40 protein-coding genes (1 of these 40 cut by a window edge) are annotated in these 52,176 nt (G+C 60.9%); 20 read left to right on the top strand and 20 right to left on the bottom strand.

From position 1 onward, the window contains the following. The coding region (locus NZ585_13045) for a hypothetical protein (protein MCS7080960.1) at positions 1 to 828 on the top strand (828 nt) is incomplete at its 5' end. Positions 829 to 1,630: 802 nt separating this feature from the next. Here NZ585_13045 and NZ585_13040 read toward each other — a convergent pair. Next, the gene (locus NZ585_13040) at positions 1,631 to 2,659 is read right to left on the bottom strand and encodes a polysaccharide biosynthesis/export family protein (protein ID MCS7080959.1); all 1,029 of its coding nucleotides are present in this window, start codon (positions 2,657 to 2,659) and stop codon (positions 1,631 to 1,633) included. Positions 2,660 to 2,753: 94 nt separating this feature from the next. Between NZ585_13040 and mog the strand changes: the two genes are divergently transcribed. The 5 genes from mog (at position 2,754) to hpnH (ending at position 8,737) form a co-directional block, all read left to right on the top strand. Then, a complete protein-coding gene (mog, locus tag NZ585_13035; protein ID MCS7080958.1) occupies positions 2,754 to 3,290 on the top strand; it encodes a molybdopterin adenylyltransferase in 537 nt (178 codons plus the stop codon). Positions 3,291 to 3,364: 74 nt separating this feature from the next. After that, positions 3,365 to 5,227: a PEP/pyruvate-binding domain-containing protein gene (locus NZ585_13030; protein ID MCS7080957.1), complete on the top strand. Its 1,863-nt coding sequence runs from the start codon at positions 3,365 to 3,367 to the stop codon at positions 5,225 to 5,227. Positions 5,228 to 5,240: 13 nt separating this feature from the next. Continuing rightward, entirely contained in the window at positions 5,241 to 6,791 is a 1,551-nt protein-coding gene (locus tag NZ585_13025) for an AAA-like domain-containing protein (GenBank protein ID MCS7080956.1), read from the top strand. A 48-nt stretch (positions 6,792 to 6,839) separates the two neighbouring features. Beyond that, the gene (locus tag NZ585_13020; GenBank protein MCS7080955.1) at positions 6,840 to 7,460 is read left to right on the top strand and encodes a hypothetical protein; all 621 of its coding nucleotides are present in this window, start codon (positions 6,840 to 6,842) and stop codon (positions 7,458 to 7,460) included. Positions 7,461 to 7,726: 266 nt separating this feature from the next. Then, positions 7,727 to 8,737, top strand: a complete 1,011-nt coding sequence (gene hpnH / locus NZ585_13015; GenBank protein ID MCS7080954.1) for an adenosyl-hopene transferase HpnH — start codon at positions 7,727 to 7,729, stop codon at positions 8,735 to 8,737. 35 nt (positions 8,738 to 8,772) lie between these two features. Here the strand turns inward: hpnH and NZ585_13010 are convergent, their stop codons facing one another. After that, positions 8,773 to 9,453, bottom strand: a complete 681-nt coding sequence (locus NZ585_13010; GenBank protein MCS7080953.1) for a hypothetical protein — start codon at positions 9,451 to 9,453, stop codon at positions 8,773 to 8,775. A 73-nt stretch (positions 9,454 to 9,526) separates the two neighbouring features. Here NZ585_13010 and hpnJ point away from each other — a divergent pair, with 73 nt between their 5' ends. Beyond that, on the top strand, positions 9,527 to 10,993 hold the full coding sequence (gene hpnJ, locus NZ585_13005; GenBank protein MCS7080952.1) for a hopanoid biosynthesis associated radical SAM protein HpnJ: 1,467 nt from the start codon (positions 9,527 to 9,529) through the stop codon (positions 10,991 to 10,993). Between the two features lie 905 nt (positions 10,994 to 11,898). Continuing rightward, entirely contained in the window at positions 11,899 to 12,150 is a 252-nt protein-coding gene (locus NZ585_13000) for a hypothetical protein (protein ID MCS7080951.1), read from the top strand. 137 nt (positions 12,151 to 12,287) lie between these two features. Here NZ585_13000 and NZ585_12995 read toward each other — a convergent pair whose 3' ends face one another. From NZ585_12995 to NZ585_12975, 5 genes are all read right to left on the bottom strand, one after another. Further along, a complete protein-coding gene (locus NZ585_12995) occupies positions 12,288 to 16,109 on the bottom strand; it encodes a carboxypeptidase-like regulatory domain-containing protein (GenBank protein MCS7080950.1) in 3,822 nt (1,273 codons plus the stop codon). Positions 16,110 to 16,560: 451 nt separating this feature from the next. Further along, positions 16,561 to 17,508: a cobalamin-binding protein gene (locus NZ585_12990; GenBank protein ID MCS7080949.1), complete on the bottom strand. Its 948-nt coding sequence runs from the start codon at positions 17,506 to 17,508 to the stop codon at positions 16,561 to 16,563. Positions 17,509 to 17,628: 120 nt separating this feature from the next. Then, entirely contained in the window at positions 17,629 to 18,510 is an 882-nt protein-coding gene (hpnD, locus tag NZ585_12985; protein MCS7080948.1) for a presqualene diphosphate synthase HpnD, read from the bottom strand. Then, positions 18,507 to 19,430, bottom strand: coding sequence for a squalene synthase HpnC (gene hpnC, locus NZ585_12980; GenBank protein MCS7080947.1), 924 nt, complete (start codon positions 19,428 to 19,430; stop codon positions 18,507 to 18,509). The genes hpnD and hpnC overlap by 4 nt, the downstream gene beginning before the upstream one ends. A 116-nt stretch (positions 19,431 to 19,546) precedes the next feature. Then, entirely contained in the window at positions 19,547 to 22,309 is a 2,763-nt protein-coding gene (locus NZ585_12975; GenBank protein ID MCS7080946.1) for a response regulator, read from the bottom strand. 230 nt (positions 22,310 to 22,539) lie between these two features. On the opposite strand from NZ585_12975, the gene NZ585_12970 reads away from it, so the two are divergent. From NZ585_12970 to NZ585_12930, 9 genes are all read left to right on the top strand, one after another. Beyond that, complete coding sequence (locus tag NZ585_12970) at positions 22,540 to 23,490, top strand: alpha-E domain-containing protein (GenBank protein MCS7080945.1); 951 nt, start codon at positions 22,540 to 22,542, stop codon at positions 23,488 to 23,490. Positions 23,491 to 23,501: 11 nt separating this feature from the next. Then, positions 23,502 to 24,230, top strand: coding sequence for a peptidase (locus tag NZ585_12965; GenBank protein ID MCS7080944.1), 729 nt, complete (start codon positions 23,502 to 23,504; stop codon positions 24,228 to 24,230). After that, positions 24,227 to 24,571 carry an Hpt domain-containing protein gene (locus tag NZ585_12960; protein ID MCS7080943.1) on the top strand — a complete coding sequence of 115 codons (345 nt, stop codon included), beginning with the start codon at positions 24,227 to 24,229 and terminating at the stop codon, positions 24,569 to 24,571. The genes NZ585_12965 and NZ585_12960 overlap by 4 nt, the downstream gene beginning before the upstream one ends. Positions 24,572 to 24,617: 46 nt before the next feature. Continuing rightward, entirely contained in the window at positions 24,618 to 25,421 is an 804-nt protein-coding gene (locus NZ585_12955) for an SDR family oxidoreductase (protein ID MCS7080942.1), read from the top strand. Further along, complete coding sequence (gene bluB / locus NZ585_12950) at positions 25,421 to 26,149, top strand: 5,6-dimethylbenzimidazole synthase (GenBank protein ID MCS7080941.1); 729 nt, start codon at positions 25,421 to 25,423, stop codon at positions 26,147 to 26,149. The genes NZ585_12955 and bluB overlap by 1 nt, the downstream gene beginning before the upstream one ends. Further along, positions 26,130 to 29,387 (top strand): glycosyl hydrolase, encoded by a 3,258-nt coding sequence (locus NZ585_12945; protein MCS7080940.1) that lies wholly within the window; start codon positions 26,130 to 26,132, stop codon positions 29,385 to 29,387. Before bluB ends, NZ585_12945 begins: the two co-directional genes overlap by 20 nt. A 216-nt stretch (positions 29,388 to 29,603) precedes the next feature. Beyond that, positions 29,604 to 30,812, top strand: a complete 1,209-nt coding sequence (locus NZ585_12940) for an acetyl-CoA C-acetyltransferase (protein MCS7080939.1) — start codon at positions 29,604 to 29,606, stop codon at positions 30,810 to 30,812. 17 nt (positions 30,813 to 30,829) lie between these two features. Then, entirely contained in the window at positions 30,830 to 32,962 is a 2,133-nt protein-coding gene (locus NZ585_12935; protein ID MCS7080938.1) for a 3-hydroxyacyl-CoA dehydrogenase NAD-binding domain-containing protein, read from the top strand. Between the two features lie 422 nt (positions 32,963 to 33,384). Further along, positions 33,385 to 34,257 (top strand): hypothetical protein, encoded by an 873-nt coding sequence (locus tag NZ585_12930; protein MCS7080937.1) that lies wholly within the window; start codon positions 33,385 to 33,387, stop codon positions 34,255 to 34,257. 37 nt (positions 34,258 to 34,294) lie between these two features. Here the strand turns inward: NZ585_12930 and NZ585_12925 are convergent, their stop codons facing one another. From NZ585_12925 to NZ585_12905, 5 genes are all read right to left on the bottom strand, one after another. After that, positions 34,295 to 37,948, bottom strand: coding sequence for an SDR family NAD(P)-dependent oxidoreductase (locus NZ585_12925; GenBank protein ID MCS7080936.1), 3,654 nt, complete (start codon positions 37,946 to 37,948; stop codon positions 34,295 to 34,297). Positions 37,949 to 37,992: 44 nt separating this feature from the next. Further along, complete coding sequence (gene purE / locus NZ585_12920; GenBank protein ID MCS7080935.1) at positions 37,993 to 38,496, bottom strand: 5-(carboxyamino)imidazole ribonucleotide mutase; 504 nt, start codon at positions 38,494 to 38,496, stop codon at positions 37,993 to 37,995. After that, entirely contained in the window at positions 38,483 to 39,727 is a 1,245-nt protein-coding gene (locus tag NZ585_12915) for an acyl-CoA dehydrogenase (protein MCS7080934.1), read from the bottom strand. Before NZ585_12915 ends, purE begins: the two co-directional genes overlap by 14 nt. Positions 39,728 to 39,745: 18 nt before the next feature. Then, positions 39,746 to 40,201: a MaoC family dehydratase gene (locus NZ585_12910; GenBank protein ID MCS7080933.1), complete on the bottom strand. Its 456-nt coding sequence runs from the start codon at positions 40,199 to 40,201 to the stop codon at positions 39,746 to 39,748. Positions 40,202 to 40,438: 237 nt separating this feature from the next. Next, the gene (locus NZ585_12905) at positions 40,439 to 41,242 is read right to left on the bottom strand and encodes a hypothetical protein (protein ID MCS7080932.1); all 804 of its coding nucleotides are present in this window, start codon (positions 41,240 to 41,242) and stop codon (positions 40,439 to 40,441) included. A gap of 440 nt (positions 41,243 to 41,682) precedes the next feature. Here NZ585_12905 and NZ585_12900 point away from each other — a divergent pair, with 440 nt between their 5' ends. Together NZ585_12900 and NZ585_12895 are read left to right on the top strand one after the other, a co-directional pair. After that, entirely contained in the window at positions 41,683 to 42,012 is a 330-nt protein-coding gene (locus NZ585_12900; protein ID MCS7080931.1) for an RNA-binding protein, read from the top strand. Between the two features lie 245 nt (positions 42,013 to 42,257). After that, positions 42,258 to 42,752, top strand: a complete 495-nt coding sequence (locus NZ585_12895) for a hypothetical protein (GenBank protein MCS7080930.1) — start codon at positions 42,258 to 42,260, stop codon at positions 42,750 to 42,752. A gap of 424 nt (positions 42,753 to 43,176) precedes the next feature. Here the strand turns inward: NZ585_12895 and NZ585_12890 are convergent, their stop codons facing one another. The 4 genes from NZ585_12890 to NZ585_12875 are packed head-to-tail and all read right to left on the bottom strand — an operon-like array spanning position 43,177 to position 48,042. Next, a complete protein-coding gene (locus NZ585_12890; GenBank protein ID MCS7080929.1) occupies positions 43,177 to 44,388 on the bottom strand; it encodes an ATP-grasp domain-containing protein in 1,212 nt (403 codons plus the stop codon). 57 nt (positions 44,389 to 44,445) lie between these two features. Next, complete coding sequence (locus tag NZ585_12885; GenBank protein MCS7080928.1) at positions 44,446 to 46,737, bottom strand: PEP-utilizing enzyme; 2,292 nt, start codon at positions 46,735 to 46,737, stop codon at positions 44,446 to 44,448. Positions 46,738 to 46,747: 10 nt separating this feature from the next. Next, complete coding sequence (locus tag NZ585_12880; protein ID MCS7080927.1) at positions 46,748 to 47,506, bottom strand: alpha/beta hydrolase; 759 nt, start codon at positions 47,504 to 47,506, stop codon at positions 46,748 to 46,750. Further along, complete coding sequence (locus NZ585_12875) at positions 47,503 to 48,042, bottom strand: SelL-related redox protein (protein ID MCS7080926.1); 540 nt, start codon at positions 48,040 to 48,042, stop codon at positions 47,503 to 47,505. Before NZ585_12875 ends, NZ585_12880 begins: the two co-directional genes overlap by 4 nt. Before the next feature lie 353 nt (positions 48,043 to 48,395). On the opposite strand from NZ585_12875, the gene NZ585_12870 reads away from it, so the two are divergent. Then, positions 48,396 to 48,764 (top strand): hypothetical protein, encoded by a 369-nt coding sequence (locus tag NZ585_12870; GenBank protein MCS7080925.1) that lies wholly within the window; start codon positions 48,396 to 48,398, stop codon positions 48,762 to 48,764. Between the two features lie 82 nt (positions 48,765 to 48,846). On the opposite strand, the gene NZ585_12865 is transcribed toward NZ585_12870, so the two are convergent. The 4 genes from NZ585_12865 to NZ585_12850 form a co-directional block, all read right to left on the bottom strand. Next, positions 48,847 to 49,356, bottom strand: a complete 510-nt coding sequence (locus NZ585_12865; protein ID MCS7080924.1) for a Spy/CpxP family protein refolding chaperone — start codon at positions 49,354 to 49,356, stop codon at positions 48,847 to 48,849. A gap of 156 nt (positions 49,357 to 49,512) precedes the next feature. Continuing rightward, positions 49,513 to 50,814, bottom strand: a complete 1,302-nt coding sequence (locus tag NZ585_12860; protein ID MCS7080923.1) for an adenylosuccinate synthase — start codon at positions 50,812 to 50,814, stop codon at positions 49,513 to 49,515. Positions 50,815 to 50,884: 70 nt separating this feature from the next. After that, positions 50,885 to 52,141, bottom strand: a complete 1,257-nt coding sequence (locus NZ585_12855; GenBank protein ID MCS7080922.1) for a nucleotidyltransferase family protein — start codon at positions 52,139 to 52,141, stop codon at positions 50,885 to 50,887. Between the two features lie 30 nt (positions 52,142 to 52,171). After that, positions 52,172 to 52,176, bottom strand: the 3' portion of a protein-coding gene (locus tag NZ585_12850) for an alpha/beta fold hydrolase (GenBank protein MCS7080921.1). The gene runs 1,144 nt beyond the window's last position; the window shows 5 of its 1,149 coding nt (coding positions 1,145-1,149); the start codon falls outside the window, past its right edge; its stop codon occupies positions 52,172 to 52,174.

The raw sequence follows: 52,176 nt of genomic DNA, 5'->3' as shown, positions 1-52,176 counted from the left end.
TTTCGAGTTTCAGCGCGGCGGTACGGGTACGACGGGGCGGTGAACGGGCTTGGGCGCGGGTGGTGGAGCGCGACGCTTGGCGATGACGTGACGCGGACGCGGCGGGAGGTGACGAGCTACGACGCGGCGGGACGGGTGACGGAAGCGGCGCAGCGGTTTGGGGTGAGCGGCGGGGGCTGGGTGAGTTACGTGCTGCGGCGGAGTTGGACGGTCGGCGGGCTGGCGACGCGGGACGAGCTGCCGTCGGGGCGGGAGCAGGTGTACGCCTACGACGCGGCTGGGCGGCTGACGGCGACGTGGGGGACGCTGGGGGATGGGGCGTGGCGGATGTACGCGGAGGGGATAACGTACACGGCGCACGGGGCGTTGGCGCAGGAGGCGTTTGGGACGGGGACGCGGCTGTGGCACACGCGGCGGTACAACGTGCGCGGGCAGTTGTATGACGTGCGGGTGGGGACGGGGAGCGTGTACGGGACGCGGGAGAGTTGGGATCGAGGGTGCATCCAGTGGCTGTACACGGACGATATGTGGGGCGCTGGGACGAGCGATCCGTGGAACAACGGGAACATCAAGCGGCAGCAGGTGTGGCAGCCGTTGGGGGCGGACGGAGCGCGGCTGTGGATGACAGGGTATAAATGCAGATTTTCCAAATGGTTGGCATTGTATGAGCACGGCGGACCAGAAAAACTATTGGATATTTACCACTCACTAGGAGCAAAGAGTAAGATCATTGAAGAAGTGCTTATGGATATCAAAGCGATGTTGGCGAGTCCGAAAGGGAGTCAAGCTTATAAAAGAGATTTGTCAAGTAGTGAGGGAGTAACATAGATAACTATGACTCAAATCGTCATCGTTTGGTGAGATATAAACTCAGAACCGAGGTGAAGATTCTGTGTCCCAGCAGTCCAAAAAAGAAAGCCAAGTCAAAGCATTTAGCGCCAGCATTGAGGCAAGGCTCAGAAACATCGCGGGATGTACTAAAGCATTATAAAAGATGAGCTCTGCCTTGGCTTGATGCTGATATATCGAAAGAGAATCACGGGAAAGGGCATGCATCCATCGGCAATACTCTTTGCCGACAGAGACTATGCAACAGCTTTTTTCCAAGGGGAGCTTTGCTTAGCGGCTGACGGGAAATCGTCATCGAAAAAGCTACAATGCTCCCACAAAGCTACAATACTCCCACACCCTCTAGACGTATATCTATGAGTCAGTCGTACGTGACATTTATTGCATCTTCCTTAACAGGAAAGGATGAAGCGGCCGGCAGAAGGCTTATCGAAAAGCCACGGTGTCTAAATACAACCTGCGTCTGATAATGCAAGAATTATGCAAGTAAACCAAGTAAACGTAGTAACGTAGTAAACCACGAGATGACGCTGAGCCACTAGGTGACGCTATGAAAACCAAGCTTGGGCTGTGTTTGTACCCACGGCCCGATGATGTAGAACAACACTGTCAACGACCTTATGGCGAGGCGGCAGCGCCAGCTATTGCTGGTCGAGTTGTCAGTCTCAGCTTTCTTCCGCTGGTGCTTTCTGAAACAAAACTTGGGCCAAGCTCCTGAACCAAAGATGCTGTACCATGGGTTTGCTTATAGACCTTAGTTTTCGTCCGTGCAGCGCACCGACTACCGAATCAACCCAGTGGTTAGGAAGGGAATCAACATCCCCACCACCATCGGCGGCAGACTACGAGCAAGGTTGAGGCCGGCGGCACGCATTTCCGAGTGCGGCACATAAAGTACGTCATTGGCCTGAAGGAAGAGGTCTTTTTGCTTCCCAGATTGAATGTCCGCCAAGCTGATTTTGATTTCCTCGCGTTCGAGCTTACCGGGTACGGTGCGGTAAAGCCGCATGTCGTTACGCTTTGCGCCGTCGGAGAACCCATTCGCCATGGCAATGGCTTGGGTTACAGTGATAGGATTGCGGGCTGTTAGTGGGCCAGGCCGGCGAACATTGCCGGCCAGATAAATCACATCAGCGCGCGGGACGGATACGATGTCTCCGGCTTGAAGCAGGAGATTGTTCTGCGTGTTGCCAGCAATGATTTCATCAATGTTGACGGAGATAATGTCCACATCCGGCGATACATCATCGCCAGCGGCCTGGGTCGGCACGGTTGAATTACGGACATAGCGGATGATGTTGACGAAACGGCTGGAGTCTTCAGTCAGCCCCCCTGACCAAGCAATCACATCAAGCAGGCGCATGGCGCGGCGCAACGGTAGCCGTCCCGGCGACCGCACAGCACCGATGACCGTGATCATACGTGAGTTAAACTCGACCACGCTGACATTGACTTCCGGCTGCCGTAGATATTTCCGCAGCGCTTGGCGCAGCACGTCCGCTGCTTCCTCCTCAGTCAGACCAGCCAGTTGCTGCCGGCCGATAAACAACAGGTCAACCGCCCCGTTTTCACCGACTCGAAATCTTCCGGTCAGGTCGGGCTGTTTGTAGACCTTGATTTCCACCACATCACCGGGACCGATAATGTAATCGCCCAGCGGCGCAGTGTACGTTTGCGTTGCTCGGATGGTCGGGCTGGGCAAGGCGCTCGGCGGTGGCGAGGACGGCGCTTCGTCTTGCGCAGCAGCTGAACCAACCAGAAGCAACACGACCCAGAACGTGGCATACGTAGTACGAAACAGGCTTGGCATGGCAGAATCCCTAATCGAAAGCTGAAATAAGTTCGGACAGTCTAAGGCATCCTTTCGGCCGGTCAAAGCCGCCGCTGAATCCTGCTAGGTTTGTATGTCGTCATCAAACATCAAGATCGGCATCCTGACCGTTTCCGACCGCGCCAGCCGAGGCGTTTATGCTGATGAATCAGGACCGGCAATTGTCGCCGTCCTACGCGAGTTCATCGCCGACGATTGGACGCCCATTACCCGGCTTGTTCCTGACGAACAACCTCTGATTGAAGCGGAGCTGCGCCGTCTGGCCGACGATGAGGGCTGTTGCCTTGTTGTGACGACCGGCGGGACAGGACCAGCGCCGCGCGATGTAACGCCTGAAGCGACGGAAGCCGTCTGTGAAAAGTTACTGCCGGGCTTTGGAGAGCTGATGCGTGCCGTGTCGTTGAAGTATGTGCCGACAGCAATTCTGTCGCGGCAAACGGCGGGTATCCGCGGACGCTGTTTGATTGTCAACTTGCCCGGCAAGCCCAAGTCGATTCGGGAATGCTTGGAGGCAGTTTTTCCAGCGATACCGTACTGTATTGACCTCATCGGTGGCCCTTACCTCACCGGTAACCCTGAGCGCGTACAGGTTTTTCGCCCCAAAAGTTAGCGACTGAAACGCCTTGCGCCATGCGCCGCTTTGCCTTGTTTTTCATTTTATTTGCCTTGTGCTGCTCCGCGCCGATGTCGAAGATTGGCGCGCAGTCGCCGCCGGACGACCCCACCGCGCCGGATTTCGTCGCGCACATGACACGCGCCGACTTCGACCGGCTCGCCCGTACGACCGTTCAGGGCAAACAAGCCGCGACGCCAAGCGTCATGTTCATCATTGACCGTGCCGACGGGCGCGTGTACTACGCCAACTCGCGGCGGTTTCGCTTTCACAGCGATTTCGCACGGGCGACCTACCTGACGCTCGACGCCGGCGATGTGTTTTTGCGCAAAAACTACACCAATGAACAGCGCCGGTTTCTGCTTGGAACCGTCGCGTTTCAACCCCGTCTCGCGCGGTTCACCTACGAGTTCTGGGAGGGCGACCTTCTGACCCCAACGTTGGTGGCTTACGCTCATGAGCGACTAACGCAAACCTTCTTCGCGCCGTTGACCTTCAAAGCCAACGCCCGCCGACACGAGGAAATCGCAGCCCAGCTTCCCACCGTGCCGAGCGTGCGGGCGGATGAAACCCTCCCGGAGACGACCTTTCTGGCGCTCAACACCGGACGCGCAACGGGCGTGCTGCGCCTCGTTGAACGACTGCCGCCGCCGCAGCCTTTCGAGCGCGAAGACATCGTGATTTTCAAGGAAACGCCGCTTTCCACGACGCCGCTGCGCGGCATTCTTGTCACCCAACCGGGCGCACCGCTGTCGCACCTGAACCTCTTAGCGAAGGGCTGGGGCATACCAAACGCCTACGTCAAGGACGCCGACGCGCGCTTTCGCAGTCTGGTGGATCGCTGGGTGACGCTGGTCGTCACCGAAGATGGCGTAACGGTTGAGCCGGCTGAGCAAATCGTCGAATCCGAACGCGAACGCGCACTGAGCCGTGAGCTGCGTTTGCCGCGCGCCGATTTGCGGTGGCGTGCGCTCACCGATCTCCACCGCCAGCGGGCGCAGGATGTTGTTCGATTCGGCGCAAAGTCGGCGAATCTCGGTGAAGTCGCGCAGGCACGAATTCCCGACGTGATCGTGCCGCCCGGTTTTACAATCCCATTCGCCCACTACAAGGCGTTCGCCGACCGCCACGGCGTCGAAGCGCGCGTTCTGGCGCTGCTCAACGACGACCGATTTCACCACGACCCCCAGACGCGACAGGTTGAACTCGCCAAGCTGCGCGCGTTCATCGTCGCCGCGCCGTTCGACCCGGCGTTGCGCCGGGCGATTTTAGCCAAGGTGCGGCGTGAGTACCGAGGCAAGGGGCTCTTCGTCCGCAGTTCAACCAACGCCGAAGACCTGCCGGACTTCAGCGGCGCAGGGCTATACACCACCGTGCCGAATGTCGTCGGCGACGAGGCGCTTATCACAGCCATCAAAACCGTCTGGGCTTCAATCTGGAACTTTGAAGCGTTTGAAGCCCGCGAAGCGGCGCGCATTGACCATCTGGCGGTATATCCGGCGGTTCTCATTCAAGAGGGCGTCAACGCCGACAGCGCCGGCGTCCTGGTCACCACCAACCCCTTTGACCGACGGGACACGGAAGGCATCTACATCAACGCCAAACGTGGGTTGGGGCTGCGGGTCGTAGAGGGGCGGCGCGTGCCGGAGCAGATTATCTACCGCCCACAAAGCGACACGGCGCTCATTTTGACCCGCGCCGACGACGAAACCATATTGACCTTTGACGTAAAAGGTGGGGTGAAGGAAGTGGCAGGCGCGCCTAACCAGCCAGTGCTGTCGGCGGCGATGATTCGGCGCTTGGGGCAGGTCGCCTTGGCGATTGAGCGGTTGTTCGGCGGCAAACAGGACATTGAATGGTTGACCTACCAAGGACGGCTGTACATCGTGCAGGCGCGCCCATTCATTGAGCGCACCAGCCTCTCGATTCAGTAAAGAGGTGGTCGGTATGCGTTATTTCAACACCGCTGGGCCGTGTCGGCCGGACATTCACTACATGCTGTCGCCGGTGGAGCGTCTGCCGGGGGTGCGCCGGTTGATAGACCAGCAGGCGTACTTTGTCCTGCACGCGCCGCGTCAAGTGGGGAAAACGACGCTGATGCTGACCCTGGCGCAGCAGTTGACGGCGGAAGGGCGATACACGGCGGCGCTGCTGTCGCTGGAAACCGGCGCGCCGTTCACGGACGACCCGCGCACGGCGGAGCAAGAAATCATCCGTGCGTGGCGCATTGCGCTGGCGGCGCAACTGCCGCCGGAGCAGCGGCCGGCGTGGGCTGAAACGACGGGCGTGCCTGATCTTTCGCTGTCGGAAGCCTTGGCGCAGTGGGCGCGCAGCGCCGGGCGACCAGTGGTGGCATTTTTAGACGAGATTGACGCCCTGCAGGATAATGCTTTGGTGTCGGTGTTGCGGCAGTTGCGAGCTGGGTATCCGAGTCGTCCGCAGAGTTTTCCGTGGTCGTTGGCGTTGATTGGGCTGCGCGACGTGCGCGACTACAAAGTCGCCTCCGGCGGCAGTGACCGGCTGCACACCGCCAGTCCCTTCAACAAAATGGACGCCCTCACCTTGGGCGATTTCACCTTTGATGAAGTCGCCGCGCTGTACCGGCAGCACACGGCTGAAACCGGGCAGGTTTTCACGGATGAAGCCGTCGCCTACGCCTACGAACTCACCCACGGGCAGCCGTGGCTGGTCAACGCGCTGGCGCGGCAGGCGACCGAGTTCATTCAACCCGACCCTTCCCAGCCCATCACCCGCGACCACATTGAAGAAGCCAAGTGGGCGCTGATTGACCGGCGCGACACGCACCTCGACAGTCTGGCCGAGCGGCTCAATGAGCAGCGTGTCCGGGATATCATCGCGCCGATGCTGGCCGGCGAACTGTTGGCGGACGTGTCGGACGACGACCGGCGGTATGTGCTGGACTTGGGGCTGTGCCGGCTGTCGCCCGCCGGCGGGCTGGAAGTCGCCAACCCGATGTACCGGGAAGTCATCGCGCGGATGCTGGTGTTTCCGACGCGGGCGTTTTTGCCGCATATTCCGGCGACGTGGTTGAATGAGGCGGGGCAGTTGGTGCCGGAGCGGCTGTTGGAAAGGTTTTTGAGTTTTTGGTGGCGGCACGGGAAGCCGTTGTTGCGGAGCGCATCGTATCCGGAGATTGCGCCGCACATCGTGCTGATGGCGTACCTGCAGCGGGTGGAGAACGGGGGCGGGCGGGTGACGCGGGAGTATGCGGTGGGGACGCGGCGGATGGATGTGTGTTTGGCGTACGGGGAGGTGACGGTGGGGATGGCGTTGAAAGTGTGGCGTGACGGGGAGGCGGACCCTGAGAAGGAAGGGCTGGAGCAGTTGGAGGCTTATCTGGCGGGGCTAGGGGAGCAGGCGGTGGGGTGGCTGGTGATTTTTGACCAGCGGCGGGGACAGCCGCCGGTGGCGGAGCGGACGCGGGCGTATGCGGCGACGACGCCCGGCGGGCGCCGCGTGACGGTTGTCCGCGCATAGGAAGCAACAAAACGTCAACGAAACCAAAACGATTCGGAGAAGACCTCTATGGTTTTGAAACTGCGAATCCTGCTTTTCATCGGTTTGCTGGGTTCAGTTATGGGCGACGCCGTCGCGGCTCAGGAAATCGAGATTGGAAGACAACGTACATCTCAACAACGTATCGAGTACCGGCTTTTAGCGACGACAAAAACCTCGACGATGGAGAGGGAACTCAATCAGTACGCTCGGGAAGGCTTTCGCTTTGAAGGCGTCATGGGTGGTGAGACGGCTTTTGGCGGCAATGAGTGCGTCGTGGTGATGTCGCGTACCGGAGCGGACGACGCCCAGTACGAGTATCGGCTGTTGGCGACCAACAAAACCTCCACGATGGAACGAGAACTGCGCGAGGCCGGGCGGAGCGGCTTCGAGATTTGCGGCAAAACGATTTTTGAGACCACCTTCGGCGGCAAAGAACTGGTGGTGATTTTGGAGCGTCCAAAGTCGGGCGGCGTCATCCCGGTTGAATACAAGCTGCTGGCCACGTCGCGGACATCCACGATGCAAAAGGAGCTGAACGAAGCCGGGCGCGACGGCTTTCAGTTCGTCACCTTGGCGGTCGCCGAAACCGCCTTCGGCGGGCGCGAGGTCGTGGCGATTCTGCGGCGTTCGGGACGCCGGGGGCTGTGACATCTCCGGCGGCGCGGGTGAAAGACATCAGAGACACGGCGAACACAACGGGTTCAATGGCGGTTTGGTTGGGTGCTTCCCCACAACGGGATTGCCGTCCAGCCTTGGGTCAGATTATTCGGGAACGGCCGCGACCGTCGGCGTGACGGCAGCCATCGTTGTCGGCTGATTGTCACCTGTGATACCTACGGCGACCTTGAACAACTTTACAGAAAACACAGCTGATGCGGACTGCGCCCGCGCCGCTTTGGACTAAAACCTTCGTTATGCGGTTCCCCCTTCGATTCACCCTCGCCCAAGCCCGCCACCGCGCCAAGATGGAGCGCCTTGGTCGGAAGCGATACCCGACCGTGCTGATGTTGGAGCCACTCTACACGTGCAACTTGGCGTGTCTGGGCTGCTCGACCGAGCGGTACACCGGCAAACTCTCCGACCGCCTGCCGCCGGAAAAGTGCTTTGAAGCCGTGGACGCCTGCGGTGCCCCGATTGTCAACATCTGCGGCGGCGAACCCTGCCTCTACCCCGAACTTAAGGAACTGCTCGAAGGTCTTTTCGCCCGCGATAAGCACGTCATCTTCTGCACGAACGCACTCAAGCTGGAAGAAAAGCTTTTCGGCGTCGTACCGCCTACCCACCGCCTGCTGCTGATGATTCATCTGGACGGCATGCGCGAAACGCATGACTACGTCACCAACCGCGTGGGCGTCTTCGACAAGGTGATTGACGCCATCAAAAAAGCCAAGAAACTGGGCTATAACGTCTATCTCAACACGACCGTCTTCCGGGAAACCAAGGTTGAGGAAGTGGAACAGCTCTGTCGGCTGGTGGACGAGCTTGGCGTAAACGGCATCCTGATTTCGCCTGGCTATGAGTACCAAAGCGTCAAAAATGACATTTTCCTCAACCGTGAGCAAATCCACGAGAAGTTTCGCGCCATCCGCGCGTTCGCCAAAAAGTACAAAATCAACGCCACGCCCAAGTTCCTTGACTTCGCCGCCGGTTTGATTGAACTGCCCTGTGCGCCGTGGTCAACTGTCAACTACACGCCGAAAGGTTGGAAAGCGCCCTGCTACCTCATCGAAGGCGAGGGCTACTTTCAGGACTTCGAAACGTTTTGGAACGCGGTGGATTGGGGCTACTGGGAAAGTCGGCAAGACCCGCGCTGCGTCAACTGCAAGATGCATAGCGGCTCGGAGCACAGCGCCGTTGAGGAAGCTATGAAAACCCTTGGCGGTAAGCTCCAACTTGCCGCTTGGTCGCTGGGGATGGGCGTATGAACAAGGCACGGCGGCGCGTCCGCCTCGACAGCCCATCACGGACGGAACATGTCTTCGGTCAAGCCGACGTTCAGACGCAAGTCGCGCCACTCAGTCAGGCCGACCCGTACGCCGTCTTCGATTTCGACCAGTTCAATCGGCAAGCCCAGTTTGGCGTCCACGCTGTAGAGGCGTACGTTACGGCCACGCGCCAGCCGCAGCACGTAGGCGTCGCCTTGGACGACGACGCTCGCCTCCGCGCCGTCCGCCATCAGACGGGCGATTTCATCAATCAGACTGCCGAAGTCGCTGTGGGTGAAGTCATGCAGTTCGGCGCGCGCCAGAAACGCCGGTACGGGAAAGCCGTTTTTGCGCAGGCGCGGTTTGCCGTCCCGGCCCAGCACGACTACAGCGCCTTGCGACCGGCCGGCGCGTCCGACCAGTTTCATCAAACGTGGCTTCTTGAAGGCGTAATCGCTTTCGGAAAACTCATCCGGGCGTTTGAAGCTGCGCTCAACCAAACGGCAGGTGTAATCGTTGAGTCGCGCAAACGCCTCCCGCATCTGCGCCACCAGCGCCTCCGGCGGGGGCGCATCCGTAACGTAAGCGCCGTGTATGGTTGGCGGCAGGCTCAAACCGAGCAGCCACAGCGCGACGCCCACTCGGCAGAACCAAGCCCATTTGTTGACGAAACCGGCGCGCGCCGCCGGCGTGCGCTTTCTAACGACAAGTATCATTTTGCACTCAACTTCCGCGTGACGTGCGCCGACCGCGCTGATGACACGCGGCGATGGGGAGAGACAAAATCCTATGCCGATGAAGACGTTGCTTTTGAATCCACCGTCGTTTGAGGGTTTTGACGGCGGCGCGAGTTCCCGTTGGCCGGCGACACGCGAAATTGCCTCCTACTGGTATCCGGTGTGGCTCGCTTATCCGGCCGGCATGATTCCCGGCGCACGGCTGGTGGACGCCCCGCCCCACGGCATCGGAGTTCAGGAAACGCTCGCCATTGCCAAGGACTACGAGTTTATTGTGCTGTTCACAAGCGCGCCGGGACTGCACAACGACCTCAAGCTGGCGCGGATGTTCAAGGAACAGAACCCGCACGTCAAGATTGCCTTTGTGGGGCCGCATGTCACCGTTCGCGCTGAAGAAACGCTTCGGATGGCCGAGGGCGCGATTGATTTTGTGACGCGCAAGGAGTTTGACTACACCGTGACGGAGTTTGCCATGGGCAAGCCGCTTGCAGAGATTGACGGCGTTGCCTACTTGGACGCCGCCGGGCGGTTTGTCAGCACGCCGGAACGGCCGCCGATTCATGACCTCGACGCCCTGCCGTGGGTGACGGAAGTGTACGCCCGCGATCTTGATTATACGAAGTACAACGTGCCGTTTCTGCTGCACCCGTACGTGGCGTTTTACTCGACGCGCGGTTGTCCGGCGCTGTGTACGTTTTGCCTGTGGCCGCAGACGATTTCTGGTCATCCGTGGCGCAAACGGTCGGCAGGGGATGTCGCGGCGGAGTTCGCCCGCGCGTGGGAGCTGTTCCCTAAGCTGAAGGAAATCTTCTTCGACGACGACACGTTTTCCTATCAGCCGTCGCGGACGATTGAAGTGTGCGAGAAGCTCAAGCCGCTAAAGAAAACATGGTCATGTACGGCGCGCGTCACGACGACGTACGACGCCCTCAAAGCAATGAAGGAAGCTGGTTGTCGCCTGTTGATTGTCGGGTTTGAGTCGGGCGACGACCAGATTCTTCAGAACATCAAGAAGGGCGCGACGACTGAGATGGCGCGGCAGTTTATGAAGAACTGTAAGAAGCTTGGCTTGGTCGTCCACGGGGATTTTATTTTGGGGCTGCCGGGCGAGACGCCGCAGACGATTGAGAAAACGATTCGTTTTGCCAAAGAGCTTGACTGCGAGACGATTCAGGTTTCGATTGCGCACGCCTATCCGGGAACGGAGCTTTACGACTATCTGGTCGAGAACGGCTGGCTGACGGAAGACGCAATGACGGATGAAGAAGGCCACCAACTACCACACATTGAATATCCGGGTCTGACAAAGGCGCAGATTATGAAGGCTGTCGAAGACTTTTACGACAGCTATTACTTCCGGCCGAGGATTGTGGCGCGGATCGTCGGCAAGGCGATCTTTGACCCTGCCGAGCGGAGACGGCTCTTCAGAGAGGCGCGCGACTTCCTGCGACTGCGCTCGAAGCGGCAGGAGTACTACCGCAGCCAAGTGGAAACCGCCGGAACGCACAAGGGCGTTTGAAGCGGTTAGCGCGCAAAGCGGGCGGCGAGTATAGTCAAGTGTTCCCGCGCGATGGCGAGTACTGTTACACATCCAAGGTAGACTTTTGAAGCTGCTTTGGGAACGTGTATAGAACTTGCTGTCCCAGCGTGGCCGCCACTCGGCGCAGGCGCTTTTGAGGCGGATGACGTCGCTTGGGTGCTGACGGGCGCTCCCCTTTAGAGCAGTTTCCGCAAGGGTTGTGATTCCCGGTGTAAACCGCGCCAATGTTTGGAGTGCGGCGCATTCCGTCGCTTTCCCGCGTGGCGGCTCGACGCCACGCGCCACGCCAAAACGGCGGCGATACTCGCCCATTTAGAGCCTTGTCAGGTTTTTGGCGCTTGTTTGACCAAACTTGTACCGGCAAAAAGAGGCGGTCTAAAGTTGTATCTATTAGGAGTATTGCGGGCTAAGGCTCATCCAAAAAGCTTATTTACGGTTTAACAAGGGGATAGGCTTTTGATTTTAGGACGCACAGAGGGCTAGCCTGTATGTTGCTGCCTGTACATTGGCAAGCTGCGGCTTAAGGGGGCAGCAGGTGAACTGCTGGTTTCGGTTTTGCTCGCTGCGACTTGACCTGTGGATTAAGCCGATGCCTTAGCTGAGCTTTGCCCAGCTGTACAGCACAGCTTACCTGCCTCCCATTATGCCACTTACACTGTAAAAGCCGTCAGTTATGGACTGAGGAAGTCTTGCTATCACTATTTCCTCTTCATACTCAACTGCTGCAGAAGCATTCTTAGTTTCTTCACTGCCGCCTTTTAGAGGTAGTACGCCATGTCCGCTTCAAATCAGAGCAGAACCAACTTTTAGAATAAAAATGCTATTCATTCAGTACTATCGCTAATGTCTTGCATTATGGCTCGGTCAGAGAACTACGTTTGCCGGTGACGATTCATTACAGCGACGAAATTGCAGAGTTATCATTACTTGGTATCAAACCTAAAGAACTAGAGGGTGATGTATTTTTCTGGTTAATAGAAGAAAGATTACCAGAAAGCTATGCTGGCCAGTTGCTTGCTCTACCCACGCTGCGGTCAATGCGCCAGCAAATCAAAAGTTTTATCGAAAGCTGTCTGACAGGTAAGATCATAAACATTGTTTTGCTGATTTATAGAAGTCATGTGCATGTTTCCTGAAAACTCAAACTACACAGGGTTGGAAAAGAAAACCAGACAGACGAAGTTTCTATTGAGAAAGCGTATGAAAATGGGGTCTGCGAGAAAAAACGGGGGCGAAGGGTCGCCCCCGAAAAGTTGCGGCCGATGGTTGTTGGTTAGAAGACGTACCGCAGTACGAACTGCATGAAGCGCGGCGGGTTTTGCACCGCCGTGAGCCGCCCAAAGTTCGGCAACGGCTGGTTGCGGAAAGGATCGGTCGGCGTCGCCAAGGTCTGAATCCCAGCAGAAGTTGGATTTGGACCAAAGGGCTGGAAGTTGGTGACGTTGAAGACCTCCCACCGGAACTGGAGCGACTGATTTTCGCTCCACGGCATCGTAAAGCTCTTCCCTAGGCTGGCGTCAAGGTTGGCGAACGCTGGAAAACGGAAGATGTTGCGGTCACCGGTTTCGCCGGGCCGCGCGCTGCGGAAGCTCTGCGAGGCGAAGACCGGATCCCGGAAGAGATTCGGGTTGTTGCCGCGCGTCGGGGAGGTCGAGATTTGCCGGATGCGCACGGCGTTGCTCGGCACCTGCCAGTTGGTGGCATAGGCTGTGCCGTCGCCCGTCGCAGCGCCGGCGACAGGGCCAGAGTTGTAGCGCGCAATCCCGGCCAACTGCCAACCGCCGATGAAGGCGTCCAGCAGACGCGAAGCGTTGCCGAAAACCGCCCGCCCGCGCCCAAAGGGCAACTGAATGACAAAGTTGGCGTTGATGACATGCCGCAGGTCGAAGTTCGACACGGCGCGGTTGTCACGCTGGCGGAACGGATTGAGGACAAAACCGCCGCCACCGAAGAAGGTCGCCGTCTGCAACCCGGAGGCGTCGTCCAACGACTTCGAGAAGGTGTAGTTGAAATCCCATGTTAGGTAGTTTTTGTATCGCTGGCGCACCGTGACGGCGAGGCCATGGTAGTCGGACGTGCCAAAGCTGCCGATGGTGTTGAGCGCGCCGTACTGCGGATGGAAGAACAGGTCTTCACCTAGCGGCGAGATGCCGGTAATGCCATAGCCGCCCGGACGCGGGCTGTTGTTGAGGATGAGCTGGACGGTCGTCCAGTCGGCCGGTCCCAACAGTCCCCACGCGCTGGGGTTCAACAACATGGCATAGATCGCCTGGCTGTTGGTCATGCCGGCCTGAATGCCGCCAAACCCAGCGAAGAGGTTCGCCAGAATGCCGGGGAAGAGGATGTTGTTGAAGTAGGGGATGTTGGGGATTTGCGAAATCGGCGTGTTGTTGCGCCGGAGGTCCTCAAGTTGGCCGGCGGCGGTGTACCAATCCACGCCCGTGCGCGGATCAACGAGGTTGTTGAGCGCCATCACGTCGCGCTGCGCCAGCAGGTTGCGTCCCAGCCGGCCGATGTAGGCGGCTTCAAAGAACAGCCCGGCCGGCAACTCCCGCCCGATGGAAAAGTTCCAGCTGAAGTTGCGCGGCAGGCGCGTCGTCTGGTCAATAGATTGCTCGATGCGCTGCTGGCCGTCGTCCGGCTGACGCAGCGGGAAGGTGATGCGCGGCGGCGGGTTGATGCCGGGGAAGTTGCGGAAGCTCTGTCCCTGCGCCGTAAAGAGCGGCGCAAACGGCGGCCCCGTCAACCGGAACTGCGCAAACGACGTTTGCTGCTGCTGGACGAAGCCGAGCGTGTTGCGCTGGTCGAACTGGACGGCGATCTGTTGTCCAAAGTAGTCGTTAGTTAGCGCAAAACCGGCGCGGATGACCGTCTGTTGCCGATTGCCGAATATCTTGCTCAGGAAACCATTCTTGAAGTCCGGCGACCAAGCAATGGAGACGCGCGGCTGCCAGTTGTTGTAGGCGAACTGGTACAGTGGGTCGCCGCCGTTGGCTGGTCCAGCCAAGTTGATGGTGATGAGCTCGTTGAACGGCCGGCCCTGCGCCGCACCTTGTGCGCGCCCGCGCAGGAAGTCACCGAGCGGGATATTCGTCCCGGCCTGAAAGCCGTTTTGCTCGTAAACCGGCCGGCTTAGCCCATAGCGAATGCCATAGGTGAGCGTCAGGTTCGGCCGAATGCGCCAGACGTCTTGGAAGTAAAAGTCGTACTCCTCGGCTGCGAAGGACCGATTTGTGGGTGTTCCAGCCGGCAGCAAGTTGCCACGCTGGTCGTAGGTCAGAAACACTGTGTACTGATTGATGCGCCCGATGAGCGCGTTGACAGCGTCGCGTACCGGCACGCCACGGCCGGGCTGAATGGCAAGACCAAGGTTATTGATGGCGAAGGTGTTGATGGGGGCGGTCAGGCTTTGCGCATAGAAGATCGGGTTGATGACCCCAAAATCGAACGCTTGAGCAAAGCCGATGCGCCGGTTGCGGATGATGCGAATGTTCGTCCCGAACTGGAATGTGTGATCGCCGAACACATACGTCGTGTCATTGGTGAAGTTGTGCGTCGGCGTGATGCGGTCGAGCGTCCGCGCGTTGGCGGTCGGCTCAAACACAAACCGGAAGCTGATGAAGTTCTGCGACGTGTCACCCTGGGAACTGGTGGCGAAGCGCGTTAGCCCGTAGCGGAACACATTCGTCCAGCGGTTGCTGATGTTCCACGTATGACCAGCGGCGATGCCCACCGGATGTGACCAGAGCCGTTGCGGTGGCGTGTCGGGGAAGAATGACGTGAAGTTTTGCACGTCATACTGCACGTTAGCGCGAGCGAAGAGCGTGTGTTTGCCAGCGTTGTCCACCTTCCAGTCAAGGCGGGCGATATGGGCATTGAAGTCAAACGGTGTCGGCGCGTTGAAGCGGAAGCCGCCTGTGTTGACGCCGTCGCCTGCGCCTGTGTCATTGGCCGGGTAACGCGCGGCCGCCTGCGCCAAGTAGGCCACGGCCGCCGGATTGAGCGCCGAACCGCCGCCGGCCGCCGCCAACGCCGGAAATGCTTGGCTGATTTGTGCAGCGGTCAACGTCCGAATACCGACCGGCGCGCCTGTCGCGGCGTTGACGGCGTTGAAACGCAACTCGCCACGCCCAAGATGCGGCAGCGGCACGGTACGCAGCACCGACGTCTGCGACCGATCACGCCGTCCCTCGTAGTTGTAGAAGAAAAAGAGCCGGTTCTTGACAATCGGCCCGCCAATTGCGCCGCCGAAGACGTTTTGCAATACGCGCGGTGTCCGCTGACCAATGGCGTTGGTGAACCAGTTGCCCGCGTTGCCGATGGTCGGGCGGTGGAAGAAAAACGCCGAGCCGTGGAACTCGTTCGTCCCGCTCTTGGTGACGAGCGAAATCTGCGCGCCTGACGACCGTCCTTGGTTAGCGTTGGGATTGCTGATGGTGACGCGAAACTCCTCGACCGACTCCGGCGAGGTGCGCAGAACGGGTGAAAACGCTGAGTTATTCTGCTGTTCGTTGACATCCACGCCGTCAAGCGTGATGTTGCCCTGGTCGCTGCGCGAACCGCTCACGGAGCCGTCCGGGGCAACGCCCGGTTGTAGGTTCAATAGACCGGCGATGTTGCGCGCCGCGAGGGGCAGCTCAAGAATTTGCCGCTGGGCAATGGTGTTGCCGATGCTGGCGTCCTGACGGTTAAGGATGGCTTCCGTCCCCGTCCCGGTGACGGTGACGGTCTCACTGGCGCCGCCGACGGCAAGGACAACGGTGAGCGTCGTACTGCCGTCCACTCGCGCCCGGAGGTCGGTTTGTTCGTAGGTTTTGAAGTTAGGCGCTTCCACTTTGATGGTATAGGAAGCCGCTGGGACGCCGCTAAAGTTGAATGTTCCGGCTTCGTTGGTGGTCTGGGTTCGACTCGCGCCTGTCGCCTGGTTGGTCAGCGTCACCGTCGCGCCGGCGACAGCGGCGCCTTGCTCATCCGTCACTGTTCCACGAATCGTCCCCGTCCCGATTTGCGCCGCCGCTAACCCGCCCATGGCCCATAGCCAGAGAGCGCACAATAGCGGCGTCAGCCCGTGCACTACAGAAGGTCGTGCAAACATCTTCATCGAAATCCTCACTTTACGATGGGTTCTCGTCGCTTCCCCAAGAAACAGCCAAAGCCCGCCCTGCCGCGCACAGCAAGTCGTTCGGCCGCCTTTTGCCTTTGACTGAGCGACGCTTAGTTAGCAATGAGGGCAAATGTAATGCCAAAAACCTTTATGCTCTACGGTCGGCGGACCGACTCACTGGTGTAGCGGCGGGCGTCTGTAAGGTAAGCCAAAATACAGTTTTTGCGCCGTCGGTCTTCGCCTCGTACAGCCAGCTATCTCCGCGACGCGAACGCCTCTAAGAACAACGGAAATTTTGGACGAACTTCAGATTTTTGGTTGTCAGACGACCTTAGCCGTAGCCAGCCGTGATGAGCAAAGACAGAAACAGCCGACGGTGCATTTCCGGGGTCAGTTTCGTCTCCGCTTGAGCAGGCGCACCGGGGCAGCGACCAGAGCCTGCCTACACCACCGCCAGCGCAGGCTGCGGCTGAGGCTGGTACACGAGCGCCGGGCCGACTGCCGGTCGAGGGTGAAGTGTAGGATGCAGCGCGTGGGCCAGGATTTCCAAGCTTTCCACCAAGCGCGGGCCAGGACGGCTGAAGTAGTGTGACCCGTCAGTGATGTAAACCCGCCCCTGCCGAACAGCTGGCAATGTCCGCCAGATCGGGTTGGCGGCAAGTTGCGCCACGTCTTCCAGCGTCCGCTCAACCGAGAAGCCGCAGCAGGCGATAAAAATAACCTCCGGCTGCGCCGCTGCGATCGCTTCCCAGGTCAGCGTCCGCGATGGGACGCCGGGGCGACCCATGACCTCTTCGCCGCCGGCCAACTGAACCAGCTCCGGGCTCCAGTGTCCGCAGGAAAAGGGCGGATGCAGCCATTCCAGCAGGGCGACCCGCGGCCGGCGTGATACAGCCGCCGAACGCTCTGCGACGGCAGCGACGCGCGCCTTCAGTCTTGTGACAACCTGCACCGCCCGCGCCTGGCATCCGGCAGCCTCGCCAACCAGGAAGAGGCTGTCGAAGACTTCGTTGAGCGTTTGGGGTTCAAGGTTGACGACGCGCGGCGCGCCGGGCAGTACGCAAGCGGCGGCTTTGACCTCTTCTTCGGCGACGGCGCAGACATCACACAACGCCTGCGTCACAATCAGGTCTGGCCGCAGAGCCTCAAGCGTTGGCAAATCAAGGGTGTAAAGTGCCCGGTTCGTTTGCAGCCGCTCGCGCACCAAACCGTCAATCTCCAAACTTGTCGCGTCGGTGGGAATCAGCGTGTGCGTGACCTTGGGCAAGTCGCGGACGAAAGACGGATAGTCACACTCGTGCGTGACGCCAACCAGCTGTGATTCAAGGCCTAATGCGCAAATAATTTCCGTCGCACTCGGCAGCAGCGAAACAATTCTGAGGTTTGTCATCCGGGCCTCCAAGCGGTCAGGTTTGAGCCGAAGCTTACGTCGGCGCAGCGCGAAAGCGCGAGCCACACCGGCGTTCTCAAGCGTTTTGAGGAGCGGTGCCGCCGTCCTTCCGACGGGCCATCAAGCTCTTCCCAGACGCGCCCTGAGCAGTAGGGAAGCAGCGACCAACGCTTTCTGAAGCCTAGACAGCCGTGGGCGGCGGCGAAACACGTCAAAGCGCGTCGCTTCCATCTGGTCAAGCAGCTTGAAATAAATCGTCGCCATGATCTCCGCCGCCACCATCGCCGGACGGTCTTCTGGGTGCAACGCTTGAAGCGCCTGCGCGCGAAAATCCCGCGCCCGCTGCGCTTGCCGCGCCGCTAGTCGCGCAAAAGCTTCGCCGTAACGGCCATCCTGCAGGTCGCCTTCAGTGACGCCTTCCGCTGCCATCTCGTCCAGCGGCAGGTACACTCGCCCCCGCGCAGCGTCTTCTTTGACATCCCGCACAATGTTGATGAGCTGCAGAGCCTTGCCCAAGTGTATCGCATAGTTGCGCGCGCCAGCGTGCCGATAGCCGAAAATCTCAATGCACATCAGTCCAATGACCGACGCGACGTGGTAACAGTACTCGTCCAGTTCGGCGAAACTCGCATAACGGCGGCGCGCCAAGTCCATCTCCATGCCCCGAATGAGCGCCAGAAAGTGTTCCTGCGGAATTGGAAACCGCTGAAGTATGGCCTTGAGTTCGCGCGCGAGCGGATGACGCGGTACGTGGCCGTTGAAGCAGGCTTGGATTTCGTCGCGCCAGCGGTCAAGCTCCGCCTGCGGATTGGTCTTTCCGGTCGTATCGCCGTCCACAATGTCGTCCACAACACGGCAGAACGCATAGACGGTTTCAATCGCCCGCCGCTGGGGCTTGGGCAAAATGAGGAACGAGTAAAGGAAGTTTGTCCGTGAACTGTGTGTGATGCCTTCGGCGACCGGCGGTCGCGGCGCGGTGATATGGCCAAAGAAGTTTGTCATGCAGGGTCGTGAAGCGTCGGGGCGTGGCTAAGGGGCAAAAAGCGGTTACGGCGGAACGCGCCAAGCACCATCCGTACTTTGTCACGGACGCCAAGCGTCGGCCGACGGTCAAAAACATTGAACCGGATGCGTCGCAACGCCGTCAGGATGGTCATCCCACCCAACCAAATCAGACGCAGCTCCACCCCCAAGCGACCCGGCGCCAGCCCACACAGCGGACGCCCACGCTCAAACAATGCCTCCGTCCGGTCGGCGAGGCTTTCCATCAGGCGGACGTATGCCGGGGTGTACCGCCGTGCCGCCAAATCCAGCTCCGTGTAGCCATGCGCCGCCATGTCGCTCAGCGGAATGTAGATGCGATCCTTTTGCAGGTCCACGACGACATCCTGCCAGAAGTTGGTCAGTTGTAGCGCTGTACACACAGCGTCCGACATCTGGAGCCACGCCGGGTCGCGGTGGCCGAACAACAGCAGGATCAAGCGTCCCACCGGATTGGCCGAACACCGACTGTAGGCCAGTAAATCTTCAAACGTGGCATGGCGCGTCCGGCGCACGTCGAGTTCAAACGCATCCAGCAGATCATGAAACAGCTTCACCGGCAGCGCGTGCGTGCGGATTGTGTGCCCTAGCGCAACGAACACCGGATGGGTCGCCTCGCCGTTGGCGCAATCCTCAAGCCGTCGCCGCCAATCCGCCAAGTTCGCTAGTCGCTCCTCCGGCGTATGCACGCCCTCATCGGCGAAGTCATCCGCCGCGCGCGCAAACGCATAGACGGCGTAGACGTGCGGGCGGACGGCCGGCGGCAACGCCAACGAACCAACCGGGAAGTTTTCATAGTGCCCAAGCGCGACGCGCCGGCAGTAGGCGTAAGCAGCTTCCAGCGCCGCCGCCTGACAACCCAAAGACAGCGGGCATGACATGGTTTGTGACAACCGGAGCGCAGCGCGAAACAGCATATGGCTGGTTTGAACAATATCCGACGGTGAGACCCGCCCGGCTCAAAGACGGACGATATTGATGACGGTGGGGGCGACCGTCAAGGGTGTCCAGACAAACTGCTGTTAGGGGAAGGGAGTTTATGCTTGTTCCTCTCGGGGAGCGGTTGTTGTAAGGCTTCGTCAAACGCGACGCGCGTGGCTTCAAAAACCTCCTCTGCTGTCCGCAGGTGCTGCGGCCATTCGGCGGCGTCAGGCGCTTTTTCAATGCGTCGGACGATTTGCGCTAGTCGCCGCGCGCCAACTTGCGCCGCCCCACCGTACAGTCGGTGCGCAAGGGTGCGGACGGCGGTTTCCTCTTGACGTTCTATCGCCGCCCGTATCTGTTGCAGTTGATTGGCAGCGTCGTCTAGGAAAGTGGCGACAATCTGGCGGGCCAGTTCAGGAGCCGCAGCGCCGCTAATGGCGACGCCCGTCCCAATGTAGAACGCCTCAGTGTCAAGCAGACAGGCGTCGGTGGTTTCCTCCATCGGTGGCGCCTGGCGCGATTGCCGGTCGCCGTCCATTGTCCCGCCCTCACCAAACAGGCGGCGCAGCAAATTCTCCAGATCAGCCATTCGGAACGGTTTCGCCAAGTACTCGTCCATACCGGCCGCCAAACAGCGGTCACGTTCATCGGCGAGCGCGTTGGCGGTCATTGCGACAATCGGCGTCCGGCGTCCAGCGGCGCGTTCCCGCTCGCGAATGTGCATCGTCGCCGTGTAGCCGTCCATCTCAGGAAGTTGACAGTCCATCAGAATGAGGTCTGGTTGATGTGTCTGCGCCATCATCAACGCCTCAGACCCGCTGGCCGCGATGACGACGCGGTAGCCCAGCAGCTCCAGCATGCGCTGTGCAACGCGCTGGTTGATGGGATTGTCTTCGACCAATAAAACCAACCGGTGGCTGGTGCATGTCTCCGCCCGTGCGGGAGACGACGGCGCAGTCGGCCCGGCGGCTGGAATACCTTTCGGTGTTTCGCGCGTCGGTTGCCCTGTCCCCTTGGCGCGCAGCGGGTTGAGAGCGGTACGCAGCGCTTCTTTGAGCGCCTCCGTCCGCACCGGCTTGGTGACGTAAGCACTCACACCCAACCGCCGCATCTCCTGCGTTGTTGGTGGGGGCGGCTGAGTGAGCAAGATACACGGCAGTTCCCTGAGTTGGCTGTCGGCGCGAATCTGTTCAAGCAACCACAACCCGCTCATAGTCGGCATCTGGGCGTCCAGAAGGGCGACCCGAAACGGCTGCTCACTGTGCGCCGCCTCACGCAGCACCGCCAACGCCTCCTCCGCGTTGGAAACCACGTCGCAAAAGAGACCGAAGTCGGTTAGTTGCTGGGCGATGACTGTCCGGTTGGTGGCGTTGTCGTCCACAACCAGTGCGCGCAGACCAAACCAGAGTTCGTAAGTTGAAGCTGGCTGGCTGACATCCACTTTCTGAAATGTCGCGGTGAACCAGAAGGTCGAACCCTTGCCGACTTCGCTTTCCACACCGATGTCGCCGCCCATCATACTGACCAACCGTTTCGAGATGGCCAGACCTAATCCCGTCCCCCCGAAGCGGCGCGACCGTGAGGAGTCCACCTGGGTAAACGCCTCGAAAATGTCCGCTTGCGCCTCCTTGGGAATCCCAATGCCAGTGTCGGTGACCGAAAACCGAAGGGTCACATCGGCTTCCGTTTCGGCTTGTTTCGTCACCCGCACCACAACTTCGCCCTTGTCGGTAAACTTCACAGCGTTGCCGACCAGGTTGAGCAACACCTGGCGCAGGCGGACGGCGTCGCCGCACAACTGCGCCGGCACGTCGCGGTACACGAGCGTAACCAGTTCCAGCGACTTCTTGCGTGCAACCGGGGCGACTGTCTCAACCGCCTGCTCAACCGTCGCCCGGAGATCGAAGTCGCTCGACTCTAAGGAAAGCTTGCCGGCCTCAATCTTGGAAAAGTCCAGAATGTCATTGACGATGACCAGCAACGCTTCGGCGCTGTGGCGAATGGTTTCGGCTAGGTCCTTCTGCTCAGGTTTGAGTGCGGTTTTCAGAAGGAGGTCGCTGGCGCCGATGATGCCGTTCATCGGCGTCCGAATCTCGTGGCTCATATTAGCCAGAAAGTCGGACTTTTTGCGTGCCAAATCGAGCGCCGCATCACGAGCCTGCTCAAGCTGGGCGGTGAGTCGCCGGCGGGCGTTAAGTTCACGCGCCACCAACGTGTAGGTCGCTACTAACAGGCCGATAATGACGCCGGCGCTCACCATGACCAGCCACTCCAAGCGTTCGGCGCTTCGCCGGGCCACCGCCATGGATTGTTCCAAACGGCTGCGGGCTTCCCGCCCGACGCCTTCAAGTTGTTCCTGAAGGCGTTCCGCCAATTGGTCGCCTTCAGGTCCCGGCACAAACGCAAGCGCCGCTTCCCGATCCGTCCGCCGAAGCGTCATCACGCGCTCCAAATACGTTTGACCCTCGCGCAGAATCTGGTCGAGACGCTCAACCCGCTCAAGCTGCGATGGCTGGCCGGCGACTTGCTCACGAAGCTTGTCTAAGAGTCGCTGGAGGTAGGCAGCCTGCCGTCGCGTTTCCCTGGCGACATCTTCTCCGCCAGTGATGACGTAACCCCGTACCTGAAGGCGTACGCGCAGCGCGCACGCTTCAGTGTCGGAGACCAACTGGAGCGTTTCCAAGCCCAGTCGCACATCAGTTTCGGCTGTTTGCAGTTGGTACACCGTCGTTGAGGCCGCTGCCGCTAGTCCAAAGAGGATTAGCGCCACGGCGACGAAGCCTGCCGCTAAGCGGTGGCGGGAAGAAAAAACCTTTTTGGCCAGTTCGCGCAACATAGCGGTTCTTCAGCTTTGCCAAAAGGCAACAGGGCGTTTGGGGCGGCGACGGCGTGCTGGGTCAACCGCTGGATGCTTTGCTCACCGCGAAGACCTGCCCCTTCCCCAACGGGTTGACGAAGGCGAACCAAGCAAGGCAGGCTTCGCCGCACATACCCTAGCACACTGTACTGCCGTCTTGACGCCGCGCCGCTTTGGGCGGCGGGCGGCGGGCGCTGCAACGCCTCCATATGCTGAGCCGGGTTGCCGATTCCATCTTTTGGATGAGCCGCTACATTGAGCGGGCGGAAAACATTGCGCGCTTTGTGGATGCGACGATGACGCTGACGCTTGATCTACCGGCTGACGACACCGCTGCATGGTCGGAACTCATCGCCAGCGTCGGCGATCCTGAAGATTTTGCCGCCCGCTACGGCGCACCGACGCCGGCGGCGGTGTTGCGTTACCTGACCTTTGATGAACGCAACCCGAACTCCATCCTCACCACGTTGTCACGGGCGCGCGAAAACGCCCGGTGTGTCCGCGACACCATCTCGTCGGAAATGTGGGAGCAGGCCAACACGTTCTACCTCAACGTCAAGGCGGCGGCGGCGCAGGGCCGCTTCGGCGCTATGCCGCATGCGTTCTTCACGCAGGTGAAACTGGCCAGCCACTTGTTCGTCGGCGTAACGGATTCCACGATGTCCCACGGCGAGGCCTGGCATTTCAACCGCATCGGTCGCCTCCTTGAACGGGCCGACAAAACCGCCTCGATTCTGAGCGTCGAACGCCTCAACGCCGCCACCGCTCTCAACGGCGAGGCGCTCATCAATGACCTGCAATGGTCAGGCTTGCTCAAGGCGGTGAGCGCGCATGAGATGTACCGCAAAAAGTACGGCCGGATTGAACCCCGCCGCATTTTTGAGTTCCTGCTGCTTAGCCGTGAGTTTCCACGTGCGGCGCACTACTGCCTGTTGCGCTGCGTTGAGTCGGTACATGCGATTTCCGGGACGCTTCCCGGCACCTACACCAACCTGCCTGAACAACGGCTAGGACGGCTGGCGGCGCAGTTGGACTACGCCGGCGTCGAGGACATCCTCCCGCCGGAGTCGCCCACCGACGCCCGCCCCTTTCTCAACCGTTTTCGGCGCGATTTGTACGCCGCCGGCGACGCCATTGCGGCGACTTTCTTTCCAAACTGAACGATTCGACGATGACTTTTTGCTTGGGCATCAAAACCGTCGCGGGGCTGATTGCCGTCGCCGACACGCGCATTACGTCGGGGACGGAGTGCCGCACCTCGCGCAAGTTGACCATTCACCGCGCCGCCGCCGCGCCGGTCTGTGTCATGACTTCGGGGCTGCGCTCGGCGCGCGACAAAGTCGTGACGTACTTCGACGAATGGCTGCGCGGCGAGTCGGTCATTCACCGCCGGCTGTACGAGCTGGTCAACGCCTACGGCGAGCAAGTTCGGCGCGTCTTCCGCGAAGACCACGCCATGCTCGAACGCGACGGCCTCCGCTTTGACCTGTTTTCCATCATCGGCGGACGCTTGCCCGACGACGGCGAGCATCGCTTGTTTCTGGTCTATCCGCAGGCGAACTGGGTAGAAATCGGCGAGTCGTCACCCTACGCCATCATCGGCAACGCCTTTTACGGGAAGCCGATTCTGGACCGGATGCTAGATTACGGGTGCTCGCTTGGCGCGGCGCTCAAGGCCGCGCTGCTGGCGTTTGATTGCACGCTGACCAGCGCAAGCGACGTCAGCTACCCGCTCGATGTAGCTGTTCTGCGCGCGGGCGCGACGGAGTTCATCGAGCATCGCTTTACGGAGTCGGCTATGGCAAGCTACGCCGCCTGGTGGCGTACGAACCTACGTCGCCTCAACGCCGACGCTCCGAGCGACTGGCTGACGGCGCTCAATCTGGAGGCTGACCGATGAACGTGCTTGACCCTGAAACCATCGCCTCGCTCAAGGCGCTTGACGAAGGCGACGGCTTTTTCGCCGAAATGGTGGAAACGTTTTTGTCTAATGCCCGTTCGACGTTGGAACGCCTCTGCGCAACCCAGTCAGCCAACGACATCAAGGAACTAGAGCGCGCCGCCCACAAGTTGCGCGGTGCAGCCAGCACCGTCGGCGCGCAGTCCCTGATGAAGCTCTGTGAGGAGCTGGAGCGCGCGGCGCAGCAGGGTGACATCCCGGATGCGGCGGCCAGAGTGGCGGCTATCAAAGCCGCGTTTCAGGAGGTGGTTGTCGCCCTCGAAGCCGAAAGGCAAGCTTAGAAGCGCTCATGCCAAAAGGAGCTGCCCTATGCCGCCGCGCGTGGATATTGGAGAAGTGCTCAAGGATCAGGTTGCGCTCGTGACCGGAGCCAGTTCCGGCATTGGCGCGGCGGTGGCGTGCGAACTGGCGCGCGCTGGGGCGGCCGTGGCTGTCAACTACGCCGGCAATCCGTCCGGCGCACAGGCGACGGCCGACGCTATTACCGCCGCCGGCGGCCGAGCCGTCATCGTCAAAGCCGATGTGAGCATTGAAGCCGAAGTGGCGGCGATGTTCGCCGCCGTCATTGAGGCGTTCGGTCGGTTGGATATTCTGGTCGGCAACGCCGGACTCCAACGCGACGCCGCGTTTGTGGAGATGACGCTTGAGGAATGGGAGCGCGTCATCGCCGTCAACTTGACGGGACAGTTCCTGTGCGCGCGCGCCGCCGTCCGGCAGTTTCTCGCCCAGCCGCCGCGCCCGGAAGTTTCCGCCGCACTCGGCAAGATTATCTGCATGTCGAGCGTCCACGATGTCATTCCGTGGGCTGGACACGTCAACTATGCGGCGTCCAAGGGTGGCGTGTCGCTGCTGATGAAGTCGTTGGCGCAGGAAGTCGCCGAGAAGAAAATTCGCGTCAACGCCGTCTCGCCGGGCGCAATTCGGACGCCCATCAATCGCGCCGCATGGGAGACGCCAGAGGCGGAAGCCGCGCTGCTCAAGCTGATTCCCTACGGGCGCGTCGGCGACCCGGAAGACATCGCCCGCGCCGTCGTCTGGCTGGCGTCGGACGCCTCGGATTATGTCACCGGAACGACGCTCTATGTGGACGGCGGCATGACCTTGTACCCGGAGTTTCGAGAAGGCGGCTGATGGCGGACAACATTCCGACGTGGTGGTTTTCCGACGCCGAGCGCGCGGCCGTCTATCGCGTCATCCATACGCGGCGCGACATTCGTTCAACGTTTTTGCCGACGCCGCTTCCCGACGAGGTGTTATGGCGTTTGTTGGACGCGGCGGCGGCTGCGCCGTCGGTAGGCTTTATGCAGCCGACGGAGGTGGTTGTCGTCCGTGATGTCGAGACGCGGCGGCGCATCCAGCGGCACTTTGAAGCCGCCAACCGGGCTGCGGCCGAGGTTTACACCGGCGACGACCGCGCGGCCTACGACGCGCTCAAGCTGGCGGCGATTCTCGACACGCCGCTCAACGTCGTTTTTCTATGCGACACCACGACCGTTCGCGGACGTGGGCTGGGTCGCCAAACAATGCCCGAAACGGCTGTGTTCTCGACGGTGTGCGCCGTACAAAACTTCTGGCTTGCCGCGCGCGCTGAAAATGTCGGCGTCGGCTGGGTCAGCATTCTCGAACCCGCCGCCGTCAAGTCGGCGCTCAGCATTCCCGACCACCTGACACTGGTCGCCTACCTGTGCGTCGGCTACGTCAGCGACTTCCCACGCCAACCGGAGCTTGAAACTAAGGGGTGGGAGAACGCCCGCGCGCTTACCGATATGGTTCACCTCGATGTGTATGGCCACCCCCTGCCGCCCCCCACCGCCATTTTGGGAACTGCCTCTAACGACAATGCACACCAACACTCGTAACGGCTCATCCAAGGCAAGGTTTGATTCGCCTTTCCCTTCACCCTGCCGTCCACAAGCCTTTGTCTGGTTGGCGCTTTGGCTGTTGGCGACCACGGCCGTCCGGGCGCAACAGCCTGCTGCGAAAGCCGCCGCCGCGCCCAAAGCTGAAAGCGCGAAGGCGGAAATCCTTGTTGGGCTCAAGTACCGCCAAATCGGCCCGTTTCGCGGTGGGCGCGTTGGCGCGGTGACGGGCGTCGTCGGACAACCCAAACTGTACTACTTTGGCGCAACCGGGGGCGGCGTGTGGAAGACGACCGACGGCGGCGTGACCTGGCAGCCGCTTGGGGACGGAACCTTCCGTACCGGCTCAGTTGGGGCGATCGCCGTCGCGCCAAGCGATCCGAACGTGATCTACGTCGGCATGGGCGAGCATACGTGGCGCGGCAACGTCTCGCATGGCGACGGGGTGTACAAGTCCACCGACGCCGGCCGGACGTGGCGGCGCGTTGGTTTGGAAAATACGCGCCACATTGCGCGAATTCGGATTCATCCGACAAACCCCGATGTCGTCTATGTCGCCGCCATGGGACACTGCTTCGGCCCGAACGCCGAGCGTGGCGTCTATCGCTCGACCGACGGCGGCAAGACATGGCAGCGCATCCTGTTTGTGAGCGAGAAGGCAGGTTGCGCCGACTTGGCGATGGACCCGACTAATCCGCGCATCCTCTACGCCGGGATGTGGGAAGCGCAGCGCGGGCCGCACTTTTTCTCCAGCGGCGGCCCGGGCAGTGGCTTATGGAAGACAACCGACGGCGGCGAGACGTGGCAGGAACTGACCCGCAAGCCAGGCCTGCCCAAGGGCACGCTCGGTAAGATTTGCGTCACCGTCTCGCCGGCCAATCCCGACCGGCTGTGGGCGAGCGTCGAGGCCGAGGAAGGCGGCATTTTTCGGAGCGACGACGGCGGGGCGACGTGGACGCGGACGACCGGCGACCGCAACTTGCGCCAGCGCGCGTGGTACTTCTCGCGCGTGCAAGCCGATCCGAAGGACGCCAACGTGGTCTATGCACTCAACGTGCAGTGGTATCGCTCCGGCGACGGCGGACGGACGTTCACGGCCATGCCAACGACGCATGCCGACCACCACGACCTCTGGATTGCGCCTGACGACCCACAACGCATGATTCTGGGTAACGACGGCGGCGCGTCGGTTTCGACCGACGGCGGACGCTCGTGGACGGAGCAGGATCAGCCGACGGCGCAGTTTTACCGCGTCGCGCTCGACAACCAGTTTCCGTTTTTTATCTACGGCGCGCAGCAGGACAACACGACCGTCGGCATTGCAAGTCGGACGACACGCGGCGGCGGCATTGGCGTCCGCGACTGGGAGGATGTTGGCGGCGGCGAGTCGGGCTGGATCGCGCCGCATCCGGCGAACCCGGATGTCGTCTTTGCTGGGAGCTACGGCGGGCTGCTAACGCGCTACGACCGACGGACGGGGCAGTTGCGCGATATTACCGTGTATCCCGAAAACCCGATGGGCGCAGGCGCGGAAAGCATGAAATACCGCTTTCAGTGGAACTTCCCGATTGTGATGTCGGCGCATCCGCCGCATCCGCTCTACGCCGCCGGCAATCGGCTGTTTCGCAGCGACGATGAGGGCGCAAGTTGGCGCGCGATTTCGCCGGATTTGACGCGCAATGACCCGACGAAGCTCGGCCCGTCGGGCGGTCCCATCACGAAAGACAACACAGGTGTTGAGTACTACTGCACGATTTTCGCGCTGGCCGAGTCGCCCAAGACGGCAGGTCTCATCTGGGCCGGCACGGACGACGGCCTCGTGCATGTGACGCGCGACGGCGGCGCGACGTGGGAAAACGTCACGCCCAAGGGGTTGCCCGATTGGATTCAAATCAACGCTATTGAGGCGTCGCCGCATGAGCCGGGCGCGGCCTACCTGGCGGCGACGATGTACAAGCACGACGATTTCGCGCCGTACCTCTACAAGACGACCGACTACGGCAAGACATGGACGAAAATCGTGAACGGCATCCCGTCCGACGCCTTTACGCGCGTCATTCGGGAAGACCCACGGCGACGCGGGTTACTCTACGCCGGGACGGAGACCGGCATGTACGTTTCGTTTGACGACGGGGCGAACTGGCGGTCATTGCAGTTGAACCTGCCGGCCGTACCGATTACCGACTTGGCGATCCATCCGCGCGACAACGTGCTGGTTGTGGCGACGCAGGGGCGGTCATTCTGGGCGTTGGACGATCTGACGGTGGTGCAGCAGTACGCGGCGCGCGCCTCGGACGGCGGCGTACGGCTGTATGCGCCGGAAAAGGCGTACCGGCTGCGCGGCTTCGGCGGCTTTGCGCCGCCGCCGACGGCGACGGTCGGCGCGAACCCGCCGACGGGCGTGGTGGTCTGGTTCGAGTTGCCCGACAAGCCGCTCAAGCAAGTGTCGCTGGTGTTTGAAGACGCAGCCGGGAAGCCGCTGCGAACATTTGTCGGCAAGCCAAAGGATGCGGCGGAAGCGGAGCCGCCGAGCGGGCGCAGCGACACGCCGCCGGATACGTTTACCTACGAGCCGGGGCTGAATCGCTTTGTGTGGGATATGCGCCTGCCGGGCGCGACGCGCGTGCCGGGCATGGTGTTGTGGGCGGGCGACTTGCGCGGGCCGCGCGTTTTACCGGGCGCGTACCGTGTGACGCTCAAGGCCGACGACGTGCAGCAGTCACAGACATTTGAGATTGTCTCCGACCCGCGTCTAACGGTGGCGCTCGAAGACCTCAAAGCGCAGTACGACTTGCTCCTTGCCATTCGGGACAAGCTTTCTGAGACGCACCGAGCGATTCTGGACATCCGCGATGTGCGACGGCAGCTTGAAGAAATTGAAGAGCGGCTGCGCGGACGCGACGACGCGCGCCCACTGCTGGATGCGGCGAAGTCGCTCAAGGAGAAGCTGACGGCGATTGAGGAAACACTTGTTCAGACAAAGATTCAGAGCAGCCAGGACCCGCTCAACTACCCGATTCGGCTCAACAACAAGCTGGCGGCGCTGATTGGCGTCGTGGACAGCGCCGACGCCGCGCCGACAGCGCAGTCGCGTGAAGTCTTTGCTGATTTGAGCACTAAGGTTGACGCGGAGCTTCAAAGGCTGCGCGAAGTTCTGATGCGCGATGTCGCCGACTTCAACACCAAGTTCCAGACGCTAGGCCTACCGCGCATCATGCCACGCGCAGCGACGCCGTGAGGCTGTGTTGTTCCTTTGCGGTAAGACAAGCCACCTTGTAGGAACACACAAGGACATACGCTGGCATGAGACATACGCCGGCATGGCTAGGAAAAGGGCGTCTTCCAGCAATCAGTAAGCATAAAGAGGGCAAGCTTAGTTTCGCTGCTCCACAGCTTCGTGTAGGATGCCCCGCACGTAAGCCACCATCACTACGATACCAAGGGGTTGCTTTTGATGACGCGCGACGCCTTCATCTTTGATGCGATTCGTACGCCGCGCGGACGCGGCAAAGCGTCCGGCGCGCTGTACGAGATCAAACCCATTGACCTTGTCACTCAACTCCTCCGTGAACTTCAACGCCGCAACGGTTTCGACACCGGGGAAGTGGATGACATCATCCTCGGTTGCGTGACGCCCATCGGGGACCAAGGCGCCAACATCGCCAAAACGGCGGCGCTTTACGCCGGTTATGCTGAGACCGTTGCCGGACAGCAAATCAACCGCTTCTGCGCGTCGGGGCTGGAAGCCGTCAACCACGCCGCCATGCGCGTCCGCTCCGGCTGGGAGGACCTTGTCATCGGCGGCGGCGTGGAATCCATGAGCCGCGTCCCGATGGGATCGGACGGCGGCGCGATGATGCTCGATCCAATGGTCAGCGCCACGCTTCGTTTCATCCCACAGGGCGTCAGCGCCGACCTCATCGCCACGCTGGAGAACTTCTCACGTGAGGAACTCGACAGCTACGCCCTACGTTCGCACCAGCGCGCCGCCCATGCGACGGCGAATGGCTACTTCAAACGGTCGCTCATCCCGGTCACGGATATGAACGGCCTGCTGGTGCTTGACCACGATGAACTCATCCGCCCCGACACAAGCCTTGAAGCTTTGGCGCAGCTTCAGCCGTCGTTTGCCCAGATGGGCGAAATCGGGTTTGACGCCGTCGCTCAACTACGCTATCCCGGCGTCGAACGCATTCGCCACGTCCATACGGCAGGTAACTCGTCGGGCATCGTGGACGGCGCGGCGCTCGTGTTGGTCGGAAGCCGCGAAAAGGGTGAGGCGCTGGGCCTCAAACCCCGCGCGCGCATTGTCGCCGCCGCCGTGACCGGCAGCGAGCCGACCATCATGCTGACCGGCCCGATGCCTGCAACGCGCAAGGCGCTCGCTAAAGCCGGGATGACCATGGCTGATATTGATCTGTTTGAAGTCAATGAGGCGTTTGCGTCGGTCGTGTTGAAGTTCATCCGCGATATGGATGTTGATCCTGAAAAGGTCAACGTCAACGGCGGTGCCATCGCTATGGGCCATCCGCTGGGCGCAACGGGCGCTATGCTGCTCGGTACGGCGTTGGATGAGCTTGAACGCCGCGACAAGACCACCGCCCTGATCACGCTCTGCGTCGGCGGCGGTATGGGCATTGCTACCATCATTGAACGGGTCTGAACCGGGAAAGGAACTCTATGGCGTTTCGGTACGAAAAGGATACGGAAAATATTGTCACCATCACGATGGATATGCCGAACCGGTCGGCGAACGTTATCAACGCCGAGTTCACTGCAGCGCTGGCTGAGACCTTTGCGCGGCTCAAAGCCGAAACCGACTTGGCCGGCGTTATCATCACCTCGGCCAAAAAGACGTTCCTAGCCGGGGCCGACCTGGAGCCAATGCTGGAAGTGCGCGACGCCGGCGCGCTCTTCAACGAGATTCAGCAGGTCAAGCGTATCTTTCGTGGCATGGAAACCTTCGGAAAACCGTTTGTCGCCGCCATCAATGGCGCAGCGATGGGCGGCGGATTGGAGCTCGCGCTGGCCTGTCACTACCGCGTCCTGATAGACCGGCCCGACGCGCAAGTTGGGTTGCCGGAAGTCACGCTCGGCCTCATTCCGGGCGGCGGCGGCGTCACGCGCATGACGCGCATGCTAGGGCTTGAAACGGCGCTGCCGCTGTTGACCGAAGGCAAGCGCCTGTCGCCGGCTGAAGCCAAGGCGCTCGGCGTCGTCAACGAACTCGCCGCCACGCCGGAGGAACTCATCGCCAAGGCCAAGGCGTGGATTCGCGCCAATCCACAGCCCCAACAGCCGTGGGATGCCAAGGGCTATCGGCTACCGGGCGGCGACCTGCGGACGCCCAAGGTCGCGCAGATGATTACCGCCGCGCCGGCCGTCCTCCTCAAGAAGACGCGCGGCAACTTTCCTGCTCCATTGGCGATTCTGAGCGCTGCCGTCGAAGGGACGCTCGTGGACTTCGATACGGCCGACCGCATTGAATCGCGTTACCTGGCCAAAGTCGCCACCGGTCAAGTCGCTAAGAATATGATCACCGCCTTCTGGTTCCAGCTCAACAAAATCAACAGCGGCGGTAGTCGTCCGGCGGACGTACCTCCGGCGACCTTCACCAAGGTGGGGATTTTAGGCGCCGGGATGATGGGTAGCGGCATTGCCTACGCCTGCGCTTCGGCCGGCCTGTCAGTCGTGCTGAAGGACATCACGCTGGAGCAAGCCGAAAAAGGCAAGGCGTACACGGCGAAAGTGCTGCGTCCGCGCGTTGAAAAAGGACAGATGACCGAGGAGCAACTGGCCGCAACGCTGGCGCGCATTCATCCGACGACCAAGGCCGAAGATTTGCGCGGTTGCGAACTCATCATCGAAGCCGTCTTTGAGGACCGCGCCGTGAAGCGCGACGCCACCCAGGAAGCCGAAGCCCAACTGGAGCCGACGGCGATTTTCGCTTCCAACACCTCGACGCTGCCGATTACCAGTCTGGCGCAGGTGTCTGAACGGCCGGAAAACTTCATCGGGCTGCACTTTTTCTCGCCGGTGGACAAAATGCCGCTGGTCGAGATCATCGTCGGCGAAAAAACCTCGCCCGAAACACTGGCGCGCAGCTTTGATTTTGTCCGGCAAATCAAAAAGACGCCGATTGTCGTCAACGATAGTCGTGGGTTTTACACCTCGCGCGTGTTTGGGACGTACACCTCGGAAGGCATGACGCTCTTGGCGGAGGGCCAGGCGGCGAGCGTCATTGAAGCGGCTGGGACACAGGCTGGCATGCCTGTCGGGCCGCTGGCGGTCTCTGATGAAGTCAGCCTGAAGCTCATGCAACACGTGCGCCGCCAGACGGAGCTTGACCTCGCCGCTGAAGGCAAACCCATTCCTGACCAGCCTTCCAACCGCGTTCTGGACGCGATGCTGGCGCAAGGGCGTGCGGGCAAAGCCGCCGGCGCCGGTTTTTACGAATATCCGCCGGAAGGTAAGAAGTTTCTCTGGCCCGGCTTGCGTGAGCTGTTCCCGCCGCAGGCGGAATTGCCGTTTGAAGACATCCGCGACCGGCTGTTGTTCGTTCAGGCGCTGGAAACCGTTCGGTGCCTTGAAGAAAACGTCGTACGTTCGGTGGCGGACGCCAACATCGGCAGCCTCTTTGGGTGGGGCTTCCCAGCGTACACCGGCGGGACGTTGCAGTTCATCAACAGCTATGGTGTCCGGGCGTTCGTCGAACGAGCGCAGGCGCTGGCGGCTAAGTACGGCCCGCGCTTTACGCCGCCGGCGCGGCTCGTAGCGATGGCCGAGGCCGGCGAGTCATTCCCTATCCTGTAAAGCTTACCGTGCCGCCGGGCGTCACCCCGGCGGCCTCTTTTGACGAGTTTTTTGGTCGCTATCTTCGCCATCGGCGTCGCCTGCGAGGCAGGTTGTTCGACCTGACGCGCCCTGACCCGCTTTCCTCCGCCCCTGCCGGCTAGTGAGGCGACTCGTTGTGTTGTCCCGAAGCGCACTGGCGTTCTCGCTACGGTCCACTCGAAAACTATACAAACGCCCTTCTTGTGACAGCGCGTTGGATTACCGCGCCGACAGTGCGAAATCTCACCAAGTGAGGCACAAAGATAAAAAAGCTTTACACCGACGTAACGTACGGCATAATATAACGGCTAGTTTGCGAAAAATTCGTGTTTCGACCGCGTGCAGGCGCTGTCACCGAATTTCGCGCTACGCGGCCGGTTATAGGCGGCGAGGACCGTACGATGTTGCGGAGCGGGCACATCATCCTTGGGTTCGCCTTGGGGTTGACAATCCCTATCGGTTTCTGCGCCGAACAACCGATTTATGCTCAGGGAGGCGGCGTCACCGACGCCGAGTTGCCATCCGCCATCAAAGCCTTGCACGGAGAAATCGCGGCGCTGCATGGTGAACTGACAAGCTACACAGCCGCCGTTCAGGGTGGGGAAAAGTCCCGGCGCGGTAAAGGCTTTGAAGCCTATCGAAAGCAGTTTGAAACGCTTGGCGGCAAGATTTCGAGCTGTCGTGAGCGTTTGCAGTACTTCCACGAGCAGGTTGCGCGGCTGTATCGAACTATGCCGACTTCTCCCCTCTATTTGGCGGTGCGACAGGCCTACGCCGACGCCAAAAATGACTTTGACGCCCTTGCCGCTGGCTTTACAAATGCGCCGCGCCCGGAGACCTTGCAGGTCGTCGAGGTGCGGGTCATGGATGGGCGGCTGACCAAACATCTGGCGCAAACTGCCCCTGAACCGGCGCCGGTCAAGCCGGAGCAAAGCGTCGGACGCGCCCTGCTTGAAGCCGACGACATTCGCTACATCGGCAAATTTGATTCGGTCGAGGTGTATTTGGTGACCATCAAGGAGACTGCGCACTACGTACTGACCGGGCTACGGGAGCGCGTCACCGGGCCTGACGGCGTGGTGACAGAAGTCGTGCGGCAGGCGATTCTTTACTCCGAACCTTTTCCGGCCAAAGAGGCGACTGGTCGCCAGACCGAGCAGCACTTCGAGAGCGTACTCCAGCAGAAGTTCAGCCTTCTGGCCGCGGAAGCTGACATAGCTGACATGATTATGGACGAGTTGCTCAAGGCGCGCAGTTACGCGCGCACCGAGTAGCCGCTCTCGCTTTTAGGCGAGGCGAAGCCGCTTTCGCTTAGACCGTAATCGCGTTACCACGGTAGATGCGCGATAAGTAACGGCTCTGCTCCGGCTCCGGAGCCGGCGCGGCGGCCAGCAAAACGGCGTCCACAAAGCGCGCCAGTTCTTCGCGCTCTTCGCGTTCGTTGCGCGGTTCTTCAACGCGCGCCCGGCGCGTCAAATCCACCTGATTGACTGTTGGGTGATGCGTGAACCGCTCGCATTCAACCGCAAGGGTCGCTGTCAGCGCGTGCAGCGTCGTTTTGACGAAAAGCGCTAGCGCAAACTCTTCGCGCGAGGAGTTGCGCGAGGTTTTGGGCGTCACCAGAACAATCTGCGCTTTGTCCTGCAACGCCGCCTTTTTCGCCACGCGGAAGTGATGCGTAACGTGCGCTTCCACCAGTTGTTCAAAGTCTTTTTCGTTGAGGACGCCGCGCCAGTCGTCGCCAGCGGCCGCCAACGGTTTGAGCGGCAGTGGGTCAAATGGCGTTGAGACAACGACATCTAGTCGCCCGAACCGCTGAATCAGGTCATCCATCGCGGCTTCAATGTTGGCGCCGCCGCTGAAGACGTGCAGGTTGTTGAGGCGCTGCGCGGAGAAGTAATGTCGTAGCGAATCCGCGCGCTCGTCCGTCTTGGTCAGGATGATGCAGTTGCGGACGACTAGCTGGATGGCGAACGCCCCGACCAGCCACCGCAGCTCTTCTTCGAGGTAGTCGCCGATGAGCAATACATTCTTGCGGCGCAACGCCATGAGGTCTTCGTTGCGCGGCAGACCGTAAAACTCGCCTTCCGTCACTGTCCGGTCGAACTTCAAGCCCCCCGACGGATGCAGGGTTTCACCGCTAATGTTCGGGTCGGAAAGATAAAACACCGTCGCTAGGGCGATTTCCTCCTCGGTCGGCATGCGCCCCAGATTGAGCATTGTCAGAATGCTCGATTGAACCCGCCCGGCTTCTTTTTCAACTTCGGCCGGGTCGAAGAACGGGTCAGGCGGTTCGGGAAGCTTGTCCAGAAAGGCGGTAATGAAGGCTTCCCGGTCGCTGACTTCCGCCACATAGCCGCCCTCAAGCAACCGCCGCAACAGCTTTTCGGCGATCTTGCGTGTCATCAGGTAGGCGCTGTCTGAATGTCCGACGTTGGCCACGTTGGCGCGCAAGTGTGCAATGAGTCGCCGAATGGTTTCAGGGGGCTGCGCCGCTAGTACGTCGTCAAAGCGGTTGCGCACTAGCGCATCGAGCATCGTCTTGACCGCGTCGCCGTCGCGCCAAGCGCGAATAACTGCGTCGTGAATCTCGTTGAGCCGCTTGTTTTCTAGAATCAGTCGTGCCCGTCGCACATATAAACCCGGCCGCCCTCCTTCGCCGCGCAGGCGGCGGCCTTCAACCGGCCCCGGCGACAGCGCATTGATCTGGATTTCCGGCCCTAGATGCCGCGCCAAAATCTCCGCCAGCGCACGCTGACCAGCTTTGGAAACGGCGTAGTCGCTGCGGTTTGGATACGCTACTGCAACGTATTTCTCGCCGCCGAAGTACGAGCTGACGTTGAGAATGTAGCCTGCGCCCTGCTTTTTCATTAGCGGCGCAACCTTATAGATGAGCGAGTAGTTGCTCAGCAGGTTCGCTTTAAGCGTGTGCCGCCACGCCGCCAGCGGTAAATCCACCACCATTTCCTCAGCCCCGGCGATGCCGGCGTTGTTGATGAGGAAATCAATCCGTCCGAACTTATCTACGGCGAATTTCGTCAGGCGTCCCAGCGCCTCTTCGTCGGACACGTCAATGCCGGGTAGGATTTCCACGCGCGTCTCCGGTTGGGGATACCCGACGGCGAAGAGTTCCGCGACAATCTCGCGTTTGAGCGCCGCCAGTCTTTCGCCATCCCGCGCCGCCAAGACGACCTTCGCGCCGGAAAGCGCGAGGTAATGCCCAATCGCCCCGCCGATGCCGGCGCTGCCGCCGGTGATGACGGCGACTTTGCCGATATGCAAACCTAGCAATGTTCGGGCGATGTCGCGCGGCAGCTCCGACTTGCCGGTCGTCAGGCGGATGTTTTCCGGTACGTAGAGGTTGAGTTCGTCAAAAATGCGAACGCGGTTGGCGAGCGTCGCCAACCAGTCGGCTGTGAACTTAAGGTTGTCCGGCTCCGCGTTGGCGTACCGAACAAGTTGGTTGGCTCGGACGGCGAAGCGGCGCGTCCCGACGGCGACCTGTCGCTCGTCCTCGTGCCGCCAAACGCGCAATAGTTGTTCGACGGCGGCGCGGTAAATGTCCTCAAAGGCGTTTGTTGCGCCGTCGTGTTCATTGGTCAGAAACAGGACGTTGACCGGCTCTTGGAGTTCGTTCTCGGCGTCGAACTCCAGTAGAAAGCGCGACAACTGCGACGCAAAGGCGGTCGTCCCAAGGATGGCTTCATCAAGGAACTGGCGGATGAGTTCGGCGTCGGCGGTGACCAAATCCGAGCCATAGTAGCCGGCGGCATGGGCGGGAAACACAATCACGGTGTCAAGCCGGCGGTAGCGTTCCCGGATGAGGTCAAAAACGCTGGCGACGGATTCCCGCCGCAGCGGATCTAGTCGCGTCACGGCGATGGCATGGCTAAGTCCGTAACTTTCAAGCTGCGTCTTCGCCGTGTTGACGGCTTCCGGCTGGCGAAACGTCAAAATAACCGCTGCGCCGTAGGACTGCTGGCTAACGGCGACCGTCACGGCGTCGGTCACCTGCTCGCCGCCGACGACAAGCACGACGCGCCGGCTAAGGTCAATCAGCCGCTGGTCAGGCCAGGCGGTCAGCTTGGTTCGGCTCTGCGCCTTGACCTGCATGCCGTGCGTGACTTCAAAGTTGTGGCCCGAAATAGCGGCGGATTCGTCCGAGCCGAGGAAGACCATGAGATGGGCGACATCGACTTGCGTCGGATAACGTTTGGCTGGTGGTTCATCCCCCTGCGCCCGCGCCAAAATCATGATGTCGAAAAACTCCTGCGCCGTCGTGCCTTCCGGGACGCCTTTGAGCCGGTCCATTGCGCTAAACACCGTCCGAATGCGGTCGGAGTCAATTGGCCCTGGAAAGACCGTATTGACGCGCACGGCGCGGTCGGTCGTCCCCAGCTGCTTGGCGAGGCCGAGCGACAGGGCGTTGAGCGCCGATTTCGGCACAACGTAGGGAATCCGCCCATAGTAGTTTGTGCGCGAGAAAATCGTTGAGACGTTGATAATGCTTGCGCCGACGCGCAGGTAGGGCAGGGCGAGGCGCGTCAAGTGCCACGGCATGCCCAGCAGGTTGGCCACCGACTCGCGCATGGTTTCGCTTTCGGTCAACCCTTCCGTCGCCAGTTGCGCCAAATCCTCGGACGTGAAGGGAATCCGGAACAACGGTTGCTTGGCCCCGGCGGAGCCGGCGTTGTTGATGAGAATATCAAGGCCACCCCACCGTGCGGCGATGGTTTCCAGCGCCGCCTGCATGCCGTCTAGGTCGTGCGCTGAGAACGCCACTGGAAGGATGTCGTCGCCGATGAAACCTTCGGCCATCAGGGTTGCCCGAAACTGCTCGGCGCGTTCCAAGGAGCGACTGGAAATGGCGACGCGCGCGCCTTCGCGCAGGTACATACGGGTGACGACGCTGCCGATGCCGCCGGCCGCGCCGGTAATCAGGGCCGTCTTACCTTTCAAACGCATGGATTCCGGTGCACTCGGTGGGCGCGCAACCGGACGCGCGCCGCTCAGTTTTCGTGGTTGAGGAGTTGGTTTTTGTTGCGCGAGATTTCGGCCATTTTGGCCTTGAAGTCCACCAGCTCGCGTTGGAGTTCCGGATTGTCAGCCGCTACGATCTGCACCGCCAAGATGCCCGCGTTTTTCGCGGCACCAATGGCGACTGTGGCGACCGGTACGCCGACCGGCATCTGGACAATCGAAAGCAACGAATCGAGCCCGTTGAGGGCTTTCGATTGAATGGGAACACCGATGACCGGCAGCGGCGTTAGCGACGCGACCATCCCTGGCAGGTGGGCGGCGCCGGCTGCGCCGGCGATAATGACCCGCAAACCGCGCATGTGTGCCGTTTCGGCGTACATAAACATGTCACGCGGCGTGCGGTGGGCGGACACAATCCGCATCTCATGCGCCACGCCGAATTCCGCACAAATCGCCGCCGCGTCCTTCATGACCGGATAATCGCTGTCGCTGCCCATGATGATGCCGACAACTGGAAGCTCAAGCTTGGCCATCTTGCCCTCCACTGGTACGTTCCCCGCTCGCGGAACGGTATTTCGCCAACTCCAGCTTGGCAATGGTCTCGCGATGCACTTCGTCAGGGCCGTCGGCCAACCGTAGCGTCCGCGCCTGCGCCCAAGCGTACGCCAGTCCGAAATCGGCGCAGACGCCGCCGCCGCCGTGCGCCTGAATGGCGCGGTCAATAACGCGCAGCGCCATATTCGGCGCGACGACCTTGATCATCGCAATTTCCGCGCGGGCGGCCTTGTTGCCGTAGCGATCCATCATTGCGGCGGCCTGTAAGGTCAGCAGCCGCGCCTGATCAATCTCTAGACGCGAGTCGGCGATCGCCGCCCGCAGCACGCCCTGCTCGGCGAGCGTTTTGCCGAACGCCGTCCGGGTTAGGACGCGCCGACACATGGCTTCAAGCGACCGTTCGGCCAGCCCAATAAGCCGCATACAGTGGTGAATCCGTCCCGGGCCGAGTCGTCCCTGAGCAATTTCGAAGCCGCGTCCTTCGCCCAGCAGCAAGTTGCTCGCTGGGACGCGGACGTTTTCAAACACAACCTCGGCGTGGCCGTGGGGCGCGTCGTCATAGCCGAATACGTCCAGCATCCGCACCACCTTCACGCCCGGCGTGTCCATTGGAATCAATAGCATGGAATGCTGGCGGTGTTTGGGCGCATCAGGGTTGGTTTTGCCCATGAAGATGATGAGCTTGCAGCGCGGATCGCCGGCGCCGCTTGTCCACCACTTGCGGCCGTTGACGACGTAGGTATCACCGTCGCGCTCAATCCGAGCTTGAATGTTGGTGGCGTCGGAACTGGCCACATCGGGCTCGGTCATGGCGAAGCAGGAGCGGATTTCGCCGGCCAGTAAGGGTTCGAGCCACTGCTTTTTTTGCTCCGGCGTGCCATAGCGCACCAGCACTTCCATGTTGCCGGTGTCCGGCGCGGAGCAGTTGAACACTTCCGGCGCGAGGAACGACCGCCCCATAATTTCGCACAGCGGCGCGTAATCCAAGTTGCTGAGGCCTGCGCCGTACTCGCTTTCCGGCAGGAATAAATTCCACAGGCCGGCGGCCTTAGCCTTAGCTTTGAGGGTTTCGATGATGCGCGGCGGACGCCACCGACCGCCGGCGGCGAGTTCATCTCGAAAGACGGCCTCATTCGGGTAGATGTGCTCGTCCATGAAGGCGAGCAAGCGTTCACGGAGTTCAAGGGCCCTAGGCGAAAACTCAAACATACCTGCGCTCGGCTCCACTTAGACCAAAATCCGCAAAATCCATTCGGCGACGCAAGCCGGCTTTTCTGCGCCTTCCAGCTCGACCGTGCAGTTGAGGGTAATGTCAAGGCCGTTGTCGAGCGACTTAACGTGGGCGATGCCGAAGCGGCCGCGAATGCGGCTTCCGGCCGGAACCGGCGTGACGAAACGAACTCGATTCAAGCCGTAGTTGAGCGCCAAGCGTGCGCCCTCAAACTGAAGGCTTTGTTCAACGAGGTATGGGATGAGCGACAGCGTGAGAAACCCATGCGCAATTGTGGTCTTGAAGGGCGATTCAACGGCGGCGCGTGTCGGGTCGCAGTGAATCCACTGGGTGTCGCCGGTGATTTCGCCAAAGGAGGTGATGCGCGCTTGGTCAATCGTCAGCCAGTCGCTGACGGCCAGTTCCTGACCGGCCATGGCGGAAAGGGAGGCAAGGGAAAAAGACGTAGGCATCGGGACGTGAATCCACCACAAAGAAGGAATGTCGCGTAGCTCACATGCAACCATCATTTCGTGCGTTTGCCAACCGATTTGGCCGTCGTTAGAGACACTGCAGCGGCGTCGCATCCGTGGTGGATGGGGGTGGGTGTGGGTTTCGCTGGCTTGAGCAAACACACCCTTGGGCTAGGCGTCGGCGCCGGGCTTTGGCGCGCCGTACATTTCTTCTGTTGAAGGATGTCGCGTTCGGCTTCAAGCAGCCAGCCGGCGGGTCAGCCAGTCGCGCCAGTACAAGCGGTAGCGATGCAAAAGCCAAGCGACGAGCGGCGGTAAAAGACACGCAATGAAAAACGTGAGGACGACGATTAGAAACCGACCGCCGAAAAACTCGTCGGCTAGACGGCTGAAGTCCATCCAGTGGCCGCCGCCTTTGGCGTCTTCGTAGTCAAGACGCGCTTCCTGACTAGTAAGCAGTTGAAAGGCGAACCGCAAATCGTGGAACTGGATGTAAAAGCCGGCGAAGGCGTACAGTGGGCGCTCCAGCCCATGCACCAGCGATTGGCCGCTCCACGCGCGGTAGAGAAACACGGTGGCGAACATCAACTCGCCGCCGTGACCCATGGCAATGACGATCGCCTCATGCAGCGCCGTGAGGGTTGTGATGGTGTAGGCGGTGACGAAACCGGCGAGTAACGCCAGCGTCCCGTGATTGGCGCGGAAGTGATAAAACGACCAGCCGAGAACGCCGTACCAGACGGCGATGAGCAGCCATTGTCGGTCTTGGTGGATGGTGACGCCGCCGCCGTACACGAAATCGAACGCCGGAATGGACGGGTAGCCATAGGCCCAGCCGGCGACGGTGTGGCCGAGTTCGTGAACCAGCGTGACGAGTGGGTGCAGGACAAATGAGACGAAGGCAAAAAAGGGCGCGAAGACCACCAGCGCAGCCAACGCCGCTCCGCCGATGAGGGACTGATAACCTTGCGCATCGGTGCGCTCAACTTCCGGCGGCGGCCGCCGGGCGTCATGGTACGCCCACCCCAGCGGCAGGGGCATACTGCAGCGGGCGCAACTGGTGTGGGTCAGGGGTTGGCGGAGTTGGCAATGCGGGCAGGTTTGATACATGTGACGACCATCGTCAACATCGACAATGTCACGCCTCGACGCCGCTATCGTGACATGGCCTATGCTTTTGTCTCAACCGGCTGTTCAGCCGGTTGCGAAGGCCGGTAATGGTTTTGATGCCACGCCAGTAGGTTGCATTTCGGGACAACGTTGCGTAGGATGCCTGCTGTTCACGCCTTCTCTTGCCTATCAACGGTGACGTGCCTCGTTTCGGATTGTGGTTGAGCGCGGCGGTTTTGGATTGGTTAGAGAGAGGAAGGTCTTGGTTACGATGAAACCCGCCGCCTGTCGGCCCGGCATGTGTCTTTTTCGCACCGTTTTAGAGTCCATGCTTGGTGGGGTTTCTGATCCGAAAAGAGGAAAACGCACCTATGAAGCTTTACGTCGGCAATCTCAGCTTTCAGACCACTAGCGAGGATCTGCGCAGTCACTTTTCGCAGGCCGGCGTCGTTGAGTCGGCGCTGGTCATTGAAGATCGTGAAACTAACCGCTCGCGTGGTTTTGGCTTCGTCGAGTTCGCTACGAGCGAAGAGGGCAAGCGGGCTATTGAAATGTTTCACGGAACGGAGTTGAACGGACGGACACTGACCGTCAATGAAGCTCGTCCACGCGAAGAGCGCGGCGGCTATAATGGCGGCGGTCGGCGCAGCGGCTACAACGGCGGTGGTCGGCGCGGCGGCTACGGACGCGGCGGCTGGTAGGCTCACCGGCGCAGCCCCCTTGCGTCGTTTCTGTGAGTTTTGTGGGACGCGCTCCGTTTGGGGCGCGTCCTTGCTTTTGGTGTACGCCGAACGCCGCTCTGGACGCCGAACGGCGGACTGGGTGCAGGGCGGCGGCTTCGGCATGATAGAGTCCGGCTGTGGCCACGCTTGTACTGCAGGCTGAACCCGTACGACGCAGGCTGATCGTGTGGATGGGATTGCATTGATGGAGACGTAACTGGCATATGCCGACGCTGGACGTGTTGCCTGACCATTCAAGAGTCTGGGTGTTTACAACCGCTGAACCGTTGTCCGCTCAAGCCGCAGCCGTTGTCGAGGCGTCGCTGGCGGCGTTTGTCGCTGATTGGATGTCACACGGCGCGCGCGTACGCGGCGGCTTCGCCGTTCTTGACCGTCGTTTTATTGTTGTCGCTGCTGATGAAGCCCACAACGACGTGTCGGGGTGTTCGATTGACGGGATGTTTCGCGCCGTCCACGCCGCCGTACAAAGCGCCGGCGTTGCGTTGGCCGACACCGCTGACATTGCCTACCGAACTGGGACGGGGGTTGAGCTAGTGGATCGCCCGACTTTTCGGCGACTTGTTCGTGAGGGGGTGATCCGGGCCGACACGCCGGTTTTTGACGGCGCGGTGCGGACGCTGGGCGAGATGCGGGACGGCAAGTGGGAGCGGCCGTTCGCCGCAAGTTGGCATGCTGAACACTTTGCGCCGACGACTTAGGCGTAGTGGTGTTCTGGGAACGTCGTTTGTGACGCGCATCAACGCGACGCCGAGTTGGAAAGTGTGCTGGTAAAAAGGACTGAAGCCTTTTCCGTGTTGGTGAAACGGCGCTGTGGGCGCGAACTGCGCTGGCGGTTTGGGGTAGGGCGGCTCAATGGGTTTTCCTACGTGGCGGCGTTCCGCTACGCGACCTGTTGGAAGGTGTGGCGATTCTTCGCAACAAAGCAAGCTTAGAGGCTGTCCGGCGCGTTAGCTGTTGTCAGATGCGGCAAGAACCCTGGCGCACTCCAAGGCGTTGACGCGGTTCACACTTGGTACGGCTACACTTTCTCCGAACGATCTGCTGAAAGGTGAAAAACAATCACTGCCAAACCTTGCCTGTGGCCGCCGATTCTCCAAAAGTTGCCGAACGGTATATTAGGCGCTAAGTTGTTGGTCGTTCCGGGACGGGTTGGCGCGCGAAGAAATCTACCCGGAAACGCGCTACGTAGTCGTCCAACAATCGCGTGATGCGGTCGTAGCTGGGCGACTGCACAATCAAGCCGGCGTGAAACTCCTTGTTGAGCCGCCAGACGATTTCTGGGTCGTTGTACGCGCTGGTGTCCGGCCGCTGTTGCCGCGCCAGCGAAATCAGCAGCCCGGCGTAATCGCGCCGCGCCTGCGGCGGCCGATACCGCTCAGGCGGTACGGCGCACTCAAGCTTCGCCCATTCCGCCCAGAGATTGACGCCGGTCGCCGCCTCAACCAGTTCAACGATGTTGGCGCCGCCGACACGCGCCGAGGTCTCAAGGAAGTAAAATGCGCCGTCCTCATGCGCCTTGATGAACTCCGTGTGTGACGCGCCGCGGACCAGACCCATCGCCCACAACACCCGTCGGTTCAGTTCCAGCAGCTCTTGCTCGTCGTCCGAGCCGTACTCGACGATGCGCGTGGCGAAAACATCCCCGTCGTGCATCACCTCAATCGGCGGGCGGGCGTACTTGCTAACCGCCGCAAAGACGACCTCCCGCTCCGACACAATCGAATCCACGTGATAGACCTCGCCGGGAATGAACTTCTCCAGCAAGTGAAACGAACGGCGGTCGCCAAGTTGATGCAGGGTCGCCCAAACCTCTTCCGGCGAGGCGGTACGCTTGATGCCAATCGTGGACGCTTCGGAACGCGGCTTGACAAGCCATGGACCCGGCACTTCGGCAAGGTACTCGTTGACGACCTCATCATTGAAGACCGGCGTAAATGGCGGTACTGGTACGCCGTGTTCACGCGCCTTAGCGCGCATCGCCAGCTTGTCGCGGAAGTAACGCGCCGTCGTCTCGCCCATGCCAGGGACGCGCAGATGCTCGCGTAGCGCCGCCGCCGTCTCGACATCAAAGTCGTCGAGCGCCACGATGCGGTCAATCCGGTGCGTCCGCGCCAGATAACTCACGCCCAGAATCACGTCGTTAAGTCGCCATTTTTTGTTTTCGTCGGGCATGAAGAAAATGTCGTCAAGGCTTTCGCGCGGCCAGTCGGCGTCCCGAATGCTCTCCGAGGTGACGAGATAGACACGCCAGCCCTGACGCTTGGCTTCGCGCATAAATTCAGCGCCTTTTTCGTAGCTGGCCAGACACAGCATCGTGGGCGGACGAGTCGGCATGAGTCAACGCTCCCCACAGGATGAATAACGTTGGGCGGCTGTACGGTGACCGTATTCTTATTCGCGCTTTGTCGCCGACGCAAGCGAAGCCAAGCCGACGGCCGACTCAACAACTTCAACCGTCCCGGCGTCCGCTTGAATGCGAACTCGGTCGCCGGTTTGAATGACGCGCGTCACATTGCGGACATTCGTCACCGCCGGCAAGCCAATCTCGCGTAGGACAATCGAACCATGGGACAGGTCGCCGCCGATCTCGACGACGACGCCCGCCACGGCCGTAAAGACCGGAATCCAACCGGCGTCCACGGCGCGGGCGACCAGAATAATCGGCTCGTGGGAGGGCGGCGGGAGCGCCGGCGTGTCACACACCCATGCGCGACCTTCAACGACGCCGCGCGTCAGGCCAATCCCCTGCAACGCGGGTGGGACAGGCTCGGTTGAGGAAGTCGAACGAAACCGTGAAAAGTCGTCAAACCGGCGAAACACATCCGGGAAGTCATACCGAGCAAAGACTTCCTGCTCTCGTCGCCGGGCGGCGATGAAGTCGGGCGTCGCCCGCCAAGCGCCGTCCAACCGCTTTGCTTCATCAACGTCCAGTCGCCACAAATCGTCGGGCGTCGGCAACTTGCCGGCGGCACAGGCCAGCGCCGCAAGACGCAACAAACGCCGCCGAATGCGGTCAAAGGTTCGCATTGCGGCATGACGCAACCGTTCGCGTGCATCAAGCGTTCGCCGCGCTTGCGCCCAGATTGGGTAAGCCAGCCACGCCCACCACGGCGTCGGCGGCGCGGCGACAGCTTGCCGTTCTCCAACCAAAAGACCAGCCAGTAGGACTTCCGGTTGCTCGTTGTACCGAGGTTGCGCAATGTCGCTTTCAAACACACCCCGAAAACCATAGCGGTCGAGGTAATCCCGCCAAAGTTGTTGGAAGCCTATGTCGTCAGGAAGGCGACCCTGGGCGATGTCTTCCGCCACGGACGGCCGCCGCCGTACGTAATCGCGGAGCGGATTGAGGTCGGTCAACATCCGCGTCGTGATCGTCTCATGACGCGCCGCCAGCGCCGACAAAACGCCAAGCCGCCGCAGAAGGGCCAGTGGTCCGCTCATAGCCTGCGTGAGCGAAAACATTTCCCGCACCAGCGTCGTGTAAACCGTCTGCAAGTCACGGATACAGGCGGTGAAACTGTCCGTCGCGTCCGCTGGAACGTCCCCTGTTTCAGTCAACCAAGCGATGCACCGCTGCGCGGAGCCGACCGCCAATAGTTGCGCCCAGCCTAATCGCGCCAATGTCGGGAGCGACCGCCACAGCCGTCCCCAGCGCACACTTTCGGCGCAAACATCACGTCCGCCGATGGAATCCGTCACAAGGCGCGTCGGCAGCCCCCACAACCGCATCATGTCAAGCAGCAGCGACAGGTTGATGAATGGCCGTCCGGCGAAGACTTCAATGAACGGACGATTGGACGGCAAACGCGCGTCAAAGTCACGGTAGTACGCAAACAAGTCGCCTGCACACGAAGCAATCAGGCTCGTCATGAAGCGGGACGGCAACGGCGGCAAAATTTCGCGGTGGTTGGCGTATGTAAACCATTCATTGCGCACAACTGGCCGCGTCAACGGCCGTACCTGAAGCAGCCAACACGTCCGACCATCGTCGGCGAACTCAACATCCCAGTCCGCGTTTCCGAAAACACGTCGCACATCCCGCAGGAGCGCCTGCAACCGGCCGGTAAACCCCGCTTGCGTCGGCGCTTCAAAAGCGCGCAGTTTGGCAAGCTCCAAAGTTTCGCCGGTCGTCGCGCCACCCAAAAGTTGGTCGGCAAGCCCGGCTGTAAAGTTCACCAAGTCGTCTTCGTGAGCAGTTTCCGTGATCGCCGCGCCCGCGTAACGCGCGTCAACCATCGCCATGACCAAGACATCACGGCGGAGCGGCGCTCCGTGGCGCAGACTTGAATTCCAAACTTTGCAGAGGGCGTCGGGCAGCTCATCCGGCGCGACGTTCAGCAGGGAAGCAAAGTGGCCGGCGAAGCTTTTCGCCGTACCATCCTCCACCGCAAAAGCCGAGCGAACCGCCAGTCGCGTCGCCGAAAGCGACAGGTTCAACGCCCGGCTGAACACCGCTGCGTCATGCAGTACAAAACCATCGGTGGTTTTTTCCACCCAGCCTTCTTTGAGACTCAGCGCCAAGAGTTCATCCAAGACCATCACGCCTGCCGGGACGGGTAAGCCGGCCGCCGCCGCGCGATCAAGGTAGGCGGCTTTCGGCCCGACGCCCGACGCTACGCCGAGCGACCGTCCCAACGGCGCAAGGTAGCGGGTGAAGGCCGAGTGGGTGGAAGCTGACATCATGGGCAGGGAACTAGGCAACTCCGATCGTCGCCGTCAGCCGTAAGGCAAGGGATGTGATCTTTCGGGCGTAGGCTTCGGGTTGTTCCACCATCGGGAAGTGATCCCAGTCACTGACCACTTCGATGACGGCCGCCGGCAGCTTGGCGCGGAAATCCACCGCCTGTTCGAGCCGCAGCACCCGCTCCCGCGCGCCCCACAGCAAGACGCAAGGGACGGCGACCGGCCGCAACCCTGCAAACCAATCCGCCGTGATGAGATCGAACATTTGCCCGAAGGCCTCGCAGCGCCCGTATTCGGCGAAAAATTGATCGAGAAAGTCCCGTGGTACGGCGTCTGAAAAAAACGTGCGTCGCCACACTGGACGCAGGACGCGCGCCGCCAGCAGTCGCTTGCCGAGTTCACGTGCAACAGTCGAACGCATCAGGCGGGGAAACCACCGCGTGTCAAGCTGCGCGCCGACTGGAGCGTGGAGAATGACGCCAGCTACCGATGGCGCGTCGTGCTGGAGGTATTCCAGCACCATCGAACCGCCAATGCCGTGACCAAGCAGGACGCGCGGCGGTGGGACGGACATCACAAACGCTTGGATATGGTTGGCGTAGTCGGCAAGCGTCCGGCAGCGCCGATCACGCGGCGTACCGCCGAAACCGGGCAAGGTCAGCGCCGTAAAAGCAACCGGGGCATCGTCCGTAAAGAACGGCTGAAGACGCGCAAAGCGAAACGCGCCGCCGCCATTGCCGTGTACGGCGATGATGGTCGGGCGCGTCATGCGTGCGCCAAAGCCGCCGCTGGAACAATCCGTCGCCAGTCGGGGTGGTCGCCGGCGTGTTTGAATTCGTGACGCCACAGGATATCGCCCGACGACGAGACCAAAAATGCGCCGGGCATCACAAAGGGATCGCCGACCGGCAGGCCGATGAAGTGCCCCTTGCCGACGGCGCGCAGCCCGCACACCCAGACATCAGGTCCAAACAATTCGCGCCAGCCGCCTCGCTCAACGCCAAACGCTTTGTAGAACACCAGCGGCGTATCACTAACGGCGCGGGCTTCCTTCCAGTATCTGGCGAAAAAGGCCTGTCCCTGTTCAACCGTTCCTTGGAAGAAAAACACCACGTTCGGGTAGTGCGGGTTGCCGGCGGCGATGTCCCGCAGGTCGGCGACAATTTCGCGGCAAAAAACGCACCCAAAGTGGCGCAAAAAAACCAGCAGGTTCGTCTTGCCCGTCAACTGTTCAGCCAGGGTTGTACCAGTGAGATTGAGGCCGACAACCGGCTGCTTCAGAATGCTTTCCGGGATTTGTTTCATCGTAGCGTACAGTGTCCTGCGCCGCCGCTTGGCATACGAGGTGCGTAGCGGCGGTTGAGACTGCCAAGCTGCACTGGGGGCGACTCCACATCATTCGCAGGCTGGGGAAGCACACTGTATGCCTGCGCACGCTGTGTCAGGGATTGTCCGGTTCATTGCCGGTTTCATCGGCGGTGCCGGGAAAAGCGTAATTTTTCTAACAGTTCGCGAGGGTTATACTTTTCACCGTAAAACCTTACAATAAAGTAAGGTTTTTGTGATGCGTCCCCAAATGTGAGGAAAAGCCCGTTGCTGCCGACGCTTGCTGGGCGGTTGGCGGCACAGGCGGGCGGCGCGGTGCAACGCCGGCCGCCGTGATTTCCGAGAGCCACCAAGGAGAGAGCAGCATGGCGCGTATCAAGTTGACTGAAGAGAACCGTTTCTCGACTTACGTTAAGAGTCGTAACTCGCCACAGTACCGGGATCTTGAGAAATGGCAGCAGTGGTTTGCTTCGCGTGGCATCCCGTCAGTGATTGCCTGTTCGCGCAGCGGCTACGCGCTGTACCGGGAAGGGTTGTTGCCGGTGGATATTCACGACGACTCGCCGGCCACGGCGGAAGGAAACGGCGCAAAGCAGTTTTTTGCGCCGACCAGATCCAAGCGCAAAGTTGGGGTCTCTTCCGCTAATCAACACCCTGACAACAATTTGACTACAGGCGGCGCTCAAGCGGCGACGGCCTGAGCGGCGCCACAGCCGAGAAACGGCGCGTGGGGAAAAAGCCCTGCGCGCCGTGCGCCACGTTGCAACCTTCAGAGCCGTCGCCTTACATTGGCGGCAGAGGAGGGACGGGTTCTAAACCACGGCCGTGACGCCACCCGTGGTTGTGCCGTCGCTGCTGGAAACGCTCCAACATTTGCTTGGCGCGTTCCCGCTGCTCCGGCGTCAAAACCGCTGCAATACGCGCTTTGGTTCGCTCCCTTGAGACAATCAGTTCCGCTATCGCCTGCGCTTGTTGCTGTGCAATAGCGCGAACCTGAACCTCGTTGAAAATCCCATCCGTTCCCAGCGTGTGTAGCTGGTCATACCCTGTCTTGAGCTGTGTCTTCAGCGGCGCGACCGTTGCGCGTTCGGCTTCTAGGATCTGCCGAATCTGGGTTTGCTGTTCCTCGGTCAGGTTCAGTTCGGCCGCCATGCGTTTGAGGAAAAAGCCCATGAAGCGGTCTGGGCCAGGATCGCGTCCGGCGGCATAGGCAACGCCGCCGAAGACAGCCGTCAACGCGAGCGCCAGCGTCACGACGACGGCCAAGGGACGTAGACTGAGACGGTGCAACATATGTGAGACTCCTTTTCGAGGGCGCTTAGAAGCTAGGCTTCTAGGGTGTAGTCAGCCGCCGCGTTTAGAGCGGCGGCTGTTCCTATAGACGCCGCCGACCGCGAGAAAGTCCGTCAAAGTCGTCAATCCCTTGTCAAGAATCGTCAAAGTCTGTTTTCAGGTCAGCCAGCGGGCCAACTTAGAGTCGGCACGCACAATGGTATCCCGCCGGTCAGGGCCGGTAGACACCAGACCGATTTCGCAGCCGACCAACTCTTCCAGCCGCGCGATGTAGCGCCGGGCGTTGACGGGAAGTTGTTCGAGAGCCGTTAGGCCAACCGTCGGGGCTTGCCAACCGGGGAGCAGTTCATACACCGGCTCGACGGCTTCGAGGTCCTGAGCGTCGTGCGGAATCCCTTCGACCAGTTCACCGTTGAGCCGGTAGCCGGTGCAAACCGGAATCGTGTCAAAGTCGTCTAGGACATCCAGCTTCATGAGCGCCACGGTCGTTAAGCCGTTGATGATGCGGGCGTAACGGGCCACCGCGCCGTCAAACCATCCGCAGCGACGTGGGCGCCCGGTGGAAGCGCCGTACTCAGCGCCGCGCGCCCGCAGTTGTTCGCCGACAGCGTCCGTCAACTCCGTCGGGAAAGGGCCGCTGCCGACGCGCGTCGTGTAGGCCTTCATGATGCCCAGCGCGCCTGTGATCGCCGTTGGCGGGACGCCTGTGCCGACCGTGGCGCCGCCGGCCGTCCCGCTCGAGGAGGTCACGTACGGATAGGTTCCGTGGTCAATGTCGAGCATGGTTCCCTGTGCGCCTTCAAAAAGCACGGACCGCCCGGCGTCCATCTCACGCGCCAATAGCATGGCGGTATCCGTCACAAAAGGCGCGATGCGCTCGGCTTTGGCAAGGAGGTCGTCCACAACGGCGGCGAGGGCAATTGGCTCTGCGCCGCGCGCCTGCAGAATGCTGTTAGCCTCGCCAATGATTTCTTCAAGTTGCTGTTTGAGTCGGTCAGGATGCAAAAGATCGCCGGCGCGCAAACCGCGCCGGCCAATTTTGTCTTCATAAGCCGGGCCGATGCCGCGCAGCGTTGTCCCTACCCGCCGAACGCCCCGCCGTTGCTCACTGGTTCGTTCCAGCGCCAAATGATGCGGCAGGATAATGTGCGCACGATTGCTGATGAAGAGCCGTCCGGCGAAGTCAACGCCGCGCGCCGCTAGTTCTTCCATTTCGGTGAGCAGCGCTGTGGGGTCAATCACCACGCCGTTGCCGATGACACACCGCTTACCAGGGTGCACAATGCCGGACGGGAGCAAGTGCAGGACGAACTTCTCGCCGTTGACGATGACCGTATGCCCGGCGTTGTGGCCGCCTTGATACCGAGCCACGATGTCGAAATACGGCGCAATCAGGTCGACAATCTTGCCTTTGCCTTCGTCGCCCCACTGCGTCCCAACGACCACGATGTTTTTCATTGCGCGCGCCGGTGGATAGCCCTTCCCTGAAGGTCTGTACAGCGTGTGGGAAAGGGCAGGTTGGCTCCTTTCATTGCGACAGACGCCTTTCCGTCTCAGCACGCGCCGAGGCGGAAGCGCTGCGGCTGCGTCGCGGGTGTGTCAGAGAAGACGATTCGCTAGTATCGCCGTCCTGTACTTTGCCGTCAACGACTGTTTTTGGCTCAAACCACGCTTCCGCAGCAGGGAGACGATTCCGCCAACCAAGCCACCGCTTGACGTGCAGCCACAGCAGCCAGCTTGTGTTGTCAGCGTACCGTTGTCGCAAGTACTCAGCGGGCGGGAACGCCATTTCACGCAATAGGAGCAGTTGCTCGCGTCGGTTGAGCGCCGCCAGTTCCAGCCACAGGCGGCCGAGACGGCTCAAACGGCGGGTGAGGAGCCGCGCCGACAGTTCGGGGCGGGCGTCGCGCGCTGCCGCGTCGTACACCTCGTCCGCGTAGGGTGTGCCAAACCAAGCGCGCGCCAGCGCGAGACATGCCAGACAAACGCGCAGGATGCGCAGTTGTTTGGCGCGGCGCAGGCACTGCTCAAGCGCCTCCGGCGATTGCCGCAACGCCATTAGGTGAATGTCATACAGCCAAGCGAGGGCGAAATCGTAGCTAAGGTGAACGGCTAAATGGAAACAGGCATGCAGGAACAAGTCATCGTCGGACGGCCCGTACGCCGCGTCGCCTAGTGTCGGGATGGGAACCCGATTACGCCACATGCCGTCGAAATCAAGGACACGAGCAAAGACGGCCGAGTTGGCGACGCTCCAGTGAACGTCAAAGACCACGTCGCTGCGCGTCAGCGTCGCTTGGCGGTTGATGAGCGTTCCCGTTACGCTTTCCGAGCGGGTGTAGCCAAGTTTTTCAAGCAGCGCAATGAAAGCCGCTTTGTCCGCTGGGCGAACGAGTACGTCCACATCGAGCTTGGTGCGCTGATGCGGCTCAGCGTAATATCGCCGGCTCACCGGCATGCCTTTGAGCAATAGCACCGGCACGCCGTTGCCATGGGCGAGCGGAAGGAGTTCCTGCAACGCCAGCGTTTGCCGTACGTCGAGCAGCGCCTCTTTGCGCGCACAGGACTTCAGCCAAGTCTGCAACGCGGTTGGTAGGGTTTGCCAGGCGTCAGGCGGCAACTGTGCGCAGACCAGTGGTCCGATCCGGTGGGCGTGCAGGGCAGTGATGACATCGGTGGCGGACAAGGACGGCTCCCAAGCGTCCGCCTGACCCGCCAATGCCCGCTGAATGAAGGCGTCCACTGGCGTTGAAGGCAGAAGCGGCCTGAGTGCGTCCGGCAACATGGGCAAGCGGCCTCACCGAGCGAACGTCTTTCACC

The organism is Chloracidobacterium sp., assembly GCA_025057975.1.
Classification (GTDB): domain Bacteria; phylum Acidobacteriota; class Blastocatellia; order Chloracidobacteriales; family Chloracidobacteriaceae; genus Chloracidobacterium.
This window is presented reverse-complemented; position numbering and strand designations above follow the sequence as displayed.

Coding starts and splice junctions, on each gene's coding strand:
- NZ585_13040 (MCS7080959.1), bottom strand. CDS start 2,659: ATGCCAAGCCTGTTTCGTACTACGTATGCCACGTTCTGGGTCGTGTTG.
- mog (MCS7080958.1), top strand. CDS start 2,754: ATGTCGTCATCAAACATCAAGATCGGCATCCTGACCGTTTCCGACCGC.
- NZ585_13030 (MCS7080957.1), top strand. CDS start 3,365: ATGTCGAAGATTGGCGCGCAGTCGCCGCCGGACGACCCCACCGCGCCG.
- NZ585_13025 (MCS7080956.1), top strand. CDS start 5,241: ATGCGTTATTTCAACACCGCTGGGCCGTGTCGGCCGGACATTCACTAC.
- NZ585_13020 (MCS7080955.1), top strand. CDS start 6,840: ATGGTTTTGAAACTGCGAATCCTGCTTTTCATCGGTTTGCTGGGTTCA.
- hpnH (MCS7080954.1), top strand. CDS start 7,727: ATGCGGTTCCCCCTTCGATTCACCCTCGCCCAAGCCCGCCACCGCGCC.
- NZ585_13010 (MCS7080953.1), bottom strand. CDS start 9,453: ATGATACTTGTCGTTAGAAAGCGCACGCCGGCGGCGCGCGCCGGTTTC.
- hpnJ (MCS7080952.1), top strand. CDS start 9,527: ATGCCGATGAAGACGTTGCTTTTGAATCCACCGTCGTTTGAGGGTTTT.
- NZ585_12995 (MCS7080950.1), bottom strand. CDS start 16,109: ATGTTTGCACGACCTTCTGTAGTGCACGGGCTGACGCCGCTATTGTGC.
- NZ585_12990 (MCS7080949.1), bottom strand. CDS start 17,508: ATGACAAACCTCAGAATTGTTTCGCTGCTGCCGAGTGCGACGGAAATT.
- hpnD (MCS7080948.1), bottom strand. CDS start 18,510: ATGACAAACTTCTTTGGCCATATCACCGCGCCGCGACCGCCGGTCGCC.
- hpnC (MCS7080947.1), bottom strand. CDS start 19,430: ATGTCATGCCCGCTGTCTTTGGGTTGTCAGGCGGCGGCGCTGGAAGCT.
- NZ585_12975 (MCS7080946.1), bottom strand. CDS start 22,309: ATGTTGCGCGAACTGGCCAAAAAGGTTTTTTCTTCCCGCCACCGCTTA.
- NZ585_12970 (MCS7080945.1), top strand. CDS start 22,540: ATGCTGAGCCGGGTTGCCGATTCCATCTTTTGGATGAGCCGCTACATT.
- NZ585_12965 (MCS7080944.1), top strand. CDS start 23,502: ATGACTTTTTGCTTGGGCATCAAAACCGTCGCGGGGCTGATTGCCGTC.
- NZ585_12960 (MCS7080943.1), top strand. CDS start 24,227: ATGAACGTGCTTGACCCTGAAACCATCGCCTCGCTCAAGGCGCTTGAC.
- bluB (MCS7080941.1), top strand. CDS start 25,421: ATGGCGGACAACATTCCGACGTGGTGGTTTTCCGACGCCGAGCGCGCG.
- NZ585_12945 (MCS7080940.1), top strand. CDS start 26,130: ATGCACACCAACACTCGTAACGGCTCATCCAAGGCAAGGTTTGATTCG.
- NZ585_12940 (MCS7080939.1), top strand. CDS start 29,604: ATGACGCGCGACGCCTTCATCTTTGATGCGATTCGTACGCCGCGCGGA.
- NZ585_12935 (MCS7080938.1), top strand. CDS start 30,830: ATGGCGTTTCGGTACGAAAAGGATACGGAAAATATTGTCACCATCACG.
- NZ585_12930 (MCS7080937.1), top strand. CDS start 33,385: ATGTTGCGGAGCGGGCACATCATCCTTGGGTTCGCCTTGGGGTTGACA.
- NZ585_12925 (MCS7080936.1), bottom strand. CDS start 37,948: ATGCGTTTGAAAGGTAAGACGGCCCTGATTACCGGCGCGGCCGGCGGC.
- purE (MCS7080935.1), bottom strand. CDS start 38,496: ATGGCCAAGCTTGAGCTTCCAGTTGTCGGCATCATCATGGGCAGCGAC.
- NZ585_12915 (MCS7080934.1), bottom strand. CDS start 39,727: ATGTTTGAGTTTTCGCCTAGGGCCCTTGAACTCCGTGAACGCTTGCTC.
- NZ585_12910 (MCS7080933.1), bottom strand. CDS start 40,201: ATGCCTACGTCTTTTTCCCTTGCCTCCCTTTCCGCCATGGCCGGTCAG.
- NZ585_12905 (MCS7080932.1), bottom strand. CDS start 41,242: ATGCCCCTGCCGCTGGGGTGGGCGTACCATGACGCCCGGCGGCCGCCG.
- NZ585_12900 (MCS7080931.1), top strand. CDS start 41,683: ATGAAGCTTTACGTCGGCAATCTCAGCTTTCAGACCACTAGCGAGGAT.
- NZ585_12895 (MCS7080930.1), top strand. CDS start 42,258: ATGCCGACGCTGGACGTGTTGCCTGACCATTCAAGAGTCTGGGTGTTT.
- NZ585_12890 (MCS7080929.1), bottom strand. CDS start 44,388: ATGCCGACTCGTCCGCCCACGATGCTGTGTCTGGCCAGCTACGAAAAA.
- NZ585_12885 (MCS7080928.1), bottom strand. CDS start 46,737: ATGATGTCAGCTTCCACCCACTCGGCCTTCACCCGCTACCTTGCGCCG.
- NZ585_12880 (MCS7080927.1), bottom strand. CDS start 47,506: ATGACGCGCCCGACCATCATCGCCGTACACGGCAATGGCGGCGGCGCG.
- NZ585_12875 (MCS7080926.1), bottom strand. CDS start 48,042: ATGAAACAAATCCCGGAAAGCATTCTGAAGCAGCCGGTTGTCGGCCTC.
- NZ585_12865 (MCS7080924.1), bottom strand. CDS start 49,356: ATGTTGCACCGTCTCAGTCTACGTCCCTTGGCCGTCGTCGTGACGCTG.
- NZ585_12860 (MCS7080923.1), bottom strand. CDS start 50,814: ATGAAAAACATCGTGGTCGTTGGGACGCAGTGGGGCGACGAAGGCAAA.
- NZ585_12855 (MCS7080922.1), bottom strand. CDS start 52,141: ATGTTGCCGGACGCACTCAGGCCGCTTCTGCCTTCAACGCCAGTGGAC.